The 55382-nt window shown below is 67.5% G+C and carries 57 protein-coding genes and 4 tRNA genes (1 of these 61 running past the window's edge); 33 read left to right on the top strand and 28 right to left on the bottom strand.

The annotated features are described in order from the left end of the window. Positions 1-97: 97 nt before the first annotated feature. Together AB0P11_RS07260 and AB0P11_RS07255 are read right to left on the bottom strand one after the other, a co-directional pair. Positions 98-1942, bottom strand: a complete 1845-nt coding sequence (locus AB0P11_RS07260; protein ID WP_053096010.1) for a DEAD/DEAH box helicase — start codon at positions 1940-1942, stop codon at positions 98-100. Between the two features lie 47 nt (positions 1943-1989). Then, entirely contained in the window at positions 1990-3690 is a 1701-nt protein-coding gene (locus tag AB0P11_RS07255) for a long-chain-fatty-acid--CoA ligase (protein ID WP_363520835.1), read from the bottom strand. A gap of 67 nt (positions 3691-3757) precedes the next feature. Here AB0P11_RS07255 and gatC point away from each other — a divergent pair, with 67 nt between their 5' ends. The 6 genes from gatC to AB0P11_RS07225 are packed head-to-tail and all read left to right on the top strand — an operon-like array spanning position 3758 to position 9309. Beyond that, on the top strand, positions 3758-4057 hold the full coding sequence (gene gatC, locus AB0P11_RS07250) for an Asp-tRNA(Asn)/Glu-tRNA(Gln) amidotransferase subunit GatC (protein WP_053096012.1): 300 nt from the start codon (positions 3758-3760) through the stop codon (positions 4055-4057). Continuing rightward, positions 4054-5571 (top strand): Asp-tRNA(Asn)/Glu-tRNA(Gln) amidotransferase subunit GatA, encoded by a 1518-nt coding sequence (gene gatA, locus AB0P11_RS07245; protein ID WP_053096013.1) that lies wholly within the window; start codon positions 4054-4056, stop codon positions 5569-5571. Before gatC ends, gatA begins: the two co-directional genes overlap by 4 nt. Next, positions 5571-7085 carry an Asp-tRNA(Asn)/Glu-tRNA(Gln) amidotransferase subunit GatB gene (gene gatB / locus AB0P11_RS07240; protein WP_363520831.1) on the top strand — a complete coding sequence of 505 codons (1515 nt, stop codon included), beginning with the start codon at positions 5571-5573 and terminating at the stop codon, positions 7083-7085. Before gatA ends, gatB begins: the two co-directional genes overlap by 1 nt. A 47-nt stretch (positions 7086-7132) precedes the next feature. Next, positions 7133-8389, top strand: coding sequence for a DNA polymerase IV (gene dinB / locus AB0P11_RS07235; protein WP_053096015.1), 1257 nt, complete (start codon positions 7133-7135; stop codon positions 8387-8389). Positions 8390-8426: 37 nt separating this feature from the next. After that, entirely contained in the window at positions 8427-8744 is a 318-nt protein-coding gene (locus AB0P11_RS07230; protein ID WP_053096016.1) for a hypothetical protein, read from the top strand. Further along, positions 8728-9309, top strand: a complete 582-nt coding sequence (locus AB0P11_RS07225) for a hypothetical protein (protein WP_363520827.1) — start codon at positions 8728-8730, stop codon at positions 9307-9309. Before AB0P11_RS07230 ends, AB0P11_RS07225 begins: the two co-directional genes overlap by 17 nt. A 1-nt stretch (position 9310) precedes the next feature. On the opposite strand, the gene AB0P11_RS07220 is transcribed toward AB0P11_RS07225, so the two are convergent. From AB0P11_RS07220 to orn, 6 genes are all read right to left on the bottom strand, one after another. Then, positions 9311-9802, bottom strand: a complete 492-nt coding sequence (locus AB0P11_RS07220) for a DUF2017 family protein (RefSeq protein WP_363520824.1) — start codon at positions 9800-9802, stop codon at positions 9311-9313. Then, positions 9799-10092, bottom strand: coding sequence for an ATP-dependent Clp protease adapter ClpS (clpS, locus tag AB0P11_RS07215; protein WP_053096019.1), 294 nt, complete (start codon positions 10090-10092; stop codon positions 9799-9801). Before clpS ends, AB0P11_RS07220 begins: the two co-directional genes overlap by 4 nt. Continuing rightward, positions 10089-10436: a metallopeptidase family protein gene (locus AB0P11_RS07210; RefSeq protein WP_056278692.1), complete on the bottom strand. Its 348-nt coding sequence runs from the start codon at positions 10434-10436 to the stop codon at positions 10089-10091. The genes clpS and AB0P11_RS07210 overlap by 4 nt, the downstream gene beginning before the upstream one ends. Before the next feature lie 36 nt (positions 10437-10472). Continuing rightward, positions 10473-11102 carry a LysE family transporter gene (locus AB0P11_RS07205; RefSeq protein WP_056278693.1) on the bottom strand — a complete coding sequence of 210 codons (630 nt, stop codon included), beginning with the start codon at positions 11100-11102 and terminating at the stop codon, positions 10473-10475. A 125-nt stretch (positions 11103-11227) separates the two neighbouring features. Further along, positions 11228-11303 (bottom strand) — tRNA-His (locus AB0P11_RS07200). 36 nt (positions 11304-11339) lie between these two features. After that, on the bottom strand, positions 11340-11966 hold the full coding sequence (gene orn / locus AB0P11_RS07195) for an oligoribonuclease (RefSeq protein ID WP_053096022.1): 627 nt from the start codon (positions 11964-11966) through the stop codon (positions 11340-11342). Between the two features lie 59 nt (positions 11967-12025). On the opposite strand from orn, the gene AB0P11_RS07190 reads away from it, so the two are divergent. Next, positions 12026-12101: transfer RNA gene (locus AB0P11_RS07190), tRNA-Arg, on the top strand. A gap of 24 nt (positions 12102-12125) precedes the next feature. Here AB0P11_RS07190 and AB0P11_RS07185 read toward each other — a convergent pair. Further along, positions 12126-12395, bottom strand: a complete 270-nt coding sequence (locus AB0P11_RS07185) for a hypothetical protein (RefSeq protein WP_053096023.1) — start codon at positions 12393-12395, stop codon at positions 12126-12128. 202 nt (positions 12396-12597) lie between these two features. Between AB0P11_RS07185 and ssb the strand changes: the two genes are divergently transcribed. The 4 genes from ssb to AB0P11_RS07165 all read left to right on the top strand — a co-directional run bounded on the left by ssb (position 12598) and on the right by AB0P11_RS07165 (position 15987). Next, positions 12598-13143, top strand: a complete 546-nt coding sequence (gene ssb, locus AB0P11_RS07180) for a single-stranded DNA-binding protein (RefSeq protein ID WP_363520818.1) — start codon at positions 12598-12600, stop codon at positions 13141-13143. Positions 13144-13224: 81 nt separating this feature from the next. Next, positions 13225-13728, top strand: a complete 504-nt coding sequence (locus AB0P11_RS07175; protein ID WP_072591251.1) for a hypothetical protein — start codon at positions 13225-13227, stop codon at positions 13726-13728. Positions 13729-13811: 83 nt separating this feature from the next. Further along, positions 13812-15491: an energy-dependent translational throttle protein EttA gene (gene ettA, locus AB0P11_RS07170; RefSeq protein ID WP_363520815.1), complete on the top strand. Its 1680-nt coding sequence runs from the start codon at positions 13812-13814 to the stop codon at positions 15489-15491. A 7-nt stretch (positions 15492-15498) separates the two neighbouring features. Beyond that, positions 15499-15987 carry a thioesterase family protein gene (locus AB0P11_RS07165; protein WP_056278694.1) on the top strand — a complete coding sequence of 163 codons (489 nt, stop codon included), beginning with the start codon at positions 15499-15501 and terminating at the stop codon, positions 15985-15987. Between the two features lie 29 nt (positions 15988-16016). Here AB0P11_RS07165 and AB0P11_RS07160 read toward each other — a convergent pair whose 3' ends face one another. After that, entirely contained in the window at positions 16017-16904 is an 888-nt protein-coding gene (locus AB0P11_RS07160; RefSeq protein ID WP_056278695.1) for an acyl-CoA thioesterase II, read from the bottom strand. Positions 16905-16955: 51 nt separating this feature from the next. Here AB0P11_RS07160 and AB0P11_RS07155 point away from each other — a divergent pair, with 51 nt between their 5' ends. Continuing rightward, positions 16956-17621 (top strand): hypothetical protein, encoded by a 666-nt coding sequence (locus tag AB0P11_RS07155; protein ID WP_363520811.1) that lies wholly within the window; start codon positions 16956-16958, stop codon positions 17619-17621. A 12-nt stretch (positions 17622-17633) separates the two neighbouring features. On the opposite strand, the gene AB0P11_RS07150 is transcribed toward AB0P11_RS07155, so the two are convergent. The 4 genes from AB0P11_RS07150 to pepN form a co-directional block, all read right to left on the bottom strand. Next, complete coding sequence (locus AB0P11_RS07150) at positions 17634-19292, bottom strand: FAD-binding dehydrogenase (protein WP_363520808.1); 1659 nt, start codon at positions 19290-19292, stop codon at positions 17634-17636. Next, a complete protein-coding gene (locus tag AB0P11_RS07145) occupies positions 19289-19780 on the bottom strand; it encodes a globin (protein ID WP_222839269.1) in 492 nt (163 codons plus the stop codon). Before AB0P11_RS07145 ends, AB0P11_RS07150 begins: the two co-directional genes overlap by 4 nt. Continuing rightward, positions 19735-20808, bottom strand: a complete 1074-nt coding sequence (locus AB0P11_RS07140; RefSeq protein ID WP_056278698.1) for a mechanosensitive ion channel domain-containing protein — start codon at positions 20806-20808, stop codon at positions 19735-19737. The genes AB0P11_RS07145 and AB0P11_RS07140 overlap by 46 nt, the downstream gene beginning before the upstream one ends. Positions 20809-20881: 73 nt before the next feature. Then, positions 20882-23434, bottom strand: a complete 2553-nt coding sequence (gene pepN, locus AB0P11_RS07135; protein ID WP_363520804.1) for an aminopeptidase N — start codon at positions 23432-23434, stop codon at positions 20882-20884. 124 nt (positions 23435-23558) lie between these two features. Between pepN and AB0P11_RS07130 the strand changes: the two genes are divergently transcribed. From AB0P11_RS07130 to AB0P11_RS07110, 5 genes are read left to right on the top strand one after another with little or no spacing between them, the layout of a single operon-like run. Next, positions 23559-24743 (top strand): ferrochelatase, encoded by a 1185-nt coding sequence (locus tag AB0P11_RS07130; RefSeq protein ID WP_363520801.1) that lies wholly within the window; start codon positions 23559-23561, stop codon positions 24741-24743. Between the two features lie 37 nt (positions 24744-24780). After that, a complete protein-coding gene (locus AB0P11_RS07125) occupies positions 24781-25266 on the top strand; it encodes a ribose-5-phosphate isomerase (protein WP_053096034.1) in 486 nt (161 codons plus the stop codon). Position 25267: 1 nt separating this feature from the next. Beyond that, positions 25268-26266, top strand: a complete 999-nt coding sequence (locus AB0P11_RS07120) for a DNA-formamidopyrimidine glycosylase family protein (protein ID WP_363520798.1) — start codon at positions 25268-25270, stop codon at positions 26264-26266. Positions 26267-26289: 23 nt separating this feature from the next. Continuing rightward, positions 26290-26931: an FMN-binding negative transcriptional regulator gene (locus AB0P11_RS07115; RefSeq protein ID WP_053096036.1), complete on the top strand. Its 642-nt coding sequence runs from the start codon at positions 26290-26292 to the stop codon at positions 26929-26931. Then, a complete protein-coding gene (locus AB0P11_RS07110) occupies positions 26928-28424 on the top strand; it encodes an amidohydrolase family protein (protein ID WP_363520795.1) in 1497 nt (498 codons plus the stop codon). The genes AB0P11_RS07115 and AB0P11_RS07110 overlap by 4 nt, the downstream gene beginning before the upstream one ends. A 57-nt stretch (positions 28425-28481) precedes the next feature. Here AB0P11_RS07110 and AB0P11_RS07105 read toward each other — a convergent pair whose 3' ends face one another. Then, positions 28482-28967 (bottom strand): DNA starvation/stationary phase protection protein, encoded by a 486-nt coding sequence (locus tag AB0P11_RS07105; protein WP_053096038.1) that lies wholly within the window; start codon positions 28965-28967, stop codon positions 28482-28484. A 140-nt stretch (positions 28968-29107) separates the two neighbouring features. Between AB0P11_RS07105 and AB0P11_RS07100 the strand changes: the two genes are divergently transcribed. Next, on the top strand, positions 29108-29644 hold the full coding sequence (locus tag AB0P11_RS07100; RefSeq protein WP_056278703.1) for a gamma carbonic anhydrase family protein: 537 nt from the start codon (positions 29108-29110) through the stop codon (positions 29642-29644). 29 nt (positions 29645-29673) lie between these two features. Beyond that, positions 29674-29747, top strand: a tRNA-Ile gene (locus AB0P11_RS07095). Here the strand turns inward: AB0P11_RS07095 and AB0P11_RS07090 are convergent. From AB0P11_RS07090 to AB0P11_RS07065, 6 genes are all read right to left on the bottom strand, one after another. Beyond that, on the bottom strand, positions 29729-30355 hold the full coding sequence (locus AB0P11_RS07090; RefSeq protein ID WP_082586582.1) for a hypothetical protein: 627 nt from the start codon (positions 30353-30355) through the stop codon (positions 29729-29731). The two genes, AB0P11_RS07095 and AB0P11_RS07090, sit on opposite strands and share 19 nt — an antisense overlap. Continuing rightward, positions 30352-31185 carry an endonuclease/exonuclease/phosphatase family protein gene (locus AB0P11_RS07085; RefSeq protein ID WP_235567478.1) on the bottom strand — a complete coding sequence of 278 codons (834 nt, stop codon included), beginning with the start codon at positions 31183-31185 and terminating at the stop codon, positions 30352-30354. Before AB0P11_RS07085 ends, AB0P11_RS07090 begins: the two co-directional genes overlap by 4 nt. After that, complete coding sequence (locus AB0P11_RS07080; protein WP_230100815.1) at positions 31182-32012, bottom strand: glycosyltransferase family 2 protein; 831 nt, start codon at positions 32010-32012, stop codon at positions 31182-31184. Before AB0P11_RS07080 ends, AB0P11_RS07085 begins: the two co-directional genes overlap by 4 nt. Before the next feature lie 77 nt (positions 32013-32089). After that, positions 32090-32422 carry a hypothetical protein gene (locus tag AB0P11_RS07075; protein ID WP_056278704.1) on the bottom strand — a complete coding sequence of 111 codons (333 nt, stop codon included), beginning with the start codon at positions 32420-32422 and terminating at the stop codon, positions 32090-32092. Between the two features lie 86 nt (positions 32423-32508). Then, on the bottom strand, positions 32509-33447 hold the full coding sequence (locus AB0P11_RS07070; protein WP_230100814.1) for an AraC family transcriptional regulator: 939 nt from the start codon (positions 33445-33447) through the stop codon (positions 32509-32511). Further along, positions 33428-34180, bottom strand: coding sequence for an exonuclease domain-containing protein (locus tag AB0P11_RS07065; RefSeq protein ID WP_363520788.1), 753 nt, complete (start codon positions 34178-34180; stop codon positions 33428-33430). Before AB0P11_RS07065 ends, AB0P11_RS07070 begins: the two co-directional genes overlap by 20 nt. An 80-nt stretch (positions 34181-34260) precedes the next feature. Between AB0P11_RS07065 and AB0P11_RS07060 the strand changes: the two genes are divergently transcribed. Next, positions 34261-35160, top strand: coding sequence for an alpha/beta hydrolase (locus AB0P11_RS07060; protein WP_053096042.1), 900 nt, complete (start codon positions 34261-34263; stop codon positions 35158-35160). Here AB0P11_RS07060 and AB0P11_RS07055 read toward each other — a convergent pair. Then, positions 35132-35605, bottom strand: a complete 474-nt coding sequence (locus tag AB0P11_RS07055) for an Lrp/AsnC family transcriptional regulator (RefSeq protein WP_053096043.1) — start codon at positions 35603-35605, stop codon at positions 35132-35134. The genes AB0P11_RS07060 and AB0P11_RS07055 overlap by 29 nt on opposite strands. Before the next feature lie 168 nt (positions 35606-35773). Between AB0P11_RS07055 and pdhA the strand changes: the two genes are divergently transcribed. From pdhA to AB0P11_RS07040, 3 genes are read left to right on the top strand one after another with little or no spacing between them, the layout of a single operon-like run. Beyond that, positions 35774-36889: a pyruvate dehydrogenase (acetyl-transferring) E1 component subunit alpha gene (gene pdhA / locus AB0P11_RS07050; protein ID WP_320488242.1), complete on the top strand. Its 1116-nt coding sequence runs from the start codon at positions 35774-35776 to the stop codon at positions 36887-36889. Between the two features lie 2 nt (positions 36890-36891). Further along, complete coding sequence (locus AB0P11_RS07045; RefSeq protein ID WP_056278708.1) at positions 36892-37902, top strand: alpha-ketoacid dehydrogenase subunit beta; 1011 nt, start codon at positions 36892-36894, stop codon at positions 37900-37902. Further along, on the top strand, positions 37899-39263 hold the full coding sequence (locus AB0P11_RS07040) for a dihydrolipoamide acetyltransferase family protein (protein ID WP_363520784.1): 1365 nt from the start codon (positions 37899-37901) through the stop codon (positions 39261-39263). The genes AB0P11_RS07045 and AB0P11_RS07040 overlap by 4 nt, the downstream gene beginning before the upstream one ends. On the opposite strand, the gene AB0P11_RS07035 is transcribed toward AB0P11_RS07040, so the two are convergent. Further along, positions 39256-39849 carry a TetR/AcrR family transcriptional regulator gene (locus AB0P11_RS07035; RefSeq protein WP_053096047.1) on the bottom strand — a complete coding sequence of 198 codons (594 nt, stop codon included), beginning with the start codon at positions 39847-39849 and terminating at the stop codon, positions 39256-39258. The genes AB0P11_RS07040 and AB0P11_RS07035 overlap by 8 nt on opposite strands. A gap of 112 nt (positions 39850-39961) precedes the next feature. Between AB0P11_RS07035 and AB0P11_RS07030 the strand changes: the two genes are divergently transcribed. From AB0P11_RS07030 to AB0P11_RS07010, 5 genes are read left to right on the top strand one after another with little or no spacing between them, the layout of a single operon-like run. Continuing rightward, the gene (locus AB0P11_RS07030; RefSeq protein ID WP_363520781.1) at positions 39962-41515 is read left to right on the top strand and encodes a carboxyl transferase domain-containing protein; all 1554 of its coding nucleotides are present in this window, start codon (positions 39962-39964) and stop codon (positions 41513-41515) included. A 5-nt stretch (positions 41516-41520) separates the two neighbouring features. Then, positions 41521-43443 (top strand): biotin carboxylase N-terminal domain-containing protein, encoded by a 1923-nt coding sequence (locus AB0P11_RS07025; RefSeq protein WP_363520778.1) that lies wholly within the window; start codon positions 41521-41523, stop codon positions 43441-43443. 2 nt (positions 43444-43445) lie between these two features. Then, on the top strand, positions 43446-44594 hold the full coding sequence (locus tag AB0P11_RS07020; RefSeq protein ID WP_072591267.1) for an acyl-CoA dehydrogenase family protein: 1149 nt from the start codon (positions 43446-43448) through the stop codon (positions 44592-44594). Between the two features lie 47 nt (positions 44595-44641). Beyond that, positions 44642-45121 carry a MaoC family dehydratase gene (locus AB0P11_RS07015; protein ID WP_363520775.1) on the top strand — a complete coding sequence of 160 codons (480 nt, stop codon included), beginning with the start codon at positions 44642-44644 and terminating at the stop codon, positions 45119-45121. After that, positions 45118-45924 (top strand): CoA ester lyase, encoded by an 807-nt coding sequence (locus AB0P11_RS07010; RefSeq protein ID WP_363520773.1) that lies wholly within the window; start codon positions 45118-45120, stop codon positions 45922-45924. Before AB0P11_RS07015 ends, AB0P11_RS07010 begins: the two co-directional genes overlap by 4 nt. Positions 45925-45950: 26 nt before the next feature. Here AB0P11_RS07010 and AB0P11_RS07005 read toward each other — a convergent pair whose 3' ends face one another. Next, entirely contained in the window at positions 45951-46538 is a 588-nt protein-coding gene (locus AB0P11_RS07005; protein ID WP_053096051.1) for a histidine phosphatase family protein, read from the bottom strand. After that, positions 46535-47374, bottom strand: coding sequence for a Sir2 family NAD-dependent protein deacetylase (locus AB0P11_RS07000; RefSeq protein WP_053096052.1), 840 nt, complete (start codon positions 47372-47374; stop codon positions 46535-46537). Before AB0P11_RS07000 ends, AB0P11_RS07005 begins: the two co-directional genes overlap by 4 nt. 98 nt (positions 47375-47472) lie before the next feature. Between AB0P11_RS07000 and AB0P11_RS06995 the strand changes: the two genes are divergently transcribed. Next, positions 47473-48276 carry an RNA methyltransferase gene (locus AB0P11_RS06995; RefSeq protein ID WP_363520865.1) on the top strand — a complete coding sequence of 268 codons (804 nt, stop codon included), beginning with the start codon at positions 47473-47475 and terminating at the stop codon, positions 48274-48276. An 18-nt stretch (positions 48277-48294) separates the two neighbouring features. Here the strand turns inward: AB0P11_RS06995 and AB0P11_RS06990 are convergent, their stop codons facing one another. Continuing rightward, positions 48295-49122 carry an SGNH/GDSL hydrolase family protein gene (locus tag AB0P11_RS06990; protein WP_053096053.1) on the bottom strand — a complete coding sequence of 276 codons (828 nt, stop codon included), beginning with the start codon at positions 49120-49122 and terminating at the stop codon, positions 48295-48297. Between the two features lie 147 nt (positions 49123-49269). Here AB0P11_RS06990 and AB0P11_RS06985 point away from each other — a divergent pair, with 147 nt between their 5' ends. Both AB0P11_RS06985 and AB0P11_RS06980 read left to right on the top strand, forming a co-directional pair. Then, complete coding sequence (locus tag AB0P11_RS06985; protein WP_072591269.1) at positions 49270-51012, top strand: DEAD/DEAH box helicase; 1743 nt, start codon at positions 49270-49272, stop codon at positions 51010-51012. 125 nt (positions 51013-51137) lie between these two features. Beyond that, positions 51138-52235, top strand: coding sequence for a VIT1/CCC1 family protein (locus AB0P11_RS06980; protein ID WP_072591270.1), 1098 nt, complete (start codon positions 51138-51140; stop codon positions 52233-52235). Between the two features lie 122 nt (positions 52236-52357). Here the strand turns inward: AB0P11_RS06980 and AB0P11_RS06975 are convergent. Further along, positions 52358-52440 (bottom strand) — tRNA-Leu (locus AB0P11_RS06975). A 113-nt stretch (positions 52441-52553) separates the two neighbouring features. On the opposite strand from AB0P11_RS06975, the gene AB0P11_RS06970 reads away from it, so the two are divergent. Both AB0P11_RS06970 and AB0P11_RS06965 read left to right on the top strand, forming a co-directional pair. After that, positions 52554-53849 carry a M20/M25/M40 family metallo-hydrolase gene (locus AB0P11_RS06970; RefSeq protein WP_056278716.1) on the top strand — a complete coding sequence of 432 codons (1296 nt, stop codon included), beginning with the start codon at positions 52554-52556 and terminating at the stop codon, positions 53847-53849. A 45-nt stretch (positions 53850-53894) separates the two neighbouring features. After that, on the top strand, positions 53895-54719 hold the full coding sequence (locus AB0P11_RS06965; RefSeq protein ID WP_053096057.1) for an undecaprenyl-diphosphate phosphatase: 825 nt from the start codon (positions 53895-53897) through the stop codon (positions 54717-54719). 18 nt (positions 54720-54737) lie between these two features. Here the strand turns inward: AB0P11_RS06965 and AB0P11_RS06960 are convergent, their stop codons facing one another. Continuing rightward, a protein-coding gene (locus AB0P11_RS06960; RefSeq protein WP_363520766.1) for a PAC2 family protein crosses the window boundary here: on the bottom strand, positions 54738-55382 show its 3' portion. Its footprint extends 204 nt past the window's final position; only the last 645 of its 849 coding nucleotides appear in the window; the start codon falls outside the window, past its right edge — the gene reads right to left on this strand; it ends in the stop codon at positions 54738-54740.

Here is a 55382-nt window from a genome sequence, read left to right as displayed (position 1 = left end):
CCCGGAACCACCTGCAGGAAGGCTCGGACCATGGTCAGCATCGGCACCTATCAGCGGGTCGACGTGACGGATGCCGCGGCATCCCTCATCCGCGAGATCAGCCCTTGTGCCGGGGCTTGCGGAACGGCTTCTCGCCTCGCTCATCGGTGCGAGCAGGACGGTCGTCACGGTCGTAGCGCGGACGGTCATCGCGGCGCTCGAACCCACCGCGGGCGCCGTCACGAGGGCCGTCGTTACGACGGGCTCCAGGCCCACGGTCGGGCTTGATCTCGATGAGCCGACCCGAGATGCGGGTGTCCTTCAGCTTCTCCAGGACGGACGAATCGAGGTTCGCCGGCAACTCGACGACAGTGAAGTCCGGCCGGATGTTGATCGCGCCGAAGTCATCACGACCCAGGCCGCCCTCATTCGCGAGTGCGCCGACGATCTGACGGGGCTCGACGCGGTGACGGCGTCCGACCTCGATGCGGTACGGCTTGTAGTCGCCGCGCCCACGGCGCTCGCGCGGTTCGCGGGTCTCGCGACGCTCGCGAGTGTTGCTCTCGCGCGGCGGACGGTTGTCGTACTCGACCGCTTTCGACAGGGCGTCGTCGGCCGGGTCGAGCAGCAGAGGAGTATCGCCCTGGGCGACGACAGCGAGCGCAGCTGCGACATCGGCCTCGGGCACATCGTGGTTGCGCACGTAGTGGTCGATGATGTCGCGGAACTTCTCGATGCGGGTGCTATCGCTGAGCGCGGTCGTGATCGCGTCGTCGAAGCGGGCGAGGCGCGTGGTGTTCACGTCGTCGAGGCTGGGCAGCTGCATCTGAGTGGGCTGCTGACGCGTGGCCTTCTCGATCGACTTGAGCAGGTAGCGCTCACGCGGGGTGATGAAGCTGATCGCGTCTCCGGTGCGTCCCGCGCGGCCGGTGCGGCCGATGCGGTGCACGTACGACTCGGTGTCGGTGGGGATGTCGAAGTTGATGACGTGGCTGATGCGCTCGACGTCGAGACCGCGAGCGGCCACGTCGGTCGCGACGAGGATGTCGAGCTTGCTCGCCTTGAGCTGGTTGACGCTGCGCTCACGCTGGACCTGGGGCACGTCGCCGTTGATGGCGGCGGCGGAGTATCCGCGGGCACGCAGCTTCTCGGCCAGCGTCTCGGTCTCGTTCTTCGTGCGGACGAACACGATCATGCCGTCGAAGTTCTCGACCTCGAGGATGCGAGTGAGCGCATCCACCTTCTGCGCGTACGACACCACGAGGTACCGCTGCGTGATGTTGGTGCCGGTGGCGGTCTTCGACTTGATGCTGATCTCTTCGGGCTCACGCAGGTACTTCTGCGCGAGTCGGCGGATCTGCGGGGGCATGGTCGCTGAGAAGAGGGCTACCTGCTTCTCCTCGGGCGTCTGCGCGAGGATCTGCTCGACGTCTTCGGCGAAGCCCATCTTGAGCATCTCGTCGGCTTCATCGAGCACCAGGTACTGCAGCTGGGACAGGTCGAGGGTGCCCTTGGCGAGGTGGTCCATGATGCGACCGGGGGTGCCGACGATCACGTGCACGCCGCGGCGCAGCGCCGACAGCTGCACGCCGTAGCCCTGTCCGCCGTAGACGGGGAGGACGTGGACGCCCTTCATCTTCGACGCGTACGACTCGAACGCCTCGCACACCTGCAGAGCGAGCTCGCGGGTCGGAGCGAGCACGAGAGCTTGCGGGGTCTTCTGGGACACGTCGAGGCGCTCGAGCACGGGGAGCGCGAATGCCGCGGTCTTTCCCGTTCCGGTCTGCGCCATACCGACGACATCGCGACCGGAGAGCAGGGTCGGGATCGTGGCGGCTTGGATGGGGGAGGGGGTCTCGTAGCCGAGGTCCTTGATGGCCTTGAGGACGGGGCCGGTGATGCCGAGCTCCTCGAATCCAGGGGTCTCGGGGGCGTCGGTGGGCACAGCGTCTTCAGGAGTCACTGACCAAGGGTAGCGCTTCGCGGGATTCCGCGCCTGTGAGGGCGCCCTCAGGAGCCGGAAGTCAGAGTGAGCAGTCTCTCCTTGACCTGGCGACGCAGCACCTTGCCGATCAGCGATTTGGGCAGCTCGTCGACGATGAACAGACGCCGCGGAACCTTGTACGGGGTGAGGATGCTGCGCGCATACTCGCGGATCGCTTCGACGTCGACGTCTGCCCCCGCGTCGACGACGATCGCGGCGACGACCTCCTCGCCGGAGTGGTCGCTCGGCAGACCGACCACGGCAGCGTCCACGACCTGAGGATGCTGACGCAGAGCGCTCTCGACCTCGGTGGGGGCCACATTGAAGCCGCCGGTGATGATCAGCTCCTTGATGCGGTCGACGATCCGGATGAAACCCGCCTCATCGACCGTCACGATGTCACCGGTGCGGAACCAGCCGTCGACGAAGACGGCCTCCGTCTCCTCCGGCTTGCCGTAGTAGCCGGAGAACACCTGGGGTCCGCGCACCAGGAGCTCACCCGCGGATCCTTCAGGAACGCCGACGGTCGGGTTCTCGGGATCGACGACGCGGCATTCGGTTCCCGGAAGAGGAAGTCCCACGGTGCCGGGGACGCGGTTGTCAGCTACGGGGTTCGCCATCAACACGGGGGAGCACTCGCTGAGTCCGTACCCCTCGACGAGGAAGCCATGCGTCGCCGCCTCGAACGGCACCACGAGTTCGTGCGGCAAAGCCATGGCGCCGGAGATCGCGACCTCGATGCCGTCGAGCGAGACATCCTTCGCCTTCGCCGCCGACAGCAGGCGGTCGGCGATCGGGGGCACGAGGGGAAGGAAGGTGGCGGGGTGCTTCTTCATCACGTCGAGCACGAGATCCGGATCGAACTTCGGGAAGAGCACCAGGCGCGCACCCATGGACATCGCGAATGTCAGACAGAGCGTGAGACCGTAGGCGTGGAACATCGGCAGCACCGCGTACACGACGCAGCCCTTGCCGCGCTGGATCGACGGAACCCATGCCTGCGATTGCGCGGCGTTCGCGAGCAGGTTGCCGTGGGTCAGGGCGGCGCCCTTGGGGGTTCCCGTGGTGCCGGACGTGTACTGGATGATCGCGAGGTCGTCGGTGGCGGGCTTCGGATGAGCGGCAGGGATCGGGGCGGACTGCACCAGCGAGTCCCAGGTGACGGTTCCTCGCACCTTCTCGGTCAGAGCGGCGCGAGACTCACGGGCCTTCGCCACCGGCAGCCGTAGCGCCACACGAGTGAGAAGGGGCATCGCGCGCGTCACATCGACGGAGATGAGGTTCGTCACGGCGAGGTCGGCGGGGAACTCCTGCACCGTGGCGACGACCTTGTTCCACACGATCGCGTGCTTCGCGCCATGGTCCTCGAACTGCTTCCGCAGCTCGCGCGGGGTGTAGAGCGGGTTGTGCTCGACGACGACGGCGCCGAGACGGAGCACCGCGTAGAACGCCACGATGTGCTGCGGACAGTTCGGAAGCACGATCGCCACGGGATCGCCCGCCCGCACGCCGAGGTCGCGCAGTCCTGCGGCTGCTCGGTCGATCGCATTCTGCAGTTCTGAGTACGACGTCTCACGACCGAAGAACTGCAGGGCGGGGGCATCCGGGTAGTCGCGGGCGGACGCGGCGACGATGTCGACCAGCGATCCGGACACGGGGGAGAGGTCTTCCGGGACGCCTGCGGCATAGCTGGCGATCCATGGGCGAGGAGGCTGGTACGAGCTCACCCGCCCAGCATAGGGCGGCTTCGCCGGACTGCAGGGACCCGGTGAGCACGGCAACTAGACTGGGGCCGTGTCTGAAATCACCCCTGATCTTGTGCGTCATCTCGGCGTGCTCGCGCGCATCCAGCTCAACGACGACGAGGTGTCCCGACTCACGGGCCAGCTCGATGCCATCGTCGACAACATCGCGAAGGTGTCGGAGGTCGCAGGCCCCGACATCGCAGCGACGAGTCATCCGATTCCGCTGAGCAACGTCTACCGTCCCGATGTGGTGGGCGAGACCCTCACACACGAGCAGGTGCTCCAGAACGCGCCGGATCAGGCCGACGGCCGATTCCGCGTCACCGCGATCCTGGGAGAAGAGCAGTGAGCGACATCATCCGCATGACTGCGGCGGAGCTTGCCGACAAGCTCGCCAGCCGCGAGATCTCGAGCGTCGAGGCCACTCGCGCTCACCTCGACCGCATCGCAGCCGTCGACGGCGACGTTCATGCCTTCCTGCACATCAACGAGGGTGCGCTCGAGGCGGCCGCCGCTGTCGACGCCCAGCGTGCGGCGGGTGAGCAGCTCGGCCCGATCGCCGGCGTGCCGCTCGCGATCAAGGACGTCCTCGTGACGACCGACCAGCCGACGACGAGCGGCTCGCGGATCCTCGAGGGCTACCGCTCGCCGTACGACGCCACGGTCGTCGCCCGCTCGCGCGCGGCGGGGCTGATCCCGCTCGGCAAGACCAACATGGACGAGTTCGCCATGGGGTCCTCGACAGAGCACTCCGCCTACGGTCCCACCCGCAACCCGTGGGACCTCGACCGGATCCCGGGCGGTTCCGGCGGCGGATCGGCGGCAGCAGTCGCCGCTTTCGAGGCTCCGCTGGCACTCGGCTCCGACACCGGCGGCTCGATCCGTCAGCCTGCTCATGTCACCGGCACGGTGGGCGTCAAGCCGACCTACGGCGGCGTCAGCCGCTACGGGGCCATCGCACTCGCCTCCAGCCTCGACCAGGTCGGACCCGTCACGCGTACAGTGCTCGACGCGGGTCTCCTGCACGATGCGATCGGCGGGCACGACCCGAAGGACTCCACGTCTTTGCGTGACGTGTGGCCCTCATTCGCTGACGCGGCCCGTGAGGGCGCGCGCGGTGACGTGCTCAAGGGGCTCAAGGTCGGTGTCATCCGAGAGCTGCCGGACAGCGGGTTCCAGCCCGGTGTCGCGGAATCGTTCCGCAGCGCGCTCGCGATGATGGAGGCGCAGGGCGCGGAGATCGTCGAGATCGGCGCTCCGCACTTCGAGTACGGCGTCGCGGCCTACTACCTGATCCTGCCTGCGGAGGCGTCGAGCAACCTCGCGAAGTTCGACTCGGTGCGCTTCGGCCTGCGCGTCACGCCCCACGGCACCCCCACCGTCGAGGACGTCATGTCCGCCACGCGTGACGCCGGGTTCGGCGACGAGGTGAAGCGACGCATCATCCTCGGCACCTACGCGCTGTCGGCCGGCTACTACGACGCGTACTACGGCAGTGCTCAGAAGGTGCGCACGCTCATTCAGCAGGACTTCGCGAACGCCTTCGCGGAGGTCGACGTCATCGCGACGCCCTCGGCTCCGACCACTGCGTTCAAGATCGGCGAGAAGATCGACGATCCGCTGCAGATGTATCTGAACGACATCACGACCATTCCCGTCAACCTCGCGGGCGTTCCCGGCATCTCGGTCCCCAGCGGACTCGCGTCGGAAGACGGATTGCCCGTCGGCATCCAGTTCATCGCACCGGCGCGGGAGGATGCGCGACTCTACAAGGTGGGCGCCGCCGTCGAGACGCTGCTCGTCGATTCGTGGGGAGCGCCGCTTCTCACGCGTGCACCCCAGCTCGTGGGAGGGACCCGCTGATGGCCACCGCCAAGCTCATGGACTTCGACAAGGCGCTCGAACTGTACGAGCCCGTGCTCGGGTTCGAGGTCCACGTCGAGCTCAACACGCACACCAAGATGTTCTCGGACGCGCCGAACCCGGCGAACGAGCTCTACCACGCCGCCGAGCCCAACACGCTGATCGCGCCGGTGGATCTGGGCCTGCCCGGATCGCTCCCGGTCGTGAACGAGACGGCGATCCGTTCGTCGATCAGTCTCGGTCTCGCTCTCGGATGCTCGATCGCACCGTCGAGCCGCTTCGCCCGGAAGAACTACTTCTACCCGGATCTCGGCAAGAACTACCAGATCTCCCAGTACGACGAGCCGATCGCGTTCGAGGGTTCCGTCGAGGTGGAGCTTGAGGACGGCACGATCGTGCAGATCCCCATCGAGCGCGCCCACATGGAGGAGGACGCCGGCAAGCTCACCCATATGGGTGGCGCGACCGGACGCATCCAGGGAGCCGAATACTCGCTCGTCGACTACAACCGTGCCGGTGTGCCGCTCGTCGAGATCGTGACGAAGACGATCTTCGGCACCGAGCACCGCGCCCCCGAGGTCGCCAAGGCATACGTCGCGACGATCCGTGACATCGTGCGCAGCCTCGGGATCTCCGAGGCGCGTCTGGAACGAGGCAACCTGCGCTGCGACGCGAACGTGTCGCTGCGTCCCCGCGGACAGGAGAAGCTGGGCACCCGCACCGAGACGAAGAACGTCAACTCGATGCGCTCGGTCGAGCGTGCCGTCCGGTACGAGATCCAGCGTCAGGCGCAGATCCTCGCCGATGGCGGGACCATCACTCAGGAGACGCGACACTGGCACGAGGACACCGGGACGACCTCGCCCGGTCGTCCGAAGTCGGATGCGGACGACTATCGCTACTTCCCTGAGCCCGATCTCCTGCCGGTGGAGCCTGCAGCAGAGCTGATCGATGCCCTGCGTGCCGAGCTCCCGGAACAGCCCGTCGCCCGTCGACGCCGTCTGATGGCCGAGTGGGGCTTCACGGACCTGGAGTTCCAGGACGTGCGCAATGGAGGGCTGCTGGAGGTCGTCGAAGCGACGATCGCCGCCGGCGCGACTCCGGCGACGGCCCGGAAGTGGTGGACGGGCGAGATCACGCGCCTCGCCAACTCACAGGAGAAGGACGTCACCGAGCTGGTCTCGCCGGAGAACGTCGCGGCCCTGCAGAAACTCGTCGACGCCGGAACGCTCACAGACAAGCTCGCGCGTCAGGTGCTCGAGGGCGTCATTGCGGGCGAGGGCACGCCTCAGGAGGTCGTCGACGGCCGCGGACTCGCGGTCGTCTCGGATGACGGTGCGCTGATCGCAGCGATCGACGACGCACTCGCAGCGCAGCCCGATGTGCTGGCCAAGATCAAGGACGGAAAGGTCCAGGCCGCCGGGGCCGTTATCGGCGCTGTGATGAAGGCGATGAAGGGCCAGGCGGACGCCGCCCGTGTCCGCGAACTCGTCCTCGAGCGCGCTGCGCAGTAACCGGTTCCCCCGGGCCTCATGTCCGAGGCCCGGGGGAGAATGGTGTCATGGGTCACGGTGACGGCAGAGGGCGCATCGTGTCGTCCGCGGATGCCGACGACACCGGCACGAGCATCCTGCACGTCGATATGGATGCGTTCTACGCGGCCGTCGAGGTGCTCGATGATCCGAGCCTGCGAGGACTGCCGTTGATCATCGGAGCGCCTGACGGTCGCTCGGTGGTGTCGAGCGCCTCGTACGAGGCTCGTCGCTACGGCGTTCGCGCAGCTATGCCGGTCTCTCAGGCTCTGCGCCTGTGTCCTTCTGCGCGCATCGTCCCTCCGCATTTCCATCGATACCACGCCGTCTCGCGACAGGTCATGGCGATCTTCGAGTCGTTCACACCGCTCGTCGAGCCGCTCTCTGTCGACGAGGCGTTTCTCGATGTGCGGGGCGTCCGACGTCTGTGGGGGAGCCCTGCGAGAATCGCGCACCTCGTTCGCGAGCGAGTCAGAGAAGAGGTCGGGATCACCTGCAGCGTCGGCGTCGCTGCGACCAAGCATGTGGCGAAGATGGCCTCGACGATCTCGAAACCTGACGGGATGCTGGTCATCGCCGCATCGGAAACCCAGGACTTCCTCGATCCGCGCCCAGTGCGTGCGATGTGGGGTGTGGGCCCGAAAGCCGCCGAAGCGCTGGAGGGACGAGGAATTCGCACAGTGCGGGACATCCGCACCTCGTCGCAGGCGATTCTCGACCGTGCCGTCGGACCGGCTCTGAGCGCTCGGCTCTCGGAACTCGCCCGCGGGGAGGACCCCCGTGCAGTCGAGACCGAGCGGGTGGAGAAGAGCATCGGGCACGAGGAGACGTTCGACACGGACATCATGGACCGATCGTTCCTCAGGGCTGAGCTGCTGCGCCTCGCGGACCGCGTCGCGGCGCGTCTGCGGAAAGCAGAGTGGGAGACCTCGACCGTCGCCATCAAGATCAGGTTCGACGACTTCCGCACCATCAGCCGTTCACAGACGCTCCCGGAACCCACCGCGGTGGGGCAGCGCATCGGCGAAGCGGCTCAGACGCTCTTCGATCAGATCGAGCGACGCGATCCTGTGCGGCTCGTCGGGGTGCGCGCAGAGAAGCTGCGCCCCGCCGGCGGTGGCGGGTTCGGCCTGTGGGACGACGATGAGGACTGGCGACGCGTCGAGGGCGCGGTCGACGACGCCGTGGCACGGTTCGGGAGCGCCACGATCAGTCGAGCGCGCCACATAGGGCGCGGTGACGGCCGCGGCGCTGCCCAGCATCCCAAGGCCCATGGACTGGATTGACGCTTGTCGCGGACGATTCCTGGACTAGCGTGGAGCCATGCCCAACATTGCACTGGAACTCGGAAAGCAGGCCGCCGCGTTCGGCGTGAAGAGCGCGTACGGCGAACAGCAGGATGTCGATGGAGTGAGCATCACTCCTGTCGCTTTCACCTACTCCGGCTTCGGCGGAGGCAGCGGTGACGGCGCCGAAGGCGGTGGTGGCGGCGGTGTCTCCGTGCCGGTCGGCGTCTACGTCCGCCGCGAGGAGGGACTCCGATTCGAGCCCAACATCGTGACGCTGCTCGTCGTCGCCGTGCCGTTCATCTGGGTCACCGGGCGCGCGCTCTCTCGCATCATCCGTGCACTCAAGAAGTGACGACCCGGTCGCTGTCGCGCTCGAGCGCGCAGCGACCCAGGTCGTCGAGGACATCCGGATGCTGTCTGCGGCCAATCCGGTCGTCCTCATCGACGGTCGCAGCGGTGCCGGTAAGACGACTCTCGCCCGGATGCTCGTCCAGCGCTGGCCGATCGCCGGACGGGTGCAGCTCGTCGCTCTCGACTCCATCTACCCCGGTTGGGACGGCCTCAGCGACGGAGTGGAGCGAGCACTGAACGGTATTCTGCGTCCGCATGGTCGCGGGTACCTCGGGGAGTGGCGACGCTGGGACTGGGCGAAGGGCGCCGAGGCTGAGACTCACGCGGTAGACCCCTCGCTGGGCGTGCTCATCGAGGGGAGCGGGATACTGACCCCGGCCACCGCGGCGATCGCGGACGTGCGCGTCTGGATCGAGTCCGCCGAAACCGGCCGCAAGGCGCGGGCTCTGGCGCGGGATGGGGAGACGTACCGGCCTCATTGGGAGCAGTGGGCGCGGCAGGAAAGCGATCACATCGCGCGCGATGATCCCCGCTCCCTGGCGACCAGGGTCGTCGAAGTGCCGTAGCTCAGAGGAGGCGGTCCGCCGCTTCGACAGTCAGCTCGAGACGATATCCGAGCCAGTCGTAGACACCGTACCTCGGGTCGTCGGGATCATGATCGTCATCGTTCTGGATCCCGAGACGCTCGGCGATGACGAGTCGGAGGGCGGTGAGCGTGCGCATCCACGCGTCGACATCAGACAGGGGGATGTCGAGATCGTGCTCTGCGAAGGCTTCGTCCCGGGACATGTCGCCGAGGTCCCCGCGCATCCCGGCGAGTGCGGTACGGACGATGTCCGCGTCCAGAGCGCGTCGATCCAAGAGATCGTCTCGGGTCGCGTCACGGAACGCGCGCGACGAGTCTTCGTCTTCGGGATAGGGGTCTGGAATCAGGCGACCGATCGCGGGATCCTCGACGTCGCGGTTCGCTCCCACGAGTTCACGGAAGTCGTCGACCAGGTGCACCAGCTGCGCACCCTCGACGCGGGCCATCCGCACCCGTACGGTCAGGTCGGTCACCTCGAAGCCTTTCGGACGGTCGCCCAGAGGCCGTAGTCGTGCATCGCCTGCGCGTGCACCTCCATCGTCTCGCGCGGGCCCGTAGCGACGATGGCCTGACCGTCGTGGTGCACCTGTCGCATCAGCATCGTGGCTCGCTCGAGCGAATATCCGAAATAGGTGCGGAAGACCCGCACGACGTAGCTCATCAGATTCACCGGGTCGTTCCACACGACGACCTCCCAGGGCTCGAGCGGGGCGGCCGAGAGATCGAGCTGTTCGTCGATGTCAGGTGTAGCGAGGGGACTCATGCCCAGCCCAGCGTGTGGAGCTGCTCGTCGTCGATGCCGTAGAAGTGCGCGATCTCGTGCACGAGGGTCGTATGGATCTCGTCGCGAAGCTCGTCATCGGTGTCGCAGGCGGCCAGATGAGACTCGCGATAGACGACGATCCGATCCGGGAGCTCCCCGGAGCCGTATTGCGTGCGCTCCGTCAGGGCCAAGCCGTCATAGAGTCCGAGCAGGTCGAGGCTTCCATCCTCCGGACGATCCTCGACGACGAACACCACGTTCTCCAGCCCGTCGACCATCTCGTCGGGCAGACGATCGAGCTCGTCGATCACGAGCTCTTCGAAGTCCGCTGCATCCATCTCCATCAGCTCCAGCCTATTGCCGGCTGGGGGAGCTGCGCGTCAGTGGAGGAAGACGAGGAGGCCCGCGACGGCGATGAAGAGGACGCCGAAGACACTGTTGAGCGTCCGCTGCCCTCGCGAGGATCTCGTGAGCCTGCGGAACGGCCCGGCCGCTGTGGCGAAGAATCCCCACATCACCACGATGTCGACGATGATGACGGTGCCGATGAGAGTGAGGTACTGGGGGAGTTGGGGCTCGTCCAGTCGGATGAACTGCGGGATGAAGGCGAGGAAGAAGACGATCGCCTTGGGATTGAGCAGGTTGACCCAGAATCCGCGTCTGATCATCGACCAGTGGCCCTCGTGCAGGTCGACGACCGTCCCGTCGTCATCGGCGGCACGTCGAGGCCTCGTGAGGATCAGTCGGATTCCGAGGAAGACCAGGTACGCCGCGCCGGCATACCTGATCACGTTGAAGAGGACTTCGGACTGCGAGACGAGAAGCCCCAGGCCCGCGGCGACGATCACGACATGGAGGACGAGAGCCAGCTGCTGCCCGAGGATGCCCCAGATCGATCGGCGCCAGCCCTGACTCAGAGCGTTCGACATCGTGTTGATGGCACCGGCGCCCGGCGTGAAGCTGATCACCACGCAGGCGGTCAGAAGCGAGAACCACACGGCGAGCGACACCCCGCAATCCTAGGGGCAGCTCAGCGTGCTCTCGATCACCGCCGCCTGGGCTTGAGGACCGAGGCGTCATCCGACGAGGAGAACAGAAGAAGGTCCGAGTCTCTCGACTCGGACCTTCTTCTGAGTGGGGTGAGTAACGGGACTCGAACCCGCGACATCCGGCACCACAAGCCAGCGCTCTACCAGCTGAGCTATACCCACCATGTGCCAATCGCGATTGGCAACCAGACGAGTCTATTACATGTTCGGGGTGAACTCTGACACGGTGCGAGTGGCGATGTCGCGAGCGTCGTCACTCGACGGTCCGGGCTCGTCGACGAAGACCGCCTCACGGTAGTACCGCAGCTCGCGGATCGACTCGAGGATGTCCGCGAGGGCGCGGTGTCCGCCGTCCTTCGCCGGCGCCTGGAAGAACACCCGCGGGTACCACCGCCGCGACAACTCCTTGATGCTGGAGACGTCGACGTTGCGGTAGTGCAGCCACTGGTCCACCTGGCTCATGTACTTCGCCAGGAACATGCGGTCGGTGCCGATGGTGTTGCCTGCGAGCGGAGCCTTGCGTTCGAGGGGGACGAACCGCTTGATGTAGGCGAGGGTCTGCTCCTCGGCCTCGGCCAGCGAGACGCCATGCGGGATCTCTGTGATCAGCCCGGAGGACTCGTGCATCTTCGTCACGAAGTCGTTCATGTTCTCGAGTGCTGCGTCGCTCGGGCGGATCACGATCTGGAAGCCGGGATCGACCGGACGCAGTTCGAAATCAGTGATGACGACGGCGATCTCGACGAGCTCGTCGACGGAGAGATCGAGACCGGTCATCTCACAGTCGATCCAGACGAGGCGGTCGTTCTCTGAGGCAGATACCATGTCGCCATCCTATCGACGGCTCCGACATCCGAGTCGGGCGCGGTACGGTAGTTCTGTGCGCCTCCGTAGCTCAGGGGATAGAGCAGGAGCCTTCTAATCTCTTGGTCGCAGGTTCGAATCCTGCCGGGGGCACCATCGCCTGGGCACGTGTGCGGAGGCTCATCCGTTCCGCAGCGCGGCCACCGCATCGTCTGCGCTCCAGAAGTCTCCGACGAGTCGGAAAGACGACGTGGCGAGGTGGAGGCGTTCCGCCCGATACCTGACCCCGAGGGGATCCGGGACGAGGCGCAGATGCCCGAGGACCCGGTCCTTCGCGTCCTGCACCCGCCAGAGATGGGCTGAGGCGCGCACAAGGTGCTCCTTCTTCGCCGACAGCCGCGGCGTCGCGTGGGGAACCTCGGGGACGGACGTGATCAGGGTGGCGGACATCGAATCTCCTTTCCTGATTCGAACGTATGACCGACCACCGACATTGCGCGGGTGGCGTGAGGCGGCGGCAAGCGCAGTTCTTCTGCACATGCGGACGTCGATTCTGGTTGTTCAGGATCTGGTGTTCCGCGTGCGCAGGAAGCACCGCCGGAGCGCACTCTGTAGCGAGCCGGACGCACGTTCCGGGCACAGAGGAGCGAACATGTACGACACAGTGACGATCGTGGGAAACGTTGCGACCGATCCCACCCAGGGGCGCACGACCAGCGGGATCCCTGTCACGAACTTCCGACTCGCCAGCACTCACAGGCGGTTCGACGAATCGACGCGGACCTGGATCGACGTGGTCACGAACTGGTATTCGGTCGCGGCCTTTCGCCAGTTGGGAGAGCATGCCAAGGCCTCGCTGCGGGCGGGCGACAGCGTGATCGTCACCGGGAGGATGAAGATCCGCGCCTGGGAGAACAACGGCAAGCAGGGGACCAGCGTCGACATCGACGCGGATGCGATCGGCCACGACCTCCGCTGGGGCACGACCGCGTATCGCCGTAGCTCCAGATCGACCGTCGACGCGCCTCCGCGAGGTGACGCGGCGCCGTCGGATGCGGTCAGCGACGACGCGGGGAGCCTGGGCTCGAGCGATGAGATGAAGGACATCGACACGTCGTGGGCCGCGAACGACGCCGAGCCTGCGGGATCAGGCAGCGACCTCGTGGGTTCGTTCCCCTCAGGGTCCGGTGCGTCCTGAGGGCGGGTGAGGACTGCGTCCGACGCACTCGATCGTGGTGAGCCGGACGCGTGCGGAGGAGGACGCCCGTAGACTCGGTTCGTGCTTCGACGACCGGACTCCTCCGCACCGCGTTCAGCGATCGCAGTCGGCATTGGCACGACTCTGGTGCTGCTGCTGACGGCGTGCGGTCCGACAGCCTCGCCCGCACCGGCACCGGGTCCGACCGACGCCGCTGCGTCGCCGGGGCCGTCGGCATCTCCGGCAGGTCCCGTGTTCGTGGCGGACGGCAGTGCGGAGGACAACCTGCCGCTCTTCGCAGCCGTGACCGACGGCGTATGGGCATCCGAGCAGAGGGTTTCCGGCCGCGCGTATATCGATGCCCTGACGGCGGCCGGCTTCGACAAGGCCGCCATGCAGGTGACCGCAGACGTCACGACGGTCGGAAACCCGGTCGAGAGCCTGCAGTTCGCGGTGCGTTGGGGCGACGCGGAGTGCCTCGTCGGCCAGGTGGGACCGTCGACCGGCGAGCCCGTCGCCGTCGTGATGCCCCAGCTCGCAGAGGGGCGCTGTCTCGTCGGTGCGACGCGGGCAATCGACTGGTGATACGGCGGCTCCGGTAGCGAGCCCTGCGATCGCCGGTAGGCTGGAGTGTCGATCTTCGACGCCAACAGAAGGAGCGGTTTTCGGTGGCTGAGTACATCTACTCGATGGTTCGTGCGCGCAAGGCGGTGGGCGACAAGCTCATCCTCGATGACGTCACCATGGCATTCCTCCCCGGTGCCAAGATCGGCATGGTGGGTCCGAACGGCGCCGGCAAGTCGACGATCCTCAAGATCATGGCCGGCATGGACACGCCGTCCAACGGCGAGGCGAAGCTGTCTCCCGGCTTCTCCGTCGGGATCCTGATGCAGGAGCCCGAGCTCGACGAGAGCAAGACCGTCATCGAGAACATCCAGGACGGCATCGCCATCAAGGCGAAGGTCGACCGCTTCAACGAGATCTCGATGCTGATGGCCGACCCGGATGCGGACTTCGACTCGCTTTTGGCCGAGATGGGCACACTGCAGGAAGAGATCGATGCAGCCGATGGCTGGGACCTCGACTCGCAGCTCGAGCAGGCGATGGACGCCCTCCGCACGCCGCCGGCCGATGCCGCCATCGCGCCTCTCTCCGGTGGAGAGAAGCGCCGAGTCGCGCTGGCGAAGCTCCTGCTCCAGAAGCCCGATCTTCTGCTGCTCGACGAGCCCACCAACCACCTGGACGCCGAGAGCGTGCTCTGGCTCGAACAGCACCTGCAGGCGTACAAGGGCGCGGTGATCGCGATCACCCACGACCGGTACTTCCTCGACCACGTCGCCGAGTGGATCGCCGAGGTCGACCGTGGTCGGCTCATCGGGTACGAGGGCAACTACTCGACCTATCTGGAGAAGAAGGGCGAACGCCTCGAGATCCAGGGCAAGAAGGACGCCAAGCTCGCCAAGCGCCTCAAGGAGGAGCTCGAGTGGGTGCGGTCGAGCGCGAAGGGCCGTCAGACCAAGTCCAAGGCACGTCTCGCGCGGTACGAGGAGATGGCGACCGAGGCAGAGCGGACCAGGAAGCTGGACTTCGAGGAGATCACGATCCCGGCGGGTCCCCGACTCGGGAGTGTCGTCATCGACGCGAAGAACCTGAAGAAGGGGTTCGACGGGCGTTCGCTCATCGACGGCCTCAGCTTCAGCCTTCCGCCGAACGGCATCGTCGGGGTGATCGGCCCGAACGGTGTGGGTAAGACGACGCTGTTCAAGACGATCGTCGGCCTCGAGCCGCTCGACGGGGGCGACCTCAAGATCGGTGAGACGGTCAAGATCAGCTACGTCGACCAGTCCCGGTCGAACATCGACCCGGACAAGACGCTGTGGGAGGTCGTCTCCGACGGGCTCGACTTCATCACCGTGGGCAAGACGGAGATCCCCTCGCGCGCGTACGTCTCGAAGTTCGGCTTCAAGGGGCCGGACCAGCAGAAGAAGGCCGGTGTGCTCTCCGGTGGTGAGCGCAACCGACTGAACCTGGCCCTCACCCTGAAGGAGGGCGGCAACCTGCTGCTGCTCGACGAGCCCACCAACGACCTCGACGTCGAGACGCTGAGCTCCCTCGAGAACGCGCTGCTCGAATTCCCCGGCTGCGCAGTCGTGATCACCCACGACCGGTGGTTCCTCGACCGCATCGCGACGCACATCCTCGCGTACGAGGGTACCGACGAGAAGCCCGACCAGTGGTACTGGTTCGAGGGCAACTTCGAGGCGTACGAGGAGAACAAGATCCAGCGCCTCGGTGCAGACGCGGCGAAGCCGCACCGCTCGACGCACCGCAAGCTCACGCGCGACTGACCGCCCGATGTCCGACCTGACACCGGGATCCCGGCTGCACATCCCGATCCACCTCCGCTGGGGGGATCTGGACGCATTCAATCACGTCAACAACACCTCGATGCTGAAGCTCCTCGAGGAGGCGCGCGTACGCGCGTTCTGGCGTGCGGGTCCCGGTGAGCAGGCGCCATCCACCGCTGTGCTCGACTCAGGCATCGACGAGGGAACGCTGACGCTCATCGCTCGTCAGGAGATCGAGTATCTCGCACCGGTGCCGTATCAACGGCGCCCGCTCGAAGTGCAGATGTGGTTCGGCAAGCTCGGCGGCTCCAGCGTCGAGGTCTGCTACGAGGTGCACAACGACCCGACGGCGGAACCTCGTACGATCTATGCGCGCTCCACCGCCATCATCGTGCTCGTCGATGCGAAGACCGGACGACCCACGCGGCTCACGCAGGAGATGCGCGAGGCCTGGGAACCGTACGTCGGGCCGTCCATCGAGTACGCCCACCGGTGAGGTGAGCTGACTCGTCGGCGCCGGCCGGATCACGCCGGTGCGGGCACCCTGACCATGATCTCCTGCGCGACCGAGGCGACGAGGTCGCCCGACTGCGTGTAGATGCGTCCCTGGGCGAGTCCACGGCCGCCGCGCGCGTTCGGGGACTCCTGCAGATAGAGCAACCACTCGTCGACACGTGCGGGACGGTGCCACCACATCGCGTGGTCCAGGCTCGCCACCTTGAGCCCGGGCAGGCCCCAATAGACGCCATGGGCCCGGAGGATCGATTCCTGGATCGTCATGTCGCTCAGGTATGCGAGAGCCGCCCTGTGGATGCGCTGGTCATCGGGAAGCGGCGCCTTCATGCGCATCCACACACCCTGTTGAGGGACGCGGTCGTCTGCGCTCGGCAGAAACAGAGGCGAGTCGATATGGCGCACGTCGGCCGCGCGATCACTGAGCATCCGCACGACGCCGGAGGGCAGACCGTCGACGCGCTGCTCATCGGGGAGCAAGGAGTCGGGACCGGGGACATCGGCGGGCATGGGGACGGCATGCTCGAGTCCCGGATCCTCGTCCTGGAAGGACGCGATCATCGAGAAGATCGGTACGCCGTTCTGATAGGCCTGTGATCGGCGAGTCGAGAAGGATCGCCCGTCGTGGATGCGATCCACAGCGATCGTGATTCCCTGACTCGCGTCGCCCGGCCGCAGGAAGTAGCCGTGCATGGAGTGGACGGCCCGATCCTCCGGAAGCGTGCGCTCCGCGGCGAGCAGGCTCTGCGCGAGCACCTGGCCACCGTAGATCCGTCCGGACGGCATCGGATGCGACGAACCGGTGAAGATGTCCTCGGTGGTGCGAGCCTGCGTCGAGTCGAGATCGAGCACGTCGAGGAGTTGTTCGACGGTGCGGATCGCGTGGGCGTCGGCGGTCATGACTTCCTTCCCGCGACTGCGGATGCTTCTGGCGTTGCTAGTTTAGAGGGTGTGCCCCACCAGCTTCTTCTCGCAGACGCCGAGACCGCGAAGGACGTTCTGACCTTCCTCGGACGAGCGACCCGTATCTCCGATGAAGGGGTTCGGCTGCAGGCAGCGAGGGGAGTTCTCGCGCTGACGGGCGCCGCGCTCTCTCCCCACGGCCTGTTCGATCAGACTCCGACGGTGCTGGCGATGCGAGTCGTCCAGGCGGACCCCGAGCTCGAGTGCGACGTCGTCGTCGCCGCGCTCACAGCGACGGACGATGAGAGCGCCCTGACACTGCCGGAGACCGGGCTCTCACCCGCGTGGGCCGGGGTGGCCCCGCCGCGCGGTCACTGGCAGGCGACGTCGACCCTGCCGGCATCCGTGATCGCCCGACGCGCCCAGTGGGGGATCAGCGCCGTTGCTCGTGGAGCGATGCCGGGCGCGGGCGAGGAGGCGGTCAGAGCCCTCCGTGCGGCCATCTGGGGCGAGCCCGATGACGATCTCGGCGGTCTGCCGCGCGGAGTGGCATTCGCGGCGGACGCGTTCGGCTTCATCTCCGGCGAGGAGGACGTTCCGGTCATGCAATCGGGGCGATGGACTCGGCTCGCCTTCCGTCGCGGACACGTTCTCTCCCGAGGCCCGGTCGCGTCGGGCCTGACCGCCGTCAGGGGTACGGGCTCCGCACAGTAGACGCGTACGAGCTCACCGCGCGGCAGCGCGCCCGGCCTGACGACCCGAGAAGAGACATCCGCCGAGGAACGTGCCCTCGAGTGCGCGGTAGCCGTGCATCCCGCCGCCGCCGAAGCCGCTCGCCTCGCCCGCGGCATACAGGCCGGGGATCGGTTCGCCGTCGGCTCCGAGAGCACGGCCGTCGAGATCGGTATTGATTCCGCCGAGTGATTTCCGCGTGAGGACGTGCAGTTTCACAGCGACGAGCGGACCTGCTGCCGGATCCTGGAGCCGGTGCGGTGCGGCGGTGCGGATCAGCCGGTCGCCACGATATCCGCGCATGGAGCGAAGCATGCCGATCTGGGCGTCCTTCGAGAACTCGTTGTCCATCTCCAGGTCGCGCGCCACGACCTCCCGTCGGACGCGGTCGATGTCGAGCGATTCGCCGCCGGGATGCCGCTTCATCTGCTCGAGCAGGGACTCGAGATCGTTCTCGACGATGAAGTCCTCACCCTCGTCGAGGAATGCCTGCACCGGGCCGGTCGGTCCCTTCGCCAGTCGGGACTTCACCAGCAGACCGACGTCCTTGCCCGTCAGGTCGGGGTTCTGCTCACTTCCCGAGAGGGCGAACTCCTTCTCGACGATCTGACGAGAGGTGATGAACCACGAGTGGTCGTAGCCGGTGCGGCGGAGGTGGGCGAGCGTGCCCAGCGTGTCGAAGCCAGGAAACAGGGGGACAGGCAATCGCGTCCCCGTGGCATCGAGCCACAGCGACGAGGGTCCGGGGAGGATGCGGATGCCGTGGGACGGCCAGACCGGATCCCAGTTCGTGATGCCTTCGACGTAGTGCCACATCCGGTCACCGTTCACGAGGCGAGCCCCCGCCGCGTCCGAGACGGCGTGCATCGATCCGTCCACGTACGCGGGCACCCCCGTCAGCATGTGCTCGGGCGGCACGCCGAGGCTCGCAGGCCATGCCGCACGCACGAGATCGTGGTTGCCGCCGATGCCGCCCGAGGAGACGATCGTCGCTCCGGCGCTGATCTCGAAGTCGCCGATCGCGGACCGTGACGACTCGACGCCGCGAAGCGCGGGGCTCGACTCCAGGATCGTTCCCCGTACGCCGGTGACGGCTCCGTCGGTGGTGACGAGTTCGGTCACCCGGTGGCGGGGCAGGATCGTGATCCGGCCCTCGCGCTCACCCTGTTCGACTGCTGCGGCGAACGGAGCCACGACACCGGGCCCGGTGCCCCAGGTGATGTGGAATCGCGGAACCGAGTTGCCCGGACCGAGTGCACCGTATCCGCCTCGCTCGGCCCATCCGACCACGGGGAAGAACGTGACGCCGCGTTCGCGCAGCCACGCGCGCTTCTCACCGGCCGCGAACTGGAGGTAGGCCTCGGCCCACCGGCGCGGCCAGTGATCCTCCGGGCGGTCGAAGGAGGCCGTTCCGAACCAGTCCTGGGTCGCCAGCGCGAGCGAATCCCGGATCCCCATCCGTCGCTGCTCGGGCGAATCGATGAAGAAGAGTCCGCCGAACGACCACCACGCCTGCCCGCCGAGATTCGTGCGCGGCTCCTGGTCGACGAGGATCACGCGACGCCCGGCATCCAACGCCTCACTCGCCGCGACGAGCCCGGCAAGCCCCCATCCGATGACCAGTACGTCTGCAGACAGGGGCGTGGTCGTCATGTGCTCTCCGTTGATTCCTGACGTGATCGCGTCTCGAGCGTGGGACGCCCGGCGGAGGGTGCGCCGATGCCGGACGGCTCGAATGTGTTCACCATGGCATACGCGGCTCGTTCCAGGTAGTCCCAGAGCGTCGATTCGTGGAGTGGCGACAACTCCGCCTCGTCCACGGCCGTTCGCATGTGCCGGAGCCACCGGTCACGCGCGTCGGGGTCGACGTGGAACGGCATGTGGCGCATCCTGAGGCGGGGGTGGCCACGAGTCTCGCCGTACGTCGTGGGGCCGCCCCAGTACTGCTCGAGGAACAGGAGCAGGCGTTCCTCGGCGGGGCCGAGATCCTCTTCGGGATACATCGGCTTCAGGACAGGATCGAGTGCGACCTCGCGGTAGAAGACCGACACGATCTTCGCGAAGGTGTCGCGACCGCCGACCTCGTCGTAGAAAGTCACTTCTGGGGGCTCCCGTCGTCGTTCGTCTTCTTGCGTCGCCAGATTCCCCTGTCCGGGATCGCAGGCACGCCGGTGACCGCGTTCGGACGGGTCTTGGGCGGATTCGCACCCCGAACCCGGCGTGCACCGTCGAGACCGGTGGGCACGACCGTCGTCATGCTCGGGAGCGCGATCTCGTTCTCGAGCAGGGCCGACCGCAGACGCTTGCGCAGTTCCTGCGCCACGTCGTCCTTGGCGTTCGCGCGAGCCTTGATCACGAGACGGATGACCAGGGCGTCGCCGTCGATCGACTCGAGACCCCACAGCTCCGGCTTCTCGACGATGCGAGTTCGCCACTTCGGATCCTTGGCCAGCGCCAGCGCGGTGTCCAACATGGTCTGCTCGGCCTTGTCGAAGTCCGAGTCGACGGGCACACCGACATCGATGATCGCGCGCGCCCAACCCTGGGACATGTTGCCGATGCGGAGCACCTCGCCGTTCCGGACGTACCAGAGGGTGCCGTTCACATCACGGACCTGGGTGATGCGCACACTCACGTACTCGACGACGCCTGACGCGAGACCGAGATCGACGACGTCGCCGATGCCGATCTGATCCTCCGCGACGATGAACATGCCGTTCAGCACGTCCTTGACGATGTTCTGAGCGCCGAAGCCGAGGCCCGCGCCGACCGCCGCAGTGAGCAGGGTGAGGGAACCGAGCAGGGTGGGGGACAGATGGTTGACCACCAGCACGATCGCGATCACCACGAGCATCACATTGACGATGTTCTGCAGGATCGTCCCGAGAGTTCGCGTCCGCTGCACGAGGCGCATGTCGGCGAGCGGAGATCGCTCGAGGGCCTGGGTGTCGTCGACGTCTGCCTTGCTCTTCGCACTGTCGACGATCCGGTGCACGACGCGTCGGATGACCACTCGGAGGACCAGACCGATCAGGATGCAGCCGCCGATGATCGCGACGACCCCGAGAGCTTGGAGGCCCACGTCCCGGAGCACGGTGACAGCATCCATCCACCAGTCGGGGAGTGGGGTCTCTGCAGGGTCAGGGTTCGTATCGAATGGCTGCATCATCCCCTCCAGAGTAGCGATCAGGCCTCTGCGCGGGCTGGATGCACCGCACAGAGGCCTGATCGGGAGAGACGGGTCAGTCCTCTGCGTCGCGAGACTGCGCGGCGAGCGACCGCTCGACGTCTGCGAGGTTCTCGAGCACGAGACGACGGAGTGCCGGTGCGGCGTCCTGATTCGCGGACAGCCAGGCCCGAGTCGCGTCGCGCAGTTCGACATCCGCGATGGCGGTGGGGAACAGGCCGACGATGAGGTACTGCGCGATCTGGTAGCTGCGGGACTCCCAGATCGGCACGAGCATGTCGAAGTACGCGGGAACGAACTCGCGGAGCGATTCGGCGCCCGCCGGGTGGACGAAGCCGAGTGCGGCCGAACGCACGATCGTGTTCGGAGCGTCGTCACGATCGATCAGCGAGGCCCACGCGGCCTTCTTCGAGGCGGAGTCCGGCAGCGCGGCACGGGCCTGCGCGGCGAACTCGCCGCCCTTCGAGGTGTTGTCCGAGGACAGCGCGGCATCGATGGATGCTGCGTCCGTCGCGCCGATCGTGGCGAGGCCCACAAGGAGCTGCCAGCTGAGGTCCGCGTCGATCTCGAGACCGGGAAGCGTCTCCTCGCCGGAGCGCAGTCGACCCACGATGCCGGCGTGCTCGGGAGTGACGAGCGCGTTCGCGAAGGCCGTCACGAACTGGAGCTGGCTGTCGCTGCCCGATTCGGCGGATTCTGCGAGTGCCCAGAGACCGTCGGCGACCTTCTGGCGGGCCGCCAGGCGGTCCTCCGGCGTGACGTAGAGCGTCGCAGCCGTGCGCAGTTGCGCAAGGGTCGTACGGACCGTGGTCGACTCCGTCTCGCGGCCGATGTTCCCCAGCACCAGATCGATGTAATCGGATGCGGCGGTCTCGGCGTCGCGGGTCTGATCCCACGCCGCTCCCCACACGAGCGAGCGTGCGAGGGGATCACGGATGTCTGCGAGGTGCTCGATCGCCGTGGCGAGGGAACGGTCATCGAGGCGGATCTTCGCGTAGGCGAGATCGTCATCGTTGAGCAGCACCAGGTCGGGGCGCTTGAGGCCGTGCAGCTCGGGGACCTCGGTGCGGTCTCCGTCGACGTCGACCTCGGCATAGTGCGACCGCACGAGTGCGCCGTCCTGGAGGTCGTAGAAGCCGATGCCGAGGCGGTGAGGGCGGATGGTGGGGTAGTCCGCGGGAGCAGTCTGCGTCACGGCGAACCGCGTGATGGTGCCGTCGACGTCGTCGGCGATCACCGGTTCGAGCGTGTTCACGCCCGCGGTCTCGAGCCACTTCTTCGACCAGGTGCTCAGATCGCGACCGCTGGTGGCCTCGAGCTCGGTGAGCAGGTCGCTCAGCTCGGTGTTGCCCCACGAGTGCTTCTGGAAGTACTGCGAGACACCCGCGAAGAACTCCTCGATGCCGACCCAGGCGGCGAGCTGCTTGAGAACCGAGCCGCCCTTCGCGTAGGTGATGCCGTCGAAGTTCACCTGCACGTCTTCGAGATCGTTGATCTCGGCCACGATCGGGTGGGTGGACGGAAGCTGATCCTGACGGTAGGCCCAGGTCTTCTCCATCGCGTTGAACGTGGTCCATGCCGCGGTCCACTCGGTGGCCTCGGCGGTCGCGATCGTCGACGCCCACTCGGCGAACGATTCGTTCAGCCAGAGGTCGTTCCACCACTTCATCGTGACGAGGTCGCCGAACCACATGTGTGCGAGCTCATGCAGGATCGTGACGACGCGACGCTCCTTGACGGCGTCGGTCACCTTGCTGCGGAAGACGTAGGTCTCGGTGAAGGTCACCGCGCCCGCGTTCTCCATGGCGCCGGCGTTGAACTCCGGGACGAAGAGCTGGTCGTACTTCGCGAACGGGTAGGGGACGCCGAACTTCGACTCGAAGTATGCGAATCCCTCGCGGGTCTTGTCGAAGATGTAGTCGGCGTCGAGGTGCTGCCAGAGGCTCTTGCGTCCGTAGACGCCGAGCGGGATCACCCGGCCCGAGGCGCTGGTGAGCTCGGAGAACGTCGCTTCGTAGGGCCCGGCGACGAGCGCGGTGATGTACGAGGAGATGCGCGGGGTGGGCTCGAAGCCCCAGGTGGCGACCGAGTGGTCGTCGTGCACGATGGGCTCGGGCGTGGGGGAGTTGGAGACGACCTTCCACGACGCCGGTGCGGTGACCGTGAACTGGAACGTCGCCTTGAGGTCGGGCTGCTCGAACACCGCGAACACGCGTCGGGAGTCGGGGACCTCGAACTGCGAGTAGAGGTAGACCTCGCCGTCCACGGGATCGACGAACCGGTGGAGTCCCTCTCCGGTGTTCGTGTAGAGGCAGTCCGCGTCGATCACGAGAACGTTCTCGGCCTGCAGACCGGCGAGTGCGATGCGCGAGTCGGCGAAGACCTCGTCGGGGTCCAGCTGCTCGCCGTTCAGCGAGATCTCGCGCACGTCGCGGGCGATCAGATCGATGAAGGTGGTGCTCTCCGGCGTCGCGGTGAACCGAACGACGCTGCGGGAGCCGAAGACCTCCGCACCCTTCGTCAGGTCGAGCGAGACTTCGTACGACTGAGTGTCGATGACGTCGCGGCGCTCCTGCGCTTCGATGCGGGTGAGGTTCTCTCCAGGCACAGCTGTACTCCCAGGGGTGAGGGGATGCTGCCGCAACCCAGCGCAGTTGGCGCCCACGGCAACCATGACAGCCTACGCCAGCACGGCGGCCTGTCTCACGTCTGGAAGGTGAAAGGATGGAGGGGTGACCGCGATCGAGCCGAACCACGTCCTCTTTGCCTCTGCTGCCGCTGCCGAAGGTGCGCCCTACGTATCGACGCCGACGGCGTACGACGGCATCCTGCTCGCCGGATTCGGAGGGCCCGAGGGACAGGACGACGTCATCCCGTTCCTCCGCAACGTCACGCGCGGTCGCGGTATCCCCGATGAACGACTGGAAGAGGTGGCGCATCACTACCGTCACTTCGGTGGCGTGAGCCCGATCAACGGTCAGAACCGCATCCTCAAGGAGGCTCTGGAGGGCGAGCTCGCACGCCGCGGCATCGATCTTCCGGTGTACTGGGGCAACCGCAACTGGAGTCCGTACCTCGAGGAGGTCGTGACCGAGGCGGCCGCCGACGGGAAGACGACCCTGCTCGCGTTCGCCACCAGTGCCTACAGCTCGTTCTCGAGCTGCCGGCAGTATCGCGAGGACTTCGCACGGGTGCTCGAGGAGACGAAGCTCGGCGACAGGGTGACGATCGACAAGATCCGTCCCTTCTACGACCACCCCGGATTCGTCGAGTCGTTCGAGACGGGCGTCCGCGAGGCCGTGGAGGCGTTCCTCGGACAGGGCATCGCCCCCGCGGACATCCAGATCCTGTTCTCGACCCACAGCATCCCGACGGCCGACGCGGAGCGCTCCGGTGCGCGGGACATCGACTGGGGCGAGGGCGGCGCCTACGCGGCGCAGCACCTCGCGGTAGCCGCGTGGGTCATGGATCGAGTCCGCGAGAGCATCCCCGAGGCGGCGGACGTGTCGTGGGAGCTCGTCTACCAGTCCCGTTCGGGTCCCGCCTCGCAGCCGTGGCTGGAGCCGGATGTGTGCGACGTCATCGGCGAACTCCCCGAGCGCGGTCGGAAAGCCGTGGCGGTCGTGCCGGTCGGTTTCATGAGCGACCACATGGAGGTCCTCTGGGACCTCGACACCGAGGCGGCCGAAGCGGCGGAAGAGGCCGGTCTGGCTTTCACACGCACTCCCACGCCCGGGGTGGCGCCGTCATTCGTCACCGGCATCGTCGACCTGATCGTCGAGCGGCTGGAAGGCCGCCCCAACGAGGAGCGCCCTCATGTGACGTCGCTGCCGGGTGCGTTCGACGTGTGCCGTCCGGGCTGCTGCGAGAACGTCCGCGCCGGATTCAAGCCGGCCGCCGCCGGCGTGGCCCCGTGAGCACCCGCTGACCCGCGGCGCTTCTAGGATGGATGCCATGCGCATCCATATCGCCACCGATCACGCCGGTCTCGACTTCTCCACGCAGCTACAGGATCACCTCCGCGGCGCGGGACACGAGGTCGTGGACCACGGGCCGATCGAGTACGACGCGCTCGACGATTACCCCGCATTCTGCATCCGTGCGGCGCAGGCCGTCGTCGCGGATCAGGCGGCCGGTGTCGAGACGCTCGGTGTGGTGTTCGGCGGCTCCGGCAACGGCGAGCAGATCGCCGCGAACAAGGTCGAGGGCGTCCGTGCCGCGCTGGTGTGGAACACGTCGACCGCCGAGCTGGCCCGCCAGCACAATGACGCGAACGTGATCTCGATCGGGGCGCGGCAGCATTCCTTCGACGAGGTCACCTCGTTCATCGACACCTTCATCGCGACGCCGTTCTCGGAGGACGAGCGCCACATCCGCCGAATCGGTCAGATCGCGGACTTCGAGCGCAACGGCTCGCTGCTCCCGGATCCGAGAGCCTGAGATGCCCGAGGGACATTCGGTCCACCGCATCGCGCGCCAGTTCGACCGTAACTTCGTCGGCAAGCAGATGCTCGCCTCGAGCCCCCAGGGACGATTCGCCGAGGGGGCGGCCGTCCTGAACGGTCGTGAGGCGATCAGCGTGCAGGCGGTGGGGAAGCAGATGTTCCTCGAGGCCGAAGGCGATGTGTGGCTTCGGGTGCACCTCGGCCTGTACGGCGCGTGGGACTTCGCCGGCGACATCCTGGTCGACCCGACGATCGCCTCTGCGAACGGCCGCATGGGCCAGACGAACCAGCGCGGAACTGTGGTCGACGAGGAGATCCTCGACGATGCCGGAGAGAACTCGCTCGCCTCGATCGGCGCACCTCGCCGGACTCGGGTGCACGTGCGCATGTCGGAGCAGACGAAGGGGCTCGCCGACGAGGGACTCGAATGGCCGCCGCCGGTCGTGGGTCAGGTTCGACTGCGTCTGATGACCGACATCACGGCTGCCGATCTGCGCGGCCCCACGGCCTGCGTGCTCCAGAGTCCGGAGGAGATGCTCGCAAGCGTCGCCAAGCTCGGCCCGGATCCTCTCGTGGGGGATCCCGCGCAGAACGAGGAGCGCTTCGTGCAGGCGGTCCGTAAGAAGCAGACGGTGATCGCACTTCTGCTGATGGATCAGGCCGTGGTCAGCGGCATCGGAAACGTGTATCGCGCGGAGATGCTGTTCCGACAGCGGCTGAACCCCCACGCGCCCGGCCGCGAGGTGCCCGAGGAGGTCGTGCGAGCACTGTGGCGCGACTGGGTGCGGCTGCTGGCCGTCGGTGTGGAGACCGGCCAGATGATGACCATGGATGATCTGTCGCCCGACGCCTATCGGGCGGCGATGGCGAGCCGCGACGATCGCCACTGGGTCTACCATCGTGCCGGTCTGCCGTGTCGTATCTGCGGCACCGAGATCGCCCTCGAGGAGATCGGCGCCCGCAAGCTGTACTGGTGCCCGCGCTGCCAGGCCTGACCGGTCAGCCGTAGGCTGAGAGGATGCGTCAGAACCCCAGTTTCACGCTCGCTGATGTGGCCGAGATCCGTCGGGTCATCGATGCCGATCCGTGGGCGACCATAGTGAGCGACGGACCGGAGGGCCTCGTCTCCTCTCACTACGTCGTGCTGCTCGACCAGGATCGCGATGATCTCACGGTCGTCGGTCACGTCGGCCGGCCCGACGACCTGATCCACGGCTTGGGCGAGAGGGAACTGCTCATCGTGTTCCAGGGGCCGCACGGCTACATCTCACCGGGCTGGTATGGCGATGTCCCGTCCGTTCCGACGTGGAACTACACGGCCGTTCATCTTGCCGGAGTTCCCGAGATACTCAGCGACGAAGAGAATCTCGCCGTTCTCGATCGACTCGTCGACCGTTTCGAGGGGCGGATGCCGGAGCCACGGCAGATGTGGGAACGGCCGAACGACCCCGCGTTCATCACACGGCTGGCCGCAGGGACGGTGGGATTCAGGCTCACCCCGACACGCGTCGTCGCCAAACGCAAACTGAGTCAGAACAAGCCGGCCGAGACAGTGGAGACCATCATCGCCGAACTCGAGGCCGATGGGCCGTACGCACAGCCCGCCCTCGCCGCCGAGATGCGTCGCGCCCAGCAGGCGCGCGTCGGAGCCCGCTCGTGACCGGAGCCGCAGACAGCGTGGCCACCCTGTCGGGCGTCCGGGTCTCAGGACCGGGCAAGGAGTTCCTGATCGACGACGAGCCCGTCGACATCTTCATCGAAGACGGCCGGATCAGCGACATCGCCCCCGCCGGAGCGCTGCCGCCACAGGGGCGCACCCTCGACGGCAACGGAGCGTGGGCCGTGCCGGGCCTCTGGGACAACCACGTGCACACGGTGCAGTGGGCTCTGGCCGCCGAACGCGTCGCTCTCGGTGGCGCGGGCTCCGCGTCGGAGGCGGCTGCGATCATGTCCTCCGCGGCGCCCCTCCCGGACGGGCGGAAGGTCGGCAGCGGGTTCCGTGATGCGATGTGGCCCGATCAGCCCTCGCTCGCACTTCTCGACAGCGCCACGGGAGAAGTGCCCACCTATCTCATCAACGCGGATGTGCACAGCACGTGGCTCAACTCGGCGGCGTTGCGGCTCGAGGGCTTCGACAGTCCGGACGGGATGCTCAGAGAGGAGCAAGCCTTCGAGATCTCCCGTCGCCTGAACGCCGTCGACCCGGAACGCGGCGACAGAGCGGTCCGCGACGCGGGGGAGAGGGCCGCCTCTCGAGGCATCACCGGCCTGGTGGACTTCGACATGGCCTGGAACGCCGATGCCTGGCCGCGGCGTATCGGCGCCGGGTTCGCTGCCCATCGTGTCGAGTTCGCCATCTACCCTTTCGACCTCGGACGTGCGATCCGCGCCGGGCTCCGGTCGGGCGAGCTGCACGAGGCGGCGGACGCACCGGAAGCCGGGCGCGGCCTGATCCGGATCGGGCCGCTGAAGATCATCAGCGACGGCTCGCTGGGCACGCGCACCGCGGCCTGCTCGCATTCGTATCCTGGCGATCCCGAGAACTTCGGGGTGCTCAATGTACCGACCGCCGAGCTCGCCGAGCTGCTCACGACCGCCACCGGCGCAGGGCTCTCGGTCGCGGTGCATGCGATCGGTGATCGCGCCGTCACCGGGGCGCTGGACGCCTTCACGGTGTCGGGTGCCGTCGGAACCATCGAGCACGCTCAGCTGGTGCGGCACTCCGACCTCGCGCGGTTCGGCAGGCTCGGCGTCATCGCGAGTGTGCAACCGCAGCACGCGCTCGATGACAGGGATCTGGTCGGCCGGCACTGGGCCGGGCAGACGTCGATCGGCTATCCGCTCAGTGCCCTCCGAGACGCCGGTGTGGAGATCCGCTTCGGATCCGACGCTCCCGTGGCTCCCCTCGATCCCTGGCAGGCGATCGCCGCGGCGGTCACCCGCACGGACGATGATCGCGACCCCTGGCACCCCGAAGAGCGACTGACGAGGGAACAGGCGATCCAGGCGAGCGTCCGCACGGCTCTGCGTCCGGGGGAGGCCGCAGACATCGCCCTGTGCGGCTACGACCCGCTCTCCGCATCAGGTGCGGATCTGCGAGGGATGCCGGTCATGGCGACGATGGTCGCCGGGCGGCTGACCTACGGCGGATGAGCGCGAGAACGAAGAAGGGCACCGGAAGCCCGGTGCCCTTCTTCGTCGCGTGGGTGCTCAGGCTGCGATGTGCGACACGAGGAACCAGCGGTCCTTCTCGAGCCCGCGCATGATCTCGATCGCGACGTCCTGGCTCGTGAGGTCGACCTCGTCGAGCCCGTCGATCGCTGCCTTCACGTCGACGAGGATCGCGTCGATGTCGGAGATGACGGCGCGCACGAGCTCATCGGACTGGGTGAAGCCAGCCGGAACCGACGTCGCACCGCCCTTGGCGGCGACGGCGCTGATGCGCGCGTCGATCGGGAGACCGAGGGCGACGATCCGCTCGGCGGCCGTGTCGGCGAAGTCGCCGGCGTGCGCGACGATGGTGTCGAGAAGCTCATGAACTCCGACGAAGTTGGCGCCGCGGACATGCCAGTGCGCCTGCTTGCCGTCGATCGTCAGCGCCTGGAGACCGAGCACGACGGGGGAGAGGAACTGAGACGCTGCAGCGGCCACGGTCGGGTCGCTGGCGGTGGTGGAAACGGTCTGTACCTTGCTCATTGTGACTCCTCCGGAGTTGTCTCTTCGTGCCTGATGAGGACAACGCTACTCGTCTGAAATCATTCCGCAAGCAAGCGAAGGCTCGGCTTAGTGGCCCGGAATCACGCGGAAATCCGGGCTTGGGAGGATAGTCTCACCTTATGAGCATCGCTGCCGGAGCCTCCGTCCTCGCCCTGCCGGGGAAGTCCCCGTGGATCGCCGCCGACGCGTTCATCGCCGAGGGCGCACGCATCGTGGGAGACGTGTCGCTGGCCGAGGGTGCGAGTGTCTGGTACAACGCGGTCCTTCGAGGCGACTCTGCCTCCATCGCGGTCGGACGCGACAGCAACGTCCAGGACAACGTCTCGGTCCATGTCGACGCGGCGCATCCGGTCGTCATCGGCGCGAAGGTGTCGATCGGTCACAACGCGGTCGTCCATGGGTGCACGATCGGAGACGGTTCGCTCATCGGCATGGGAGCCGTCGTGCTCAGCGGGGCCGTCATCGGCGCCGGCTGTCTCATCGCCGGTGGAGCCGTCGTGCTCGGAGGCACAGAGGTGCCAGACGGATCACTGGTGGCCGGGGTGCCCGCGAAGGTGCGCCGAGCGCTCAGCGACCAGGAGCGTGCCGACCTGATCGCGAACGCCGACGTCTACCTCGCGCACGTCCGGACCCACGCCGCGGCGACACCGATCTGATCGGAATCGACCGATAGGCTGGTCCTCACGGGGCGGTGGCCAAGCTGGTTAAGGCAGTGGGCTCATAACCCAACGATCGCGGGTTCAAGTCCCGCCCGCCCTACTCCTGCTCCGCTTCGCAGCGACGTCATCGGTCGACCGCTGTCGATCGAGGGACGACGTCGCGAGGACTGTTCCGGCGGCGATCCCGCCCAAGGCGCCGAAGACCATGTCGCCGATCGTGTCCTGGTAGGTGACGAAGATCTCGTCACTGAGGTAGGCCCAGCCGAGCCACTCGATCATCTCCCACACCGCGCTCAGCGCCAGCGCCAGGACGGGTGCGAGGATCAGCGAGGTGCGTCGGCTGGCGCCCGAGTCGCGAGTCAGGGGCACGACATCTGCCCGGGTGAGGATCAGTGCGGCGACGACCGTGAGAACCCCCGTGCAGATCAGGTGCAGGAGCAGGTCCCATCCGGGGATCGACCGGTACAGGTCGAGCACATTGCTCCACGCCGCCACGAGCACGGTGGCGCATACAGTGAGGTCGAACCACCCGCGCATGCCCAGAACTCGTGGCAGCATCAGAGCGGGAAGCGCAAGCGCCGCGATGCCGGCGTCGGTCGGGGCGAGCCATACCAGCGCGACGGCGACCCCGATGATGCCCACCGCCCGCACGACGTCGGCCGACCACTCCGTGACGGTGCGCGGCGGTCGCAGGAAGTCCTCTTTCACGGTGTCCTCCCCGTCAGGCGCAGGAGCGCCTGCACCGGGCGATGATCCGAGGGCGCGATCCCGTCGAAGACGTGTGCGTTCACTGCAGCGGCACGGACTCGGACATCCGGACTGACGAGCAGCCAATCGATGCGTCGACCGCCGACCTTCGGACGCCGATATCCGCTGAGGGTGCTCCACAGGGGCGTCAGCCGATCATCTGCCGCGCCCCAGGAGTCGCTCAGATCGGCGCGCGAGACGAGTGTGCGCAGGGCCTGGGAGCCGGGGCCCGCATTCAGGTCTCCCATCACGACCGTCGGAAGGGAGCGCGCGCGAACCAGTGCGGCGATGACCTCGGCAGAACGTCGCCGAGACCGACGCGAGAGATGATCGAGATGGGTGTTGACGACCAGGAACCCGACCCCTGTCGACCTGTCCCTGAACTCCGCGGAGACGACGATGCGAGGAAAGAGCGCTCCCCATGACAGGCTGCCCGGCTCGTCGATCCGTGTCGAGAGAGCGTGCTGGTCCCACCCGCGCAGCTCCAGCCGCGACGCGTCGTAGAGGATGGGTGTTCCCTCACCAGTGCCATCGCGGTTCCTCCCTCTGCCGATGAACCGATGGTCCCGCCCGAGGGCGTCGGTGACGGCGTTCAGCGATCGGGGGAGCACTTCCTGCAGTCCGAGGACGGTCGGCCGCTCCGAGCGGATCATCTCGGCGACCGCAGGCTCGCGATGGCTCCAGCGGTCACGCTTCCGACGCAGGGCGCCTTCCATCGCGCGACGGATGTTGAACGACATCACGTGCAGGTCCGGTGCAGCAACGTGACCGATCAGCGGCACGACCGTCACCGGGCGCTCCGTCCCGCGGTGCTGAACAGGCGGCGGCGGACGATGAGCCGTCCCCAACGCAGGGGTGGGAAGTCGCGGGGCCAGTGCACGAGCACGCTACGGACGCCTCGGTGCACGCGTCGACCGAACTGTCCTGCGGTGAGCGGCCTCATCGACATCCCCATCGTGGTGTGCGGGAGCCGGGCGATGCGGTGGTTCTCGCCGAGGTGGAAGGCGAGGTCGAGGTCGTCGTGGATGTCGGGGTCTCCTCGGTGCACGTCGGACCGCACGGCCTGCCAGGCCTCCCTGCGGAACGCGAGATTGGATCCGAAGAGGGGCAGATGTCCGAGAGTGACGCTCAAGAGGGTCATATAGGCGCCGAGATAGAGCCGCGAGAGCGGCGTGCGCAGGGCTGCCGGCCCGTCCGTGAAGCGCGCGGGCCCAGTGATCGCCCCGAGGTGCTCGTCGTCGTCGAAGGCCGAGACGATGGCCGTGATCCACTGAGCATCCGGTTCGCAGTCCGCGTCGAGGCGCAGGATCAGTTCGCCGAGAGCCGCGTCATACCCGGTCGACGCTGCAGCGGGAATGCCGGGATCGAGACACGTCAGCACGCGCGCACCCCAGGCGAGGGCGACGGAGGCCGACGAGTCGGATGAGCCGTTGTCGACGACGATGATCTCGTCGGCCGGCTGGTCCTGGGCGTGCAGAGCGCTCAGGCAGCGCGCCAGCAGCTCGGCATCGTCCTTGACCGGGATGACCACTGACGTGGTGAGCCGTGTGCCCTGATTCGCCGTCGACGGAAGGCCATCGACCGCCTCCATCGTGTGCCCCTCGGTGTGTGCCGTCATCGGTTCGATCGTGGCATCACCCGACGTCGGGCGCGAGGGACTTGACACCGGCGGGTGCGTGCCGATGCCTGTGGACGTCAGCGAGTGCCCGCGGCGTCGAGGTCGGGCGAGGGGTCGATGACCTCGTCGACGAGCGTGATGCCCCCGCTCGAGTTGGCCGAATGAGCGAGATCCTCGATCCATCGGCGGCTGAGCTCGGGCGTCTCGCTCTCGTCGAAGACGAACCGCAGCGGGATCGACGGATGCAGCCAGACCGTCGAACGGCCTTCGGTGTCACCGTCGGGATGCTTCCACGTGAGTGTGAAGCTCTCGTTGCGACGCAACTTCGTCGCGACGACGACCTTGAGGTGCGCGAGCGCCCGATCTTCGATATGGATCGGCTCCGAGCCGCCGTAATAGAGAGAACCCATATCTCGGAATATATGTCTCAGTCGGCGCCGCTCTCGGCGTGCTGGTCGCGGCGCGCGACACGTGCGAACAATCTGTTCGCATACTGTCATCGACGGTGCTTCGCCGCCGTCACAGAAGGAAGCACGCCGAAGCTCTCGCGATACGCCGCGGCGAAGCGAGACGGATGCGAGAAACCCCACCGTCGGGCCACCGCGGCGACCGTCGTCGGTGAGCCCGAACGCAGATCGCGGTGCGCTCCATCGAGGCGCGCCTGCCTCAGCGACTCCGCCGGCGTCGTGTCGAGTGCGCGCCGAAAGGCGTATTGAAGGCCTCGCGTCGAGATGTGGACGGCAGCGGCGACGTCGTCGACCGTGATCGGCCGGTGCGAATTCTCGGCGATGAAGGCGAGGGCGCGACGCACCGTCGCCGGCGCCGGCATGCTCTGCGCCGGCCGATGCCGTTGCAGGCGACTCGTCGTCGCGAAGGCCGCGAGCGTCGTCGCCGCGGCATGGCGAGCCAGTTCGCTGCGCACGAGATCGTCATCGTCCGTATCGTCGACGAGATCCGCGGCGCTCATCTCGAGATACGCGAACATGCGATCCCAGGCGGCCCCGGCGTGCGCGGAGCGCGGAGCGAGATCGCCCACGCGGACGGATACGCGGTCGTCGCCACTGATCCTCTTCGCGAGGCGGGTCAGGGTGTCCCGCTCGAAGACGAGTGCCGTGACCCTCGCTCCCGCATCCCAGCGGGCGCGCACTCTCGGACCATCGGAGATCCAGGGGAGACTCGCATCGAGATCTCCTCGATCGGAGTACACCCGGGCATCGGGCCCATCGACACGGCAGACCAGCACCTGGTCCTGTGGTTCGGCTGTCGAGCGCACCTCGGCGGCGAGGTCGTAGCGCACGAGACTCACGGCACCGAGATCGGCAGAGTGCCAGTCGAAGCGGAAGCGTTGCGGGTCGACGTCGTGCAGTACGGCGGACGGGACGAACTGCTTCCAGGTGCTCTCGACACGCGAGACGTCACTGGTACGGAATCGCATCGCGGGGCACCTCCTGAACGGTTCGACGTGCACGGACCGGCCAGGTTCCGTCGAGGCGCTCATCAGGTTCGATGCGGCCCATCCGGATGAAGTACTCCGTGAGGCTCGCCGCCTGAGAGCGGGCCCACCCGATCTGGCGTGTGTGCAGCTCTTCCAGCGTATCCGGAAGCACGAACTGGCGGGCCAGAGCCTGCGCGACCCGGCCGGCGGCCACGGCATCCGCCGCCGCTTCGTGGGCGTCCTCGAGGCGCACCGCATAGAGGGCTGCGACCACCTCGAGCGTGCGTTTGCCCGGACGATAGCGGTCATAGGCCTTGTCGATCACGAGCGGGTCGATGATCGGTGAAGGGTCCTCCAGTGGCGGGATGCCGTGGCGATGCGACTCGTGCGCCAGGAGGGAGAAATCGTATGCGGCGTTGTAGGCCACGATCGGCACACCCTGAGAAAGCAGGGATCGCAGGGCCGCCGTGACCTCTCGGACCACCTCGGCGCCCTGCCGTCCGTGGCGGCGCGCGTGCTCGGTCGTGATCCCGTGCACGGCGGTGGCGCCGTCCGGAATCGGCACGCCGGGATTCGCGAGCCAGTCCCGTGCGGCGATCTCGCGGCCGCCGGCGTCGAGGAGCCCGACGTGTGCGCTGACGATGCGGTCGTGCTCCACGTCCACACCGGTCGTCTCGAGGTCGAACACGCCTACGCGAGTGATCCAGTGCGGGAGCGAGGGTGCCGGGGGCATGATCTCACCGTAGAACCGGGCTCCGACATCGGGGCGGAGGCACACGGGGATCCCGCATGCGACGACCCTAGACTTGATCCATGCCCGCGCCCTCTCCGTATGCCGACCGTCTGAGCCGACTGCCGGTCGTGCGTCATGAGGTCGAGGTCAGAGGCGGGACGACCGTGTACTGGGAGTACGGTCCCTCCGACGCAGATGTGACAGTCGTCGCCGTGCATGGATTCCGAGGAGAGCACCACGGTCTCGAGCCGGTTCTCGCGTTCCTTCCCGAGGTCCGGGTGATCTCTCCCGACCTTCCCGGCTTCGGAGAGACGGCGCCCGTCGCCGGGCGCTCGTACGATCTCGATGAGTATGTCGCGTGGCTGACCGAGTTCGCCGCTGCGGTGGCCCCCGGGGCGGTGATCCTCGGGCACTCCTTCGGATCGATCGTCGCCTCCGCGGCCGTGGCGGCAGGGCTCGAGACTCCGCGGCTGATCCTCATCAATCCGATCGGCGCACCCGCCCTCGAGGGCCCCAAGGGCATCATGACGCGGCTGGCCGTGCTGTACTACTCGCTCGGGGCGCGGCTGCCCGAGCGGCTGGGCACTGCTCTGCTGCGGAATCGACTGATCGTCAGAGTCATGAGCATCACGATGGCGAAGACGTCGGACCCGCAGCTGCGACGTTTCATCCACGATCAGCACGACACCTACTTCTCGCGCTTCGCCGACCGCGATGTCCTGCGGGACGCGTTCGTGACGAGCGTGTCGCATGATGTGAGCGAATTCGCCCGCTCGATCCCGACGCCGACTCTGCTCATCGCCGCTCAGCGCGACGACATCACACCGATCGAGGTCGAGCGGGAGCTCGCCACCAGATTCGATGACGCGACCCTCGTGGAGATCGCCGAGGTCGGACACCTGATCCATTACGAGACGCCTGCCGAGGCTGCAGGCGCCGTACGACGATTCCTCAGGATTCCCGTCTCGCGAGCCCGATGAGGCCGGCAACCCGGAAGGGGATGACCTCGCCCATGGCCAGGGAGGTCTCAGTCCGCTCGACTCCGTCGATCGACAGGATGCGCGCATCGGTGTCGAACAGGTGGCGGGCGTCCCTGCACGCGACGCGTGCAAGCAGATCGATCGATCCGCTGAGTCCGTGCGCCTGCACGACCTCGGGAATGCGCGCCAGTTCGTTGATGATCCGCGGCAATTCGGTCTGACGCACGCCGATGCTCACGAACGCCTGAAGGGGGAACCCCAGCACGTCGGTCGAGAACGACCGCTCGTACGACTGGAAGATCCCTGTCTGCTCGAGTCGCGCCATGCGCGCCTGGATGGTGTTGCGGGAGAGTCCGAGATTCTCCGCCAGCGCCACGATCGTCACGCGAGGGTCATCGGCGAGTGCGGCGAGAAGTTCCAGATCAATGCGGTCAAGTCCGGCCATAGTGCCAAACGATAGCAGGCACGATGTACCCCAGATTTGGCAACATGCTCAAGCCGCTCTCGATTGCTTGAGCGAGGTGATGAGCGGACGTACTCTCAAGTGAACCGGCGCTGAGGCCGGGGCCGCGCGTAGAACCCGTGACGACGGCCACGAACGAGGAGGACGACGATGTCACCCCAGATCACTCCGATCGCCGACATGGCGCAGGATCTCGAACTCGCGGAGCGCATCCTCGCGCCCGACGGCGAGCGCGTCGCGAACACTCGTCTCGACGGGTTCGTCGCCGACGTCGACGGTGCCGGACTGCGCGCGCTCCACCGCGACATGGTCATCCTCCGGCGCATCGACGCGGAGGGGGTGGCGCTCCAGCGTCAGGGCCAGCTGGGTCTCTGGGCGCCATGCCAGGGGCAGGAGGCGACCCAGATCGGAACCGCGAGGGCGCTCGCACCGCAGGATTACGTCTTCCCGAGCTACCGCGAAACGGGTGTCATCTATGCACGGGGCGCGCAGCCGGGCGACTTCGTCCGTATGTGGCGTGGTGAAGAGGGCGCGGGTCACGACCCCGCAGCACTCCGCGTCGCTCCGTTGCAGATCATCATCGGAGCGCAGACGCTCCACGCGGTCGGGTATGCGCTCGGCATCCGTCACGAAGATGCGGACGAGGTCGCCGTCACCTACTTCGGCGACGGTGCCACGAGCCAGGGAGATGTGAACGAGGCGATGATCTTCGCGTCCTCCTATCAGGCTCCGGTGGTGTTCGTCTGCCAGAACAACCACTGGGCCATCTCGGAGCCGGTGTCGGTGCAATCGCAGTATCCGATCGCCGGACGCGCCCCCGGCTTCGGCATCCCGAGCCTGCGCGTGGACGGCAACGACGTGCTGGCCTGCATGGCCGCGATGCGCTGGGCTCTCGCGCACGCGCGGTCCGGACAGGGCCCCGCCTACATCGAGGCCGTCACATATCGCATGGGTCCGCACACGACAGCCGACGACCCGACCCGCTACCGCAGCGACGACGAACTCGAGGCATGGCGTGAGCGTGACCCGATCGCCCGGCTGGAGGCACACCTGCGATCGATCGGCGAGCTCGACGACGAGCAGCTCGCGGACACGCAGAGAGCGGCGGACGCCGCGGCTCGAGACATGCGCGCCGAGTGCCTGGGCATGGTGACGCGTCCTCCGCTCGCGGTGTTCGACGGCGTCTACGCAGAGCCGCACTCCGGCCTCGAGCGGCAGCGCGACGAGTACGCCGCGTACCTCGCGTCGTTCGACGGCGAGGCGTGAGCATGACTCAGATCACTCTCGGAAAGGCGCTCGGAGCAGGTCTACGACGGGCGATGCGCGACGACGACAAGGTCGTGCTGCTGGGCGAGGACATCGGCAAGCTCGGAGGCGTCTTCCGCATCACGGATGGACTCCTCGACGAGTTCGGGCCCCAGCGTGTCATCGACACGCCCCTCGCTGAATCCGGCATCGTCGGCATGGCGGTCGGGTTGGCGTTCCGCGGCTATCGGCCTGTGGTCGAGATCCAGTTCGACGGTTTCGTCTATCCGGCCTTCGACCAGATCGTCGCGCAGGTGGCGAAGCTGCACTACCGGACGCAGGGCCGGGTGAAGATGCCGATCACGATCCGCATCCCCTGGGCGGGAGGCATCGGTGCTGCCGAGCATCACTCGGAATCGCCTGAGGCGTACTTCGTGCACACCGCAGGGCTCCGTGTGATCGCGGTCTCCAATCCGGAAGACGCCTACCGGAGTCTTCGCCAGGCGATCGCGTCGGACGACCCGGTGATCTTCTTCGAGCCGAAGCGGCTCTACCACCACAAGGGTGATGTCGATCTCGACGCCCCGCTCGCGGATGCCGCCCCCATGGGACTCGCGCGAGTCGTCCGCACAGGCGATGATGCGACTCTCATCACCTACGGGGCGATGGTGACGACCGCGCTGCAGGCCGCCGAGGCCGCCGAAGACGATGGCATCTCGCTCGAGGTCATCGATCTGCGTTCGCTGTCGCCGGTCGACTACGACACCGTGGCGACGTCGGTCCGCAAGACCGGCCGTGTCGTCGTCGCGCACGAGGCGTCGCGAGAGGCCGGTATGGCGGCTGAGGTGATCGCGAGCGTCACGGAGCGCTGCTTCGAGTACCTCGAGTCGGCGCCGTTGCGCGTGACCGGACACGACGTCCCGTACCCGCCGGCGAAGCTCGAGAAATACCATCTGCCGGATCTCGACCGACTGCTGGACGCCGTCGACCGGGTGCTCGACCGTCCGAACAGCCTGACGGGAGCAGACGCGTGAACGCGGAGTTCAGACTGCCCGACCTCGGAGAAGGACTCACAGAGGCGGAGGTCGTCCAGTGGCTCGTCGCTCCCGGCGAGGTCGTCGCGCTCAATCAGACTCTCGCCGAGGTCGAGACCGCCAAGGCGATCGTCGAGTTGCCTTCTCCCCACGCAGGCGTCGTCACAGCCCTGCATGCTGCGGCGGGGGAGACCGTCGCAGTGGGCGCGCCGCTGATCGAGTTCGATGTCGAGGGAGCCGACGACGCTTCGTCTGCCGCCTCGGATGGCGGCGGTGCTGAGGAGAAGGCGCAACCCAACCTCGTGGGCTACGGAGCTGCGCCATCAGCATCCGGGCGACCGGCCCGACGTGCCAGACGTGCGGTCGGCGGAGGGGCGGCGACCGACACGGCCGTGCTCGAAGCGGCGCCGCACGACGCGTCGCCGACCGTGAGCGTCGAGGTCGTCGCCGAGCGGCCGCGCTCCACTCCGCCCGTGCGTGCGTATGCCAAGCGTCTCGGGATCGATCTCGTGCTGGTGGCGGCGACGGTGGGGGATCGCGTGATCACCCGCGGGGATGTCGACGACTACGCGTCTCGCACGGCGACGACCGCAGAACAGGTCGATCCCGCGCCTCCCCGACCGCGGGTTCCGGACGATGCCGCGAGCCTCCGTGATGGCTCTCGGGAGACGCGGATCCCCATCCGCGGAGTTCGCAAGCACACGGCTGCGGCGATGGTCGAGAGCGCGTTCACCGCACCGCACGTCACGGTCTTCCACACGGTGGATGTCACGGCGACGATGGACCTCATCGCCTCGCTGCGGGGCGACCGCTCACTCTCGGAGCATCGGATCGGTCCGCTTGCGGTGGTGGCGAAAGCGGCCTGTCTCGCCTTGAGTCGCACGCCCGGGCTCAATGCCCGATGGGACGAGTCCGCGGGCGAGATCGTGCAGTTCGGATACGTGGACCTCGGGATCGCCGCAGCGACCGAGCGGGGACTCATCGTGCCTCACATCCGCGACGCCGAGTCTCTGACACTCACGGAGCTCGCCGATGCGGTGGCATCTCTCGCCGTCACCGCGCGGGAAGGACGCACGTCTCCTGTCGAGCTGGCGGGCGGCACCTTCTCCATCTCGAACATCGGTGTGTTCGGCATCGACTCGGGCACCCCCATCCTGCCTCCGGGGCAGTCGGGAATCCTCGCCGTCGGCGCCGTCCGGCGCCTTCCGTGGGAGTACCGCGGTGAGATCGCCCTTCGCCAGGTGATGACTCTCAGCCTGTCGTTCGACCACCGCATCGTCGACGGGGCGGAGGGAGCGAGATTCCTCAAGGACGTCGCGGACGTGTTGGAGGAACCTGGGAGGGCGATGCTGCTCAGGTAGTCGCTCGGAGCGCTGATTCCGCCATCGCGGCGAGCACTGTCGCGGTGGCGGAGCGCTGCCGGGACGCCGCGCGCGTGCTGTGCGGTGTCGAGTTGATGAGCCCGAAGCACGCTTGCACCCGCAGACGAAGCTCGTCGGCGTCGGCATCGACCAGAGGGCTCAGGGTCTCGATCCAGAGCTCGATGTATGCGCGCTGCAGCCGGCGGACCTCGGCATGATCCTGAGCGGCGAGATGCGCGACGTCCCGGTCATGCACTCGGATCACATCCGCGTGACCCAGCGCGAACTCCACGTGGAAGGCGACGAGCGCGCGGATGCGCTCCTCGGGTGTGGACCCGCCCGCCGCGACACTCGTGCCGCCCGAGACCAGGTCATCGCTCACCTGGACGAGCACGGCGCCGAGCAGCGCCTGCTTGCCGGCGAAGTGGCGGTAGACCGCCGGTCCGGAGACGCCTACGGCGGCGCCGATGTCTTCGAGGCTCACACCGTTGTATCCGCTCTCGGCGAAGAGCCGTGCGGCTTCTCGGAGGATGGCGTCAGACCGCTCCGCCTTGGCGCGGTCTCGCGCAGTGGGAGGGCTTGTCATCTCAGTTAATCCTCGCTAACCTGATGCGATCGGTTAGTGAACACTAACCGAGAAAGCATCGAATGCGCCAGGGCGATGACGCCGGCGCGATGTGGTCGAGGAGGACGTCACGATGCCCGCAACCCAGCAGTCTCTCGCTGCCGAGCTGCACGAACGACTGGCCGTCGCCGCTCAAGGGGGGCCGCAGGCGTCCCGGGAACGGCACATCGCGCGCGGCAAGCTCCTCCCGCGTGATCGCGTGACCAGACTCCTCGACGAGGGCAGCCCCTTCGTCGAGATCGCCCCGTTGGCGGCCGACGGACTGTACGGGGGAGAGGCGCCAGCCGCAGGAGTCATCGCGGGGATCGGCCTCGTCCACGGCAGGCACGTGATGGTCGTGTGCAACGACGCGACAGTCAAGGGCGGAACCTACTATCCGCTCACGGTCAAGAAGCACCTGCGCGCACAGGAGATAGCGCTCGAGAATCGACTTCCGTGTCTCTACCTCGTCGACTCCGGCGGCGCCTTCCTCCCCAAGCAGGACGAGGTGTTCCCGGACCGCGAGCACTTCGGACGCATCTTCTTCAACCAGGCCAGGATGTCCGCGGAGGGGATCCCGCAGCTCGCCGCCGTGCTCGGTTCGTGCACGGCGGGCGGAGCCTATGTCCCCGCGATGAGTGACGAGACCGTCATCGTGCGTGGCCAGGGGACGATCTTCCTCGGCGGCCCTCCGCTCGTGAAAGCGGCGATCGGTGAGATCGTGTCAGCGGAGGAGCTCGGCGGCGGCGAACTGCACGCCCGGCGCAGCGGGGTGGTCGACCATCTCGCCGAGGATGACGAGCACGCACTCGAGATCCTGCGCGACATCGTCGCCACCCTGCCGTCGCCCCTCGCTCCGGTCTGGGACGTGGTCGAGTCGCGTCGGCCGTCCGAACCCGGCTCGCTCTATGACGTCGTCCCGGTCGACGTCAACACCCCGTACGACGTGCACGAGGTGATCGATCGGCTGATCGACGGCGGCACGTTCCGCGAGTTCAAGAAGGAGTACGGCACGACTCTCGTCACCGGCTTCGGGCGCCTGCACGGGCACCCGGTCGGGATCGTCGCGAACAACGGAGTGCTCTTCAGCGAATCCGCCCTCAAGGGCGCGCACTTCATCGAGCTCTGCGACCAACGCGGCATCCCTCTGGTGTTCCTGCAGAACATCTCCGGCTTCATGGTCGGATCGGATGCCGAGGCGGGCGGCATCGCGAAGGACGGAGCGAAGATGGTCACCGCTGTCGCCAGCACCCGCGTGCCGAAGCTCACCGTCATCATCGGCGGATCCTTCGGGGCCGGCAACTACTCCATGTGCGGACGTTCATACTCGCCTCGCTTCCTGTGGACGTGGCCGGCCAGCCGTATCTCGGTGATGGGCGGCGCCCAGGCGGCCTCCGTTCTCGGGACGGTGAAGGACGACCAGCTGACGGCTCGCGGACAGGCGTGGAGTACCGACGAGAGGCTCGCGTTCGAACAGCCCATCCGGGAGCAGTACGAGACCCAGGGTGAGCCGTACTACGCCACCGCGCGCCTGTGGGACGACGGCATCATCGACCCCGCCCAGACCCGTGACCTGCTGGGGCTCGCCCTCGATGTGGTCGCGCGAAGCCCTCTGCCCGAGCCGCGTTTCGGCCTCTTCCGGATGTGACCGCAATGACGAACAGTGTCCCCACCTCCCATCGTTTCGACAGCGTCCTCGTCGCCAATCGAGGCGAGATCGCACGCCGGGTCATCCGCACTCTCAGTGCGATGGGCATCCGCAGCGTCGCCGTCTACAGCGATGCGGATGCCGACGCCCCCCATGTGCGCGAGGCCGATCAAGCCGTGCGGATCGGCCCGGCGCCGGTCGCCGAGTCGTACCTCGACATCGATGCCGTCATCGCCGCAGCCCGCGCGACCGGAGCGCAGGCCATCCATCCGGGCTACGGATTCCTCTCGGAGAGCGTCGGGCTGGCCGAGGCATGCGCGGAGAGCGGCATCGTCTTCATCGGTCCGTCGGTCGACGCACTCCAGATCATGGGAGACAAGGCGAAGGCCCGCGACCATGTCGTGCGATCCGGGGTCCCGGTGGTGCCGGGTTTCGATGCGAGAGGACTGTCGGACGCGGAGATCGCTGACGAGGCCGACGCTGTCGGCTACCCGCTGCTCGTCAAGCCGAGTGCGGGCGGCGGCGGCAAGGGTATGGAGGTCGTCGAGGCGGCATCCGGGCTCAGCGCCGCACTGGCGTCCGCTCGACGGGTGGCGCGTTCGGCGTTCGGTGACGACTCCCTGATCCTGGAGCGGCTCATCCGACGCCCCCGGCACATCGAGGTGCAGGTGTTCGGCGACGCTCACGGAACGGTGATCACCCTCGGCGAGCGCGAGTGCACGCTGCAGCGACGTCACCAGAAGGTGATCGAGGAGGCTCCCTCTGCGGGGATCCCCGAGTCGACGAGGGACCGACTCCTCGAAGCCGCCACGCAGTCCGCACAGAGCGTCTCGTACGTCGGCGCCGGAACCGTGGAGTTCCTCATCGACGCCGATGCTCCGGACCAGGTCTTCTTCATCGAGATGAACACCCGTCTGCAGGTCGAGCACCCCGTCACCGAGGAGGTCACCGGCCTCGACCTCGTCGCCCTGCAGATCCACGTCGCGGCAGGCGGACGTCTCGACCCTGCGCCGGGTCTGCACGGTCACGCCGTCGAGGCGCGCGTGTACGCGGAATCGCCGGAGCGCGGGTTCCTGCCCTCGACCGGACGCGTGCTGCTGTTCGATCCGCCGCGCGGCGTGAGGGTCGATGCGGCCGTGGAGACGGGCAACGACGTGACCGGCTTCTACGACCCGATGATCGCGAAGATCATCGCGTTCGCTGACGACCGGACCACCGCGCTCCGCCTGCTCGATGAGGCTCTGAGCAGGACCGTCGTGCTGGGTGTGGACACGAACATCGGGTTCTTGCGCACACTCTGCCGCGATGAGCGGGTCACGGCCGGGGACCTCGACACGGGACTCATCGAGACGCTTCTGCCGCTCGTCGAGGAGCCGCCATCGCCGTCGATGCTGGCCGCCGCACGGCGAACCGTCTCGGGCACGGATGACGCGGTCGGCGCGACCAGGGCGAGTCAGCGAGCGGGCGCGGTGTGGCAGGACCTCACGCAGGACGATCGGCGCGAGATCTCCTTCCGGACCGAACGCGGCGAGGTCATCCCCGCGCCTGCATCCAGCGGCTCGCGGTCGCGCGCCATGGCTGCGGTGGACGACGACGGTGCGGTCTGGGTCAGCGAGGACGGACGCACCGTGCGCCTGGAGCCTCTCGATCGCCGAGCCCTGTTGCTGCACCGTCTGCAGCAGAGGGAGCAGAGCGAGTCCGCGAACGGTCCGGATGCGAGAGCCCCGATGCCGGGAAGCGTGGTGGCCGTGCATGTCCGCGACGGCGACGTCGTGACCGCCGGCGCGCCGCTCGTCTCGATCGAGGCGATGAAGATGGAGCACCCGGTGCTGGCGCCCCAGGACGGGACGGTGCGCCTCATGGTCGCCGTCGGCGATCAGGTTCGACGCGACCAGCCGGTCGCGCACATGACGACGGAGGAGAAGTGACGATGCATGAGCTGACCGATGAAGAGCGCGAACTCGCGGCGATGGTGCGCGAGTTCGCCGAGACGGTCGTCGCGCCGCAGTCCTACGAGGCGGACCGCACGCACACGCTGTCGATGGACGTGGTCGCCCAGATGGGTGACCTCGGGCTGTTCGGCCTGCCGTTCCCCGAGGAGTACGGGGGTCAGGGCGGCGACTACATGGCGCTGGGCATCGCGATCGAGGCGCTCGGACGCGTCGACCAGTCCATCGCCATCACGCTCGAAGCCGGAGTCAGCCTCGGTGCGATGCCCGTCTTCCGCTTCGGCACCGAGGAGCAGAAGCAGGAGTACCTGCCGGACCTGCTCGCCGGCCGAGCGCTCGCGGGCTTCGGCCTCACCGAGCCGGAGGCCGGGAGCGACGCGGGAGCGACCCGGACCACCGCCCGGCTCGACGGCGACGAATGGGTCATCGACGGTTCGAAGCAGTTCATCACCAATTCAGGAACGCCCATCACGCGTTTCGTCACGGTCACCGCGGTCACCGGGAACGAGGGGGGCCGCAAGCAGATCTCGACCATCATCGTGCCCAACGGCACACCCGGTTTCACCGTCGAGGCGCCGTACGACAAGGTCGGGTGGAACGCGTCCGACACGCATCCGCTCAGCTTCACCGAGGCGCGGGTCCCCGCCGGCAACCTCCTGGGCGAGCAGGGGAGCGGCTTCCGCAACTTCCTGAGCATCCTCGACGAGGGCCGCATCGCGATCGCCGCACTGTCGACCGGCGCCGCGGAGGGCTGCCTCGAGGCAGCCGTCGACTACGCGAAGAGTCGCACCATCTTCGGCAGCGCCCTCAGCACGCGACAGAACGCGCAGTTCACCCTCGCGCGCATGCGTGCCCGAGTGCACACGGCACGGCTCGCCTGGCACCATGCGGCACGGCTCCGTGACGCCGGGCGGCCGTTCGCGGAGCAGGCGGCGATCGCGAAGCTCGTGGCGGGCGAGGCCGCGATGGACAACGCCAGGGACGCGACGCAGATCTTCGGCGGCAACGGCTTCATGAACGAGTTCCCGGTGGCCCGTCACTATCGCGACTCGAAGATCCTCGAGATCGGCGAGGGCACCACCGAGGTGCAGCTCCTCGTGATCGCGCGAGCGCTGGGGCTCGCCGGGTAGCGTGGCAGGATGCCATCCGCTCAGCGAACCGAGGAGGTGAGGTGATCATGCACGACATCGTCCAGCGCGGTCTCTTCTTCGAGGAGTTCGTCGCCGATGCCCGATATCTTCATCGCCCTGGGCGCACCGCGACCGAGGCCGACAACGTCCTCTTCACGACGCTCACGATGAACACCCAGGCGTTGCACCTCGACGCCGCCTTCGCCGATGGGCAGCAGCCGTTCGGTGCGCGTCTGATCAACTCGATGTGGACGCTCTCGACCATGGTCGGGGCATCCGTCGCGCAGCTCACGCAAGGCACCCTGGTGGCTCAGCTCGGGTTGGGCGAGATCGCCTTCCCGCATCCGCTGTTCGCCGGTGACACGCTGTACACCGAGAGCGTGGTCGTCGACAAGCGGCTCTCGACGTCACGAGCGGGGCAGGGGATCGTGACCATCGCGCATACCGGACGCAACCAGGACGGCACAGTCGTCGCCACCGCGACCCGAACGGTGCTCGTGCACTGTCTTCCCGAGGGGGAACGATGAGCTTCGATCTCGGACCGGCACTGCTCTTCTGCCCTGCCGATCGACCCGAACGGTTCCGCGGCGCCCTCGAGAAGGCGGACGCTGTCATCCTCGACCTCGAAGACGCGGTCCTGGCCGAGGCGAAGGCCGCAGCTCGCGACAATCTCGTCGATGCCGACCTGGACCCCGATCGAGTGATCGTCCGCGTGAACGCACCGGGTTCCGACGCCTTCGTCTCAGACCTCGCCATGCTCTCTCAGACCGACTTCCGCACCGTGATGGTCGCGAAGACCGAGAGCGCTGAGAGCCTCACCGCTATCGACGAGAGTTTCTCGTTGATCGCCCTGTGCGAGACGGCGAAGGGGATCCACGCGGCAGATCGCATCGCAGCACATCCGCAGGTCGTGGCGATGATGTGGGGCGCGGAGGATCTCGTCGCCTCCCTCGGCGGCACATCGAGCCGCACACCGGAGGGTGGCTATCGAGACATCGCGCGCTATGCCCGCTCCCGCGTTCTCCTCGAAGCGGGGGCACAGGGCAAGGGCGCCATCGACGCCGTGCACATCGAGATCGGCGATGTCGCAGGTCAGGAGGCCGAGGCTGTCGACGCTGCCGCGTCCGGGTTCGTCGCGACCGCGTGCATCCACCCGAGTCAAGTGGCGGTCATCCGCGCGGCGTACGCTCCGGACGACGCGACGCTCGAGTGGGCCCGCCGGGTTCTCGCCGCCTCAGCGAGCGAGCGAGGCGTGTTCCGCTTCGACGGACGCATGATAGACGAGCCCGTGCTGAGGCATGCTCGGTCGCTGCTCGGTCGCACCCGCTGATCGAACGACCTGTGGCGGTCTGTCGTTCAGACCAGGATCGCCTGGTCGATGAGACGCAGAGATCCGGGGGAGGCCTCGAAACGGTGGGCGGAACCGTTCGCGAGCACCTCGCCGACGCGCGGCAGCGTGCCGCCCGAGACGTGGTTGATCAGTGACCGGATCACGCCGCCGTGCGTCACGACGATGACGGACTCCGCCACCGGTGCGGAGCGACGGCGAGCATCGCGGGCGATCGCGTCGAGGGCGACCAGCGCCCGTTCGGCGACACCTTCCAGGGTCTCCGCGCCGGGAACCGGCGAGAGCCAATCGCCATACTTCTCGATGTAGTCGGAGACGAGCATGCCCTCGCCCTCACCGAACTCGCGCTCGCGCATGTCCGGCACCAGCACGGGAGCCCCGAGGCCCAGGCTTTCGGAGATGATCTCTGCCGTCTCCCGCGCCCGCTTCAGCGGGCTGGCGTAGATCGAGTGATGTGTCACGCCCTCGAGACGATCCGCGGCGGTCCGTGCGTCCGCACGGCCCTTCTCGTTCAGGGGGATGTCGGTGGAGCCCTGGATCCGTCGGGCGAGGTTCCAATCCGTCTGGCCGTGGCGGATGAGCGTGAGCAGAGTCATTCAAGGAGCTCCTGGATCGCGGGGAGCACGTCGCTGGTGCCTGCGGCGATGGTGGCATCGGCCCAGACATCCGCGCGCGTCGGCTCGCGGTTGATGATGATGAGGGGGATGCTGCGGCGTCGTGCGCGCTCGACGAGGCGCACACCGGAGTTGACGACGAGGGATGAGCCGGCGACGATCAGCGCATCGCTCGCCCGGAGCAGCGACTCCGCGGCCTTGAAGCGCCCCTGCGGCACGTACTCGCCGAAGAACACGACGTCGGGCTTCAGCATCCCTTCGCACACCGTGCACACCGGCACGATGAAGCCGTCGGTGCTCTCGGGGAGCACGTCGCCGTCGGGAGCGAGCGCCACATTCTCGGGGACGGAGATCCACGGATTGCGCTCTTCGATCTGCACTGCGATGTCGCGGCGATCGAAGACCTGGCCGCACTTCAGGCAGAGAACCCTGCGCATGGTGCCGTGCACTTCGATGACGTGCGAGCTGCCCGCGCGCAGATGCAGTCCGTCGACGTTCTGGGTGATGACGCCGGTGACGTGTCCGGAGGACTCCATGGCGGCGAGAGAGAGATGGCCGGGGTTCGGCTCGGCGCGGGCGAACGCCCGCCAGCCGAGATGCCCGCCGACCCAATAACGACGCCGCGCCGTCTCATCGGCCAGGTACCGCTGGATCGTCATGGGATCAGTCCGGTTGCGCGACCCTTCGCCGCGGTAAGCGGGGATTCCCGAGTCCGTGGAGATCCCGGCGCCCGTGAGCAAGGCGATCTTCCGACCGCGCAGGAGTTCGGCGGTGCGAGCGATGGTGGTCGACAGTTCGACCGGACTCGATGCGCTCACAGGACCTCCCTGTGCGAGTCTACGGCGTGCGCAGGCCCGCTCGACGCGTCGCGGCCGACCGCGACGGCGACTCGGAGAGCGATGGCAGACTGGGGCTCGTGGAACTGCTGCGCGTGACGAATCCCGATGATCGACGACTCGACGACTATCGCGCACTGACCGACACCGCGCTCCGAAGTGTGAGCGACCCGGCCGGCGGGCTGTACATCGCCGAATCGACGAAAGTCATCGCGCGAGCCGTCGCTGCGGGGCATCGTCCGCGATCGGTCCTCGTTCAGGAGCGGCGGGTGGAGGACATCCGAGCGCTCGTCGGAGAACTCGATGTACCTGTGTACGTCGTCCCGGACGACGTGGCGGAGGCGCTGACCGGTTTCGCCGTGCACCGGGGCACGATCGCCTCGATGCATCGTCCTGACCTGCCGACGGTGCGTGAGGTCATCGACTCCGCCACGCTCGTGCTGATTCTCGAGAACGTCGGCGATCACACGAATGTCGGCGCCGCATTCCGTGCGGCCGCCGCGCTCGGAGCGGATGCCGTGCTGGTGTCTCCCGGGGGAGCCGACCCCCTGTACCGGCGCAGCGTGCGCGTCAGCATGGGAACGGTGTTCCAGGTGCCGTGGACCCGGATCACGGACTGGGCGTCCGCCGTCACCGACCTTCATGCCGCGGGGTTCGACGTCGCAGCCCTCGCGCTGAGCGACGACGCGGTGACTCTCGACGCCTATGTCGCGTCCCGTCCCGAGCGCGTCGCTCTCGTCATGGGATCCGAAGGCGACGGACTCTCACGCACCGCCCTCGACGAGGCAGACACCGTGGTGACGATTCCCATGTCGGGAGGCGTCGACTCGCTGAACGTGGCGTCTGCCGCGGCCGTGGCGCTGTGGGCGCTCGGACGCCGCTGACGGGATGAGATGAGATGGTCAGTCGGACGACGGGAAGATGATCGGCGAGGGCTCGGGACGCTTCGCGACGATGTGATCACCGGATGACTCATGGCGAAGACGCCGCAGCACCCACGGAACCAGATGCTCCCGCGCCCAGCCGAGGTCTTCGGAGCGCGCCTCCCGCCAGGTGCGCAGCGGAAGCGGCTCGGGCTGCATGGACTCGAGGTCGTTGGGCACGTTGAGCGCGCGCAGCGCCATGCGGGCGACCTCATGATGGCCCAGCGAGTTGTAGTGCAGACGGTCGTCATCGAAGAACCGCATGTCCTGCACGACCTTGAGCGCCCACTGGTCGGCGACGATGCAGTCGTGGCGCTCGGCGATCGCGCGGACGTTCTCGTTGTAGATCGCGACCTTGCCGCGGAACGCTCGGAAGACAGGAGTGAAGGCGGTGTCGATCCCGGTGAACAGCAGCACGGCGGCACCCGTCGACGACAGGCGTGCGACGGCGTCCTCCAGCTGGACGGCGATGGCGTCGGGGTCGGTGCCCGGACGGATCACGTCGTTGCCGCCCGCGCAGATCGAGATCAGGTCGGGATGCAGCGCCACGGCGGGTTCGATCTGGTCGCGCACGATCTGGGCGATCAGCTTGCCGCGCACGGCGAGGTTGGCGTACGCGAAGTCGTCGACCTGACGCGAGAGCACCTCGGCGACGCGGTCGGCCCAGCCGCGGTGGCTGCCGGGCTGCGACGGGTCGGGGTCGCCGATCCCCTCGGTGAACGAGTCGCCGATCGCGACGAACCTCCGCCAGGGGTGCGGATTCTCGTTGTCGAGTTCCGGGGTTCGGATCGAATCCTGGTCTGTCATCCAGCTCTCCTTCGCGAACGAACGCGGCCCATGTGGGGCGGCCACGCAGTGACCGAGCCTACTCGGGTGCGTGGGCTGTGGGGAGGACGCGCGCGGCGGATCGCGTGAGCGTGCCGAGTGTCGGCGGCAGCGATTATCGTTGACTCGATGCTTTCTCCGTCCTTCCCCCAGCGCGCCCCCTGGGGTACTGCGAACAAGCTGCGCGCCTGGCAGCAGGAGGCGCTCGAACAGTACTTCCAGGCGGATCAGCGTGACTTCCTCGTCGCGGCGACACCCGGTGCAGGCAAGACGACCTTCGCGCTCACCCTCGCGGTCGAGCTCATGCGCATGGGGGAGGTCAACCGGATCATCGTGGTCGCGCCGACCGAGCATCTCAAGACGCAGTGGGCCGATGCAGCAGCGCGGGTGCACATCCGTCTGGATCCCCGGTTCCGCAACAGTCATTGGGCGCCGGCGCGGCATTACCACGGCGCCGTCGTGACCTACGCGCAGGTCGCGGCGAAGTCGTCGGTCCACCGTCATCTGACCGAGGATGCGAAGACCCTCGTCGTCCTCGACGAGGTGCATCACGGCGGAGACGCCCTCAGCTGGGGTGATGCGATCCGAGACGCGTACGGGCCGGCGAAGCGCCGACTGCTGCTGTCCGGGACGCCCTTCCGCAGCGACACCGCACCGATCCCGTTCGTGGAGTACCACCCTGACGAGTCCGGTGCACGGATCTCCCGCACCGACTACAACTACGGCTACGGTCGCGCCCTGGCCGACGGCGTCGTCCGCCCCGTGCTGTTCCACATGTACGCCGGCAAGATGCGATGGCGCACGAGCACCGGAGACGAGCTCGAGACGCATCTCGGGCAGGACAACACCAAGGACGTGACCTCGCAGGCCTGGCGCACGGCGCTCGACCCCGAGGGCGAGTGGATGCCGGCTGTGCTGTCCGCAGCCGATCGTCGTCTGACCGAGATCAGGCATCACGTTCCGGATGCCGGCGGCCTGGTGCTCGCGACCGATCAGACCGTCGCGCGTGCCTACGCCAAGATCCTGCACAGCATCACCGGTCAGCAGCCGACGATCGTCCTGTCCGATGACGCGACGGCCTCCGAACGCATCGAGAAGTTCAGCAACAGCGAGGACCGCTGGATGGTCGCGGTGCGCATGGTGTCCGAGGGGGTGGACGTGCCGCGCCTCGCGGTCGGCGTCTACGCCACGTCGTCGTCGACGCCGCTGTTCTTCGCTCAGGCCATCGGCCGATTCGTGCGAGCACGCCGCCGTGGCGAGGCCGCGAGCGTATTCCTCCCTCAGGTGCCGGTCCTGATGGGTCTCGCGAACGAGATGGACAAGCAGCGCGATCACGCGCTCGACCGTCAGTCGAAGGACGACGACGGGCTCGAGGACTCGCTGCTCGACTCCGCGAACCGCGAGGACGACGCGTCCGACGCGCTGACCCAGGAATTCAGCTATCAGGCGCTCTCTTCGGTTGCACACTTCGACCGGGTCGTGTTCGAGGGCCAGGAGTTCGGTCAGCTGGCCGAGCCGGGCACCCCCGAAGAAGAGGAGTTCATCGGCTTTCCCGGTCTTCTCGAGCCCGAGCACGTGCACGAGCTCCTGATGCAGCGACAGGCGCGGCAGACGCGACTGCGAGAGACGAGAGAAGCCGAGGCGGGTCCCACCGAGACGACGACGCTCCCTGCGCCCCTGCACCGCACGCTGCGCGAGCAACGGCAGCTGCTGAACAGCCTCGTTGGGCTGTACGCCCGTCAGAAGGGCGAACCGCATGGTGCGGTCCATGCCGAGCTGCGCCGGATCTGCGGCGGACCAGCAGTCGCCCAGGCGACCGTGACGCAGCTGCAGTCCCGTATCGACGTACTCCGCAAGCGCGTCCGCTCCTGAACCCTGGCGTCGGTTCGGAGACCCGAAAAGCTGGCAATACCGACGCCGGGGGCGACCGAGACGGGCTCCCGAAGCTAGCGTTGAACGGTTGCCCCGAGAACGGGGACCGTCGATCAGGAGACTTCATGACAGCCCCCGCTGCCGCCGAGCCCACCGCCGCAGACCGCCGCCGCTGGGCGCGGTACCTCGTCGAGGAACGCGCCGAAGGACACGTGTACCAGAAGCTCGCGAGCCGACGCACGGGTGAGGAGCGTGAGATCCTTCTCAGCCTCGCCGACGCCGAGCGGCGCCATGAGCAGCACTGGCTCGATCTGCTCGGCGCGGAACCGGTCCGATTGCCACGCGCCGGCATCCGCTCCCGCCTCCTCGGCTGGATGGCGGGCCGCTTCGGATCCATCTTCGTGCTGGCCCTCGCGCAGAGCGCCGAGGCACGTTCACCGTACGACTCGGAGCAGTACGCGACGCCGGCGATGCGCGCTGACGAGAAAGTGCACTACGAGGTGGTTCGCGGTCTCGCTGCGCGGGGTCGGCGTCGCCTGTCGGGCTCGTTCCGCGCAGCGGTCTTCGGGGCCAACGACGGCCTCGTGAGCAACCTCGCGCTCGTGCTCGGCATCGGCGCCACGGGCGTCAGTTCGGGTTTCGTCCTGTTCAGCGGCATCGCAGGCCTGCTCGCCGGCGCGCTGTCGATGGGAGCGGGGGAGTTCGTGTCCGTGCGGTCTCAACGAGAGTTGCTCGCGTCGACGGAGGCCAACGAGGATGCCGCGGCATCCGCCGCCGACCTCGACATCGATGAGAACGAGCTCGCTCTGGTATACCGGGCGCGCGGGATCGGCCAACAGGAGGCTCTGGAGCGCGCACGGCGCATCGTCGATGCCGCGCGCGCCGGCGTGGAACGCACCGCCACAGGGCCGGTCCACGTCCACGCCGGAGACGACCACGAGATCGTCGGCAGCGACTGGACCGCTGCGATCTCGAGCTTCCTGCTCTTCGCATCCGGCGCGATCATCCCCGTGCTCCCGTGGCTCTTCGGGCTCGAGGGGACCACAGCGGTGGTCGTCGCTCTCGTGCTCGTGGGCATCGCGCTCCTGTCGACGGGAGCGATGGTCGGCATCCTGTCCGGAGGGCCGCCCCTGCGTCGTGCGCTGCGTCAGCTGGCGATCGGTTTCGGAGCCGCAGCGGTCACGTACGTGCTCGGTCTGGTGTTCGGCGTCGGCGCGGTCTGACAGGCGCCGGCCCGACCGCGTCGGACAGGACTCGACGATCCACGCGAGTCCTGTCCGACGACACGGCGACATCGGAAACGAAGAAGGCCCCGGATATCATGTGGATATCCGGGGCCTGTCTGTGCGCGGAGGGGGACTTGAACCCCCACGCCCTTACGGGCACTACGACCTCAACGTAGCGCGTCTACCATTCCGCCACCCGCGCAGGTGTTGGATGTTCGTTGCCGAACGAAGATTTACATTAGCACGAGCTTCGGGGCACTCAGAAACCGACGGCGACGCCCGGGCGCGCCACGGCCTTTCGATAGCCTGGACTCCATGACTGACGTGTCTCTGCCCGAGGTGGTTCGCATCGCGCGCGACCTGATCCGATTCGACACCTCGAACTTCGGCGGGGGCAACGCGAAGGGCGAGCGGGAAGCGGCCGAGTACGTCGGCGCCTATCTGCAGGATCTCGGCCTGGAAGTCGAGTACTACGAGCCCATCCCGCGGCGCACGAACGTCATGGCGCGGGTGCCCGGACGCGACCGGAGCAAGCCGGCGCTCGTGGTGCATGGCCACCTCGACGTCGTCCCGGCCATGGCCGAGGACTGGACCGTCGATCCTTTCGCGGGCGTCGTCAAGGACGGCATGCTCTGGGGGCGGGGCGCCGTCGACATGAAGAACATGAACGCGATGATCCTGACGGCGGTCGGCGACCTGCTGCGAGCGGGCGAGCAGCCCGAACGCGACCTGGTGCTCGCCTTCTTCGCCGATGAGGAGAACGGCGGAGTGGAGGGATCGGCTCTCGTGGTGCAGAACCGCCCCGAGTGGTTCGAGGGCGCGACCGAGGCGATCAGCGAGGTGGGCGGCTATTCGATCACGGTCGACGATCGCCGCGCCTACCTGCTGCAGGTGGGGGAGAAGGCGCTCATCTGGATACGCCTCGTGGCGAAGGGCCGCGCCGGCCACGGAAGCCGTCTCCACGACGACAATGCGGTCACGAAGCTCGCGGAGGCCGTGGCGGCCCTGGGTCGCACGCGGTGGCCCCTGCGACTCACTCCCACCACCGAGGCACTGCTGCAGGGCTTGAGCGATCTCACCGGGCGCTCCGTCGACGACCCGGATGCCCTCGCGGCGGCTGCAGGGCCCGCCGAGGCCTTCCTCCGTTCGTCGTTCCGCACGACGACGAACCCGACCGCCCTGTCCGCCGGATACAAGCACAACGTGATCCCCGAGCGTGCCGAGGCGCTGATCGACGTGCGGGTGATCCCCGGAACCGAAGACGACGTGCTCGCAGAGCTGCAGCAGATCGTCGGCGACGAGATCGAGATCCAGACGGTGGTGCGGGACATCGGCATGGAGACGCCTTTCGACGGCGAGCTCGTCGAGGCGATGGTCGCGAGTCTCGGCCGGCATGACCCCGGTGTGCCGGTCATCCCGTACCTGCTGGGTGCAGGAACCGACAACAAGGCGCTCGCGTATCTCGGGATCACCGGGTACGGGTTCGCGCCTCTCCGGCTTCCCGCAGACCTCGACTTCACCGGGATGTTCCACGGGGTCGATGAGCGGGTGCCCGTAGAATCGCTTGTCTTCGGTCAGCGGGTGCTGGCCGATCTGCTGCGCACGTATTGAGCTCTCGGCTCCACGTCCGCGCACCACGACTCAGAAAGCTCCTCCATGCACTTGTTCGAAGCGCTCATCCTCGGCATCGTCCAGGGACTCACCGAGTTCCTCCCGATCTCCTCCAGCGCCCATCTGCGCATCCTCGGCACCTTCCTGCCGTCGGGCGAGGATCCCGGTGCCGCGTTCACCGCGATCACCCAGATCGGCACGGAGGCGGCGGTCGTGGTGTTCTTCTGGCGCGACATCGTGCGGATCATCGCGCAGTGGTTTCGGTCGCTGACCGGCAGGGTCCCGCGCAGCGATCCGGATGCGCGCATGGGATGGATGATCATCATCGGCAGCATCCCGATCGTGGTCCTGGGGCTGCTCTTCCAGGACCAGATCGAGACCGTCTTCCGCTCCCTCTGGATCGTCGCGATCATGCTGATCGTCTTCGGCATCCTGCTCGGGATCGCCGACCACGTCGGCGCGAAGCGGCGCAAGCTCGATCAGCTCACCTACCCGCACGGCATCGCGTACGGCTTCGCGCAGGCTCTGGCGCTGATCCCTGGAGTCTCGCGCTCCGGTGGAACGATCACGATGGGACTCTTCCTCGGCTACGAGCGTGCCGCTGCCGCTCGCTACGCGTTCCTGCTCGCGATCCCCGCCGTGTTCGGCAGTGGCTTCTACCAGGTGTTCAAGAGCTGGGACGAGCCGTCGTTCTTCTCCTTCGGAGACACGCTCGCGGCGACGGGCATCGCATTCGTCGTGGCGCTCGGCGTGATCGCGTTCTTCATGAACTACATCTCGAAGCGGAGCTTCCTGCCGTTCGTGATCTACCGCATCCTCCTGGGGACCGTCCTCCTGGTGCTGCTGGGGACCGGCGTCATCGCGGCGTGATGACGAGGGCCCCGGCGACTACCGCTTGTGGTCGCCGGGGCCGTCGCCACGGCGCTTGAGATAGCGCTCGAAGGCCTGAGCGATGGCATCGCCCGACGCATCGGGGGAGTCCCACGTGTCGCGCGTGCGCTCGAGCTGATGGATGTACTCGGTCATGTCCTCGTCGTCCGCGGCGGCGGCATCGATCGATGCCTCCCAGGCGGCGGCCTCGGTGCGCAGGTGGTCGCGAGGCACGTCCACGCCGGTCAGCTCCTCGAGCCGATCGAGAAGAGCGAGGGTCACCTTGGGCGACGGTGTGGCGGAGGCGACGTAGTGCGGCACGCTCGCCCACAGACTGGCGGTCGGAATGCCGGCGCTCTCGGCGAAGTGCTCGATGACGCTGAGAATTCCGACGGGGCCTTCGTAGAGCGAGCGCTCGAGGCCGTGCGCCTCGCGGACCTGCTCGTTCTGGCTCGACGCGAAGATCGAGATGGGGCGGGTGTGGGGCACGTCGGAGAGCATCGCGCCGAGCGTCACGAAGCCCGTGATGTCGTCGCGGAGAGCGACGTCGATGAACTCCGACGCGAAAGCCTGCCAGGTGCGCGCAGGCTCCACGCCCGTGAGGATCCAGAACTCGGGACCGGGACCCGGGTCGCGCGGGCGCCAGAGTCCGGCTTCGGGCCA

Origin of the sequence: Microbacterium sp. NPDC079176, assembly GCF_040686675.1 — a bacterium.
In the GTDB taxonomy this organism is placed as follows: Bacteria; Actinomycetota; Actinomycetes; order Actinomycetales; family Microbacteriaceae; genus Microbacterium.
The sequence above is the reverse complement of the archived record's forward strand: the minus strand, read 5'-3'. Positions and strand labels throughout refer to the sequence as shown.

Bases quoted from the DNA above. Each gene is read 5' to 3' on its own strand.
- AB0P11_RS06965 (WP_053096057.1), top strand. From the start codon at position 53,895: ATGCACTTGTTCGAAGCGCTCATCCTCGGCATCGTCCAGGGACTCACC.
- AB0P11_RS06980 (WP_072591270.1), top strand. From the start codon at position 51,138: ATGACAGCCCCCGCTGCCGCCGAGCCCACCGCCGCAGACCGCCGCCGC.
- AB0P11_RS07185 (WP_053096023.1), bottom strand. From the start codon at position 12,395: ATGTCCGCCACCCTGATCACGTCCGTCCCCGAGGTTCCCCACGCGACG.
- AB0P11_RS07055 (WP_053096043.1), bottom strand. From the start codon at position 35,605: ATGGCCGGACTTGACCGCATTGATCTGGAACTTCTCGCCGCACTCGCC.
- AB0P11_RS07020 (WP_072591267.1), top strand. From the start codon at position 43,446: ATGCATGAGCTGACCGATGAAGAGCGCGAACTCGCGGCGATGGTGCGC.
- clpS (WP_053096019.1), bottom strand. From the start codon at position 10,092: ATGAGTCCCCTCGCTACACCTGACATCGACGAACAGCTCGATCTCTCG.
- AB0P11_RS06990 (WP_053096053.1), bottom strand. From the start codon at position 49,122: ATGACAGACCAGGATTCGATCCGAACCCCGGAACTCGACAACGAGAAT.
- AB0P11_RS07070 (WP_230100814.1), bottom strand. From the start codon at position 33,447: ATGCGATTCCGTACCAGTGACGTCTCGCGTGTCGAGAGCACCTGGAAG.
- AB0P11_RS07015 (WP_363520775.1), top strand. From the start codon at position 44,642: ATGCACGACATCGTCCAGCGCGGTCTCTTCTTCGAGGAGTTCGTCGCC.
- gatB (WP_363520831.1), top strand. From the start codon at position 5,571: ATGGCCACCGCCAAGCTCATGGACTTCGACAAGGCGCTCGAACTGTAC.
- AB0P11_RS07080 (WP_230100815.1), bottom strand. From the start codon at position 32,012: ATGACGGCACACACCGAGGGGCACACGATGGAGGCGGTCGATGGCCTT.
- AB0P11_RS07065 (WP_363520788.1), bottom strand. From the start codon at position 34,180: ATGCCCCCGGCACCCTCGCTCCCGCACTGGATCACTCGCGTAGGCGTG.
- AB0P11_RS07010 (WP_363520773.1), top strand. From the start codon at position 45,118: ATGAGCTTCGATCTCGGACCGGCACTGCTCTTCTGCCCTGCCGATCGA.
- AB0P11_RS07210 (WP_056278692.1), bottom strand. From the start codon at position 10,436: ATGGAGATGGATGCAGCGGACTTCGAAGAGCTCGTGATCGACGAGCTC.
- AB0P11_RS07150 (WP_363520808.1), bottom strand. From the start codon at position 19,292: ATGACGACCACGCCCCTGTCTGCAGACGTACTGGTCATCGGATGGGGG.
- AB0P11_RS07125 (WP_053096034.1), top strand. From the start codon at position 24,781: ATGCGCATCCATATCGCCACCGATCACGCCGGTCTCGACTTCTCCACG.
- pdhA (WP_320488242.1), top strand. From the start codon at position 35,774: ATGTCACCCCAGATCACTCCGATCGCCGACATGGCGCAGGATCTCGAA.
- AB0P11_RS07025 (WP_363520778.1), top strand. From the start codon at position 41,521: ATGACGAACAGTGTCCCCACCTCCCATCGTTTCGACAGCGTCCTCGTC.
- orn (WP_053096022.1), bottom strand. From the start codon at position 11,966: ATGGTATCTGCCTCAGAGAACGACCGCCTCGTCTGGATCGACTGTGAG.
- AB0P11_RS07115 (WP_053096036.1), top strand. From the start codon at position 26,290: ATGCGTCAGAACCCCAGTTTCACGCTCGCTGATGTGGCCGAGATCCGT.
- AB0P11_RS06970 (WP_056278716.1), top strand. From the start codon at position 52,554: ATGACTGACGTGTCTCTGCCCGAGGTGGTTCGCATCGCGCGCGACCTG.
- AB0P11_RS07060 (WP_053096042.1), top strand. From the start codon at position 34,261: ATGCCCGCGCCCTCTCCGTATGCCGACCGTCTGAGCCGACTGCCGGTC.
- AB0P11_RS07230 (WP_053096016.1), top strand. From the start codon at position 8,427: ATGCCCAACATTGCACTGGAACTCGGAAAGCAGGCCGCCGCGTTCGGC.
- AB0P11_RS06985 (WP_072591269.1), top strand. From the start codon at position 49,270: ATGCTTTCTCCGTCCTTCCCCCAGCGCGCCCCCTGGGGTACTGCGAAC.
- AB0P11_RS07075 (WP_056278704.1), bottom strand. From the start codon at position 32,422: ATGGGTTCTCTCTATTACGGCGGCTCGGAGCCGATCCATATCGAAGAT.
- AB0P11_RS07045 (WP_056278708.1), top strand. From the start codon at position 36,892: ATGACTCAGATCACTCTCGGAAAGGCGCTCGGAGCAGGTCTACGACGG.
- AB0P11_RS07165 (WP_056278694.1), top strand. From the start codon at position 15,499: ATGTCCGACCTGACACCGGGATCCCGGCTGCACATCCCGATCCACCTC.
- AB0P11_RS07120 (WP_363520798.1), top strand. From the start codon at position 25,268: ATGCCCGAGGGACATTCGGTCCACCGCATCGCGCGCCAGTTCGACCGT.
- AB0P11_RS07160 (WP_056278695.1), bottom strand. From the start codon at position 16,904: ATGACCGCCGACGCCCACGCGATCCGCACCGTCGAACAACTCCTCGAC.
- AB0P11_RS07030 (WP_363520781.1), top strand. From the start codon at position 39,962: ATGCCCGCAACCCAGCAGTCTCTCGCTGCCGAGCTGCACGAACGACTG.
- AB0P11_RS07035 (WP_053096047.1), bottom strand. From the start codon at position 39,849: ATGACAAGCCCTCCCACTGCGCGAGACCGCGCCAAGGCGGAGCGGTCT.
- AB0P11_RS07105 (WP_053096038.1), bottom strand. From the start codon at position 28,967: ATGAGCAAGGTACAGACCGTTTCCACCACCGCCAGCGACCCGACCGTG.
- dinB (WP_053096015.1), top strand. From the start codon at position 7,133: ATGGGTCACGGTGACGGCAGAGGGCGCATCGTGTCGTCCGCGGATGCC.
- AB0P11_RS07100 (WP_056278703.1), top strand. From the start codon at position 29,108: ATGAGCATCGCTGCCGGAGCCTCCGTCCTCGCCCTGCCGGGGAAGTCC.
- AB0P11_RS07005 (WP_053096051.1), bottom strand. From the start codon at position 46,538: ATGACTCTGCTCACGCTCATCCGCCACGGCCAGACGGATTGGAACCTC.
- ssb (WP_363520818.1), top strand. From the start codon at position 12,598: ATGTACGACACAGTGACGATCGTGGGAAACGTTGCGACCGATCCCACC.
- AB0P11_RS07140 (WP_056278698.1), bottom strand. From the start codon at position 20,808: ATGATGCAGCCATTCGATACGAACCCTGACCCTGCAGAGACCCCACTC.